45 protein-coding genes, 1 other RNA gene, 3 pseudogenes and 1 riboswitch (2 of these 50 running past the window's edge) are annotated in these 57,671 nt (G+C 63.5%); of the genes and pseudogenes, 32 read left to right on the top strand and 17 right to left on the bottom strand.

Annotated features, from left to right (window positions below; all coding sequences use genetic code 11):
- On the top strand, positions 1-463 hold the 3' end of the coding sequence (locus MMB49_RS09085) for a riboflavin deaminase (protein ID WP_003820534.1). The gene continues 1,217 nt to the left of window position 1, outside the view; only the last 463 of its 1,680 coding nucleotides appear in the window; the start codon falls outside the window, past its left edge; it ends in the stop codon at positions 461-463.
- 123 nt (positions 464-586) lie between these two features.
- Here MMB49_RS09085 and MMB49_RS09080 read toward each other — a convergent pair whose 3' ends face one another.
- Positions 587-1,486 carry a thiazole synthase gene (locus MMB49_RS09080; RefSeq protein WP_003816069.1) on the bottom strand — a complete coding sequence of 300 codons (900 nt, stop codon included), beginning with the start codon at positions 1,484-1,486 and terminating at the stop codon, positions 587-589.
- 122 nt (positions 1,487-1,608) lie between these two features.
- Positions 1,609-1,803 carry a sulfur carrier protein ThiS gene (gene thiS / locus MMB49_RS09075; RefSeq protein WP_003814099.1) on the bottom strand — a complete coding sequence of 65 codons (195 nt, stop codon included), beginning with the start codon at positions 1,801-1,803 and terminating at the stop codon, positions 1,609-1,611.
- Between the two features lie 269 nt (positions 1,804-2,072).
- Positions 2,073-2,171: riboswitch (TPP riboswitch) on the bottom strand.
- Positions 2,172-2,249: 78 nt separating this feature from the next.
- Between thiS and MMB49_RS09565 the strand changes: the two are divergent.
- From MMB49_RS09565 to MMB49_RS09065, 3 genes and pseudogenes are all read left to right on the top strand, one after another.
- A pseudogene (locus MMB49_RS09565) lies at positions 2,250-2,327 on the top strand (hypothetical protein); the annotation flags it as partial.
- Between the two features lie 69 nt (positions 2,328-2,396).
- The gene (locus MMB49_RS09070) at positions 2,397-4,205 is read left to right on the top strand and encodes a zinc ribbon domain-containing protein (protein ID WP_229940997.1); all 1,809 of its coding nucleotides are present in this window, start codon (positions 2,397-2,399) and stop codon (positions 4,203-4,205) included.
- Between the two features lie 155 nt (positions 4,206-4,360).
- Positions 4,361-5,416 (top strand): glycosyltransferase family 2 protein, encoded by a 1,056-nt coding sequence (locus MMB49_RS09065; protein ID WP_003816072.1) that lies wholly within the window; start codon positions 4,361-4,363, stop codon positions 5,414-5,416.
- Between the two features lie 84 nt (positions 5,417-5,500).
- On the opposite strand, the gene MMB49_RS09060 is transcribed toward MMB49_RS09065, so the two are convergent.
- The 4 genes from MMB49_RS09060 to MMB49_RS09045 form a co-directional block, all read right to left on the bottom strand.
- Complete coding sequence (locus MMB49_RS09060; protein ID WP_226800919.1) at positions 5,501-5,704, bottom strand: hypothetical protein; 204 nt, start codon at positions 5,702-5,704, stop codon at positions 5,501-5,503.
- A 500-nt stretch (positions 5,705-6,204) separates the two neighbouring features.
- Positions 6,205-6,945 carry a hypothetical protein gene (locus MMB49_RS09055; RefSeq protein ID WP_014760749.1) on the bottom strand — a complete coding sequence of 247 codons (741 nt, stop codon included), beginning with the start codon at positions 6,943-6,945 and terminating at the stop codon, positions 6,205-6,207.
- Position 6,946: 1 nt separating this feature from the next.
- Entirely contained in the window at positions 6,947-7,969 is a 1,023-nt protein-coding gene (locus tag MMB49_RS09050; protein WP_003816076.1) for an NUDIX hydrolase, read from the bottom strand.
- Positions 7,970-8,230: 261 nt separating this feature from the next.
- Positions 8,231-10,468, bottom strand: a complete 2,238-nt coding sequence (locus MMB49_RS09045) for an RNA degradosome polyphosphate kinase (protein WP_003814112.1) — start codon at positions 10,466-10,468, stop codon at positions 8,231-8,233.
- A gap of 1,491 nt (positions 10,469-11,959) precedes the next feature.
- Between MMB49_RS09045 and MMB49_RS09040 the strand changes: the two genes are divergently transcribed.
- From MMB49_RS09040 to MMB49_RS09030, 3 genes are read left to right on the top strand one after another with little or no spacing between them, the layout of a single operon-like run.
- Positions 11,960-12,778: a septum site-determining protein minD, TadZ-like protein gene (locus tag MMB49_RS09040; protein ID WP_225841060.1), complete on the top strand. Its 819-nt coding sequence runs from the start codon at positions 11,960-11,962 to the stop codon at positions 12,776-12,778.
- Positions 12,775-13,770: a CpaF family protein gene (locus MMB49_RS09035; protein ID WP_047271081.1), complete on the top strand. Its 996-nt coding sequence runs from the start codon at positions 12,775-12,777 to the stop codon at positions 13,768-13,770. The genes MMB49_RS09040 and MMB49_RS09035 overlap by 4 nt, the downstream gene beginning before the upstream one ends.
- A 37-nt stretch (positions 13,771-13,807) precedes the next feature.
- Positions 13,808-14,500, top strand: a complete 693-nt coding sequence (locus tag MMB49_RS09030) for a type II secretion system F family protein (RefSeq protein ID WP_013363997.1) — start codon at positions 13,808-13,810, stop codon at positions 14,498-14,500.
- Here the strand turns inward: MMB49_RS09030 and MMB49_RS09025 are convergent.
- A complete protein-coding gene (locus tag MMB49_RS09025; protein WP_013363996.1) occupies positions 14,431-14,706 on the bottom strand; it encodes a hypothetical protein in 276 nt (91 codons plus the stop codon). The two genes, MMB49_RS09030 and MMB49_RS09025, sit on opposite strands and share 70 nt — an antisense overlap.
- A gap of 25 nt (positions 14,707-14,731) precedes the next feature.
- Between MMB49_RS09025 and MMB49_RS09020 the strand changes: the two genes are divergently transcribed.
- The 10 genes from MMB49_RS09020 to MMB49_RS08975 all read left to right on the top strand — a co-directional run bounded on the left by MMB49_RS09020 (position 14,732) and on the right by MMB49_RS08975 (position 23,398).
- Positions 14,732-15,079, top strand: a complete 348-nt coding sequence (locus MMB49_RS09020; protein ID WP_229041920.1) for a hypothetical protein — start codon at positions 14,732-14,734, stop codon at positions 15,077-15,079.
- 261 nt (positions 15,080-15,340) lie between these two features.
- Positions 15,341-15,574: a DUF4244 domain-containing protein gene (locus MMB49_RS09015; RefSeq protein ID WP_371316012.1), complete on the top strand. Its 234-nt coding sequence runs from the start codon at positions 15,341-15,343 to the stop codon at positions 15,572-15,574.
- Positions 15,575-15,586: 12 nt separating this feature from the next.
- Positions 15,587-15,946, top strand: coding sequence for a TadE family type IV pilus minor pilin (locus MMB49_RS09010; RefSeq protein ID WP_047271078.1), 360 nt, complete (start codon positions 15,587-15,589; stop codon positions 15,944-15,946).
- A 324-nt stretch (positions 15,947-16,270) separates the two neighbouring features.
- Positions 16,271-16,618 (top strand): Rv3654c family TadE-like protein, encoded by a 348-nt coding sequence (locus MMB49_RS09005; RefSeq protein WP_041775417.1) that lies wholly within the window; start codon positions 16,271-16,273, stop codon positions 16,616-16,618.
- A 110-nt stretch (positions 16,619-16,728) separates the two neighbouring features.
- Positions 16,729-17,847: a diacylglycerol/lipid kinase family protein gene (locus tag MMB49_RS09000; RefSeq protein WP_047271077.1), complete on the top strand. Its 1,119-nt coding sequence runs from the start codon at positions 16,729-16,731 to the stop codon at positions 17,845-17,847.
- Between the two features lie 190 nt (positions 17,848-18,037).
- A complete protein-coding gene (dnaX, locus tag MMB49_RS08995; RefSeq protein ID WP_047271076.1) occupies positions 18,038-20,896 on the top strand; it encodes a DNA polymerase III subunit gamma/tau in 2,859 nt (952 codons plus the stop codon).
- 8 nt (positions 20,897-20,904) lie between these two features.
- Positions 20,905-21,507 (top strand): recombination mediator RecR, encoded by a 603-nt coding sequence (gene recR, locus MMB49_RS08990; RefSeq protein WP_003814133.1) that lies wholly within the window; start codon positions 20,905-20,907, stop codon positions 21,505-21,507.
- A gap of 188 nt (positions 21,508-21,695) precedes the next feature.
- On the top strand, positions 21,696-22,460 hold the full coding sequence (locus MMB49_RS08985; protein WP_003814135.1) for an aspartate kinase: 765 nt from the start codon (positions 21,696-21,698) through the stop codon (positions 22,458-22,460).
- A gap of 70 nt (positions 22,461-22,530) precedes the next feature.
- Complete coding sequence (locus MMB49_RS08980; protein WP_003819192.1) at positions 22,531-23,097, top strand: ACT domain-containing protein; 567 nt, start codon at positions 22,531-22,533, stop codon at positions 23,095-23,097.
- A 151-nt stretch (positions 23,098-23,248) separates the two neighbouring features.
- Complete coding sequence (locus MMB49_RS08975) at positions 23,249-23,398, top strand: hypothetical protein (RefSeq protein ID WP_013363990.1); 150 nt, start codon at positions 23,249-23,251, stop codon at positions 23,396-23,398.
- A gap of 108 nt (positions 23,399-23,506) precedes the next feature.
- Here the strand turns inward: MMB49_RS08975 and asd are convergent, their stop codons facing one another.
- The gene (asd, locus tag MMB49_RS08970) at positions 23,507-24,601 is read right to left on the bottom strand and encodes an aspartate-semialdehyde dehydrogenase (RefSeq protein ID WP_014760739.1); all 1,095 of its coding nucleotides are present in this window, start codon (positions 24,599-24,601) and stop codon (positions 23,507-23,509) included.
- 168 nt (positions 24,602-24,769) lie between these two features.
- On the opposite strand from asd, the gene MMB49_RS08965 reads away from it, so the two are divergent.
- From MMB49_RS08965 to MMB49_RS08955, 3 genes are all read left to right on the top strand, one after another.
- Positions 24,770-25,390 (top strand): DUF5701 family protein, encoded by a 621-nt coding sequence (locus MMB49_RS08965; RefSeq protein WP_003816090.1) that lies wholly within the window; start codon positions 24,770-24,772, stop codon positions 25,388-25,390.
- Between the two features lie 595 nt (positions 25,391-25,985).
- Entirely contained in the window at positions 25,986-27,530 is a 1,545-nt protein-coding gene (locus MMB49_RS08960) for a PASTA domain-containing protein (protein ID WP_229940986.1), read from the top strand.
- 299 nt (positions 27,531-27,829) lie between these two features.
- Entirely contained in the window at positions 27,830-27,994 is a 165-nt protein-coding gene (locus tag MMB49_RS08955) for a hypothetical protein (RefSeq protein WP_229940987.1), read from the top strand.
- Positions 27,995-28,177: 183 nt separating this feature from the next.
- On the opposite strand, the gene MMB49_RS08950 is transcribed toward MMB49_RS08955, so the two are convergent.
- Positions 28,178-29,578, bottom strand: coding sequence for a metallophosphoesterase family protein (locus MMB49_RS08950; RefSeq protein ID WP_047271070.1), 1,401 nt, complete (start codon positions 29,576-29,578; stop codon positions 28,178-28,180).
- Positions 29,579-30,070: 492 nt separating this feature from the next.
- On the opposite strand from MMB49_RS08950, the gene leuA reads away from it, so the two are divergent.
- The gene (leuA, locus tag MMB49_RS08945; RefSeq protein WP_047271068.1) at positions 30,071-31,981 is read left to right on the top strand and encodes a 2-isopropylmalate synthase; all 1,911 of its coding nucleotides are present in this window, start codon (positions 30,071-30,073) and stop codon (positions 31,979-31,981) included.
- Between the two features lie 168 nt (positions 31,982-32,149).
- Here the strand turns inward: leuA and MMB49_RS08940 are convergent, their stop codons facing one another.
- The 3 genes from MMB49_RS08940 to trhA form a co-directional block, all read right to left on the bottom strand.
- Positions 32,150-34,648, bottom strand: coding sequence for a transglycosylase domain-containing protein (locus tag MMB49_RS08940; protein ID WP_047271066.1), 2,499 nt, complete (start codon positions 34,646-34,648; stop codon positions 32,150-32,152).
- Between the two features lie 459 nt (positions 34,649-35,107).
- Entirely contained in the window at positions 35,108-36,274 is a 1,167-nt protein-coding gene (gene glf, locus MMB49_RS08935; protein ID WP_003814151.1) for a UDP-galactopyranose mutase, read from the bottom strand.
- A gap of 209 nt (positions 36,275-36,483) precedes the next feature.
- Positions 36,484-37,392 carry a PAQR family membrane homeostasis protein TrhA gene (gene trhA / locus MMB49_RS08930; RefSeq protein ID WP_082247828.1) on the bottom strand — a complete coding sequence of 303 codons (909 nt, stop codon included), beginning with the start codon at positions 37,390-37,392 and terminating at the stop codon, positions 36,484-36,486.
- Positions 37,393-37,913: 521 nt separating this feature from the next.
- On the opposite strand from trhA, the gene MMB49_RS08925 reads away from it, so the two are divergent.
- The 6 genes from MMB49_RS08925 to MMB49_RS08900 all read left to right on the top strand — a co-directional run bounded on the left by MMB49_RS08925 (position 37,914) and on the right by MMB49_RS08900 (position 48,821).
- The gene (locus MMB49_RS08925; protein ID WP_047271063.1) at positions 37,914-41,981 is read left to right on the top strand and encodes a S8 family serine peptidase; all 4,068 of its coding nucleotides are present in this window, start codon (positions 37,914-37,916) and stop codon (positions 41,979-41,981) included.
- A 91-nt stretch (positions 41,982-42,072) separates the two neighbouring features.
- Positions 42,073-42,167: signal recognition particle sRNA small type (gene ffs / locus MMB49_RS08920), an RNA gene on the top strand.
- A gap of 524 nt (positions 42,168-42,691) precedes the next feature.
- Positions 42,692-43,822 carry a phosphatase PAP2 family protein gene (locus tag MMB49_RS08915; protein ID WP_047271135.1) on the top strand — a complete coding sequence of 377 codons (1,131 nt, stop codon included), beginning with the start codon at positions 42,692-42,694 and terminating at the stop codon, positions 43,820-43,822.
- Positions 43,823-43,906: 84 nt separating this feature from the next.
- The gene (gene topA, locus MMB49_RS08910) at positions 43,907-46,825 is read left to right on the top strand and encodes a type I DNA topoisomerase (protein WP_047271061.1); all 2,919 of its coding nucleotides are present in this window, start codon (positions 43,907-43,909) and stop codon (positions 46,823-46,825) included.
- A gap of 80 nt (positions 46,826-46,905) precedes the next feature.
- Positions 46,906-47,640 (top strand): dTMP kinase, encoded by a 735-nt coding sequence (gene tmk / locus MMB49_RS08905; RefSeq protein ID WP_047271059.1) that lies wholly within the window; start codon positions 46,906-46,908, stop codon positions 47,638-47,640.
- The gene (locus MMB49_RS08900) at positions 47,637-48,821 is read left to right on the top strand and encodes a DNA polymerase III subunit delta' (protein WP_047271057.1); all 1,185 of its coding nucleotides are present in this window, start codon (positions 47,637-47,639) and stop codon (positions 48,819-48,821) included. Before tmk ends, MMB49_RS08900 begins: the two co-directional genes overlap by 4 nt.
- A gap of 10 nt (positions 48,822-48,831) precedes the next feature.
- Here the strand turns inward: MMB49_RS08900 and MMB49_RS08895 are convergent, their stop codons facing one another.
- Both MMB49_RS08895 and MMB49_RS08890 read right to left on the bottom strand, forming a co-directional pair.
- Entirely contained in the window at positions 48,832-49,914 is a 1,083-nt protein-coding gene (locus MMB49_RS08895; RefSeq protein WP_047271055.1) for a LacI family DNA-binding transcriptional regulator, read from the bottom strand.
- A gap of 161 nt (positions 49,915-50,075) precedes the next feature.
- Positions 50,076-50,336, bottom strand: a complete 261-nt coding sequence (locus MMB49_RS08890) for an HPr family phosphocarrier protein (RefSeq protein WP_047271052.1) — start codon at positions 50,334-50,336, stop codon at positions 50,076-50,078.
- A 357-nt stretch (positions 50,337-50,693) separates the two neighbouring features.
- Between MMB49_RS08890 and ptsP the strand changes: the two genes are divergently transcribed.
- The gene (gene ptsP / locus MMB49_RS08885; protein WP_047271051.1) at positions 50,694-52,352 is read left to right on the top strand and encodes a phosphoenolpyruvate--protein phosphotransferase; all 1,659 of its coding nucleotides are present in this window, start codon (positions 50,694-50,696) and stop codon (positions 52,350-52,352) included.
- Positions 52,353-52,582: 230 nt separating this feature from the next.
- Here ptsP and MMB49_RS08880 read toward each other — a convergent pair.
- Positions 52,583-53,792: pseudogene (locus MMB49_RS08880) on the bottom strand (IS256 family transposase).
- Between the two features lie 149 nt (positions 53,793-53,941).
- On the opposite strand from MMB49_RS08880, the gene MMB49_RS08875 reads away from it, so the two are divergent.
- Both MMB49_RS08875 and MMB49_RS08870 read left to right on the top strand, forming a co-directional pair.
- Positions 53,942-54,550, top strand: a complete 609-nt coding sequence (locus MMB49_RS08875; RefSeq protein WP_229940989.1) for a Fic family protein — start codon at positions 53,942-53,944, stop codon at positions 54,548-54,550.
- Between the two features lie 62 nt (positions 54,551-54,612).
- On the top strand, positions 54,613-55,026 hold the full coding sequence (locus tag MMB49_RS08870) for a hypothetical protein (protein ID WP_229940990.1): 414 nt from the start codon (positions 54,613-54,615) through the stop codon (positions 55,024-55,026).
- A 51-nt stretch (positions 55,027-55,077) separates the two neighbouring features.
- Here the strand turns inward: MMB49_RS08870 and MMB49_RS08865 are convergent, their stop codons facing one another.
- Both MMB49_RS08865 and MMB49_RS08860 read right to left on the bottom strand, forming a co-directional pair.
- Positions 55,078-56,100, bottom strand: a complete 1,023-nt coding sequence (locus MMB49_RS08865; RefSeq protein ID WP_047271049.1) for an FAD:protein FMN transferase — start codon at positions 56,098-56,100, stop codon at positions 55,078-55,080.
- A 60-nt stretch (positions 56,101-56,160) separates the two neighbouring features.
- Positions 56,161-56,343, bottom strand: coding sequence for a hypothetical protein (locus MMB49_RS08860; RefSeq protein WP_014760723.1), 183 nt, complete (start codon positions 56,341-56,343; stop codon positions 56,161-56,163).
- Here MMB49_RS08860 and MMB49_RS08855 point away from each other — a divergent pair.
- Both MMB49_RS08855 and MMB49_RS08850 read left to right on the top strand, forming a co-directional pair.
- A pseudogene (locus MMB49_RS08855) lies at positions 56,300-56,482 on the top strand (symporter); the annotation flags it as partial. The gene MMB49_RS08860 and the pseudogene MMB49_RS08855 overlap by 44 nt on opposite strands.
- Before the next feature lie 240 nt (positions 56,483-56,722).
- A protein-coding gene (locus MMB49_RS08850; protein ID WP_047271047.1) for an FTR1 family iron permease crosses the window boundary here: on the top strand, positions 56,723-57,671 show its 5' portion. The gene runs 818 nt beyond the window's last position; the window shows 949 of its 1,767 coding nt (coding positions 1-949); it begins with the start codon at positions 56,723-56,725; its stop codon lies beyond the right edge, outside the window.

The following is a 57,671-nucleotide window of genomic DNA, read 5'->3' as shown; positions in this document are numbered from 1 at the left end:
GTCATTGCCGATAATCGCGTTCATGAACGGATTCGATGAATTCTCACGGGGACTTGATGACGACTACGCGACGGACGGCACGCTTTACAGTACGTCCGAGGCGGACATACAGCGTCTCACACGCCGTATGCAGAAGCGTCTCGACAAGCTGAGCGAGGAGGAAATGAACGCGAAGGCACATTTGGGCGAGTCCTTGGCGAACATCGTATTGGCACGGTTCCCGGATGAGCGCCTGGCGCGGGGGTGCGCTTTGGCGTTGTTCCGCGGCAATCCGGACCAATATGATGAGGTCGTGGAATCGATGCTGATGCGCCCTGATGACGATCCCGGTGACATGGGCCCCGGCGACGGTGATGATGCGCCCCTTGGCGATGTTCCCAATGACGACGTGCTCAGGAAGCTCGACTTCGATGTCGAGGAACTGGACGACGACCTGGAGCTGGCGATGGCCGTTGACCTGTGATCGCGGGGTCTCGGGCCGCGGGCTGGGCGTCATCGCGAGATTAAGGTACACCCGGCAGCGTGCCCCACGTATGGATGCACGCTGCCGGGCGGCGACGTGAGTAGGCGACTCAGTACGGGTGGCTCAGTGCAGGTAGTCGGCGGCGTTCGTCGGGCTGGACGGCACGGCGTGACCCTCCGTCACCGTGCCCAGACCGGACAGGTATGCCTCGCGGCCGGATTCGATGGCGTGCTTGAACGCGCGGGCCATCAGCGGGATGTTGCCGGCGCTCGCGATGGCCGTGTACGCCATCACCGCGTCCGCGCCCATCTCCATGGCCTCGGCGGCCTGACTCGGGCGGCCGATGCCCGCGTCGATGATCACCGGCACGTGCGCGTTCGCGATGATGACCTCGATGAAGTCGCGCATGCGCAGTCCCTTGTTGGAGCCGATAAGCGAGCCGAGCGGCATCACGCAGGCGGCGCCGGCCTCCTCAAGCCGCTTGGCCGCGATCGGATCGGGGAACATGTACGGCATCACCACGAAGCCCTCCTTGGCGAGCATCTCGGTGGCGCGAATCGTCTCCTCGTTGTCGGGCAGCAGGTACTTCGTCTCGTGCTCGATCTCGACCTTGACGAAGTCCGTCTGGCAGACCTCGCGGGCGAGACGCGCAATGCGCACGGCCTCCTCCGCGTTACGCGCGCCGGACGTGTTCGGCAGCATCGTGATGCCCTTGGGGATGTAGTCGAGCAGGTTGTTCTCGGTCGTGCGGCAGCGACGCAACGCCATCGTCACGATCTGCGTGCCGGCGTTCTCTATGGTCGCCTTGATGAGGTTCAGGTCGTAGCGCCCCGAGCCGAGGATGAAGCGGCTGGTGAACTTGTGCCCGCCGAGCACCAGCGGGTCGGCATCGCCGGTCGCGATGTCGTCGTAGGCGTGCGCGTCCGGTTCGGGGAGCAGCGCGGTGTTCGTCGCCGTGCCGATGAGTTCGTCGAGCACCGGGTCGTCCGATTGGGCGGCCGGTGTGGTTGATGCGATGGTCATGATGGTACCTTTCTTTGAGGTATATGACGCTTGATGCGTGCGGTATTCGGGTCGGAGTGCGGTTCGCTGGCCGGCATCGGCATGAGCCCGTGCCGATGCCTTGCCGCGTGTTTGCCGGGCTCTCAGCCGCCCTGCACGAACGTGACGATTTCGACGGTGTCGGTGCCGCTCAGCATGGTCTGTGCGCGCTTGTCGCGCGGCACGATGGCACCGTTCACCTCGACCGCCACGCGTCCCGCGTTAAGGCCCTTGCGCGCGATGAGCTCGTCGACGCTGAGCGGCGTGGCGATGTCCTCCTGCTGCCCGTTGATGATCATGTGTCCCTCCTCGGTCGCTGGTGTGATTCCCATATCGGCGACATTGCGCTGTCGGCCGTTGCCGGTCGATCTCCGATCGGGTGCGCCGGCGTCCGCCGATATGAAAAAAGGGTCGCTGGAGCAAGCCGTACCCTGTGAGGTGGTGCGCCCCTCCATGACCCGAATCATGCGTTTTTTCGTTATGCCTGTTCTGTTATATGCCGGGATGCCCGGTGCGTTTGGCTGGGAACCGTCCGCCATCGGTTGGCGGATGCCGATTGTTGCTGCGCTGTGACTGGACAACTCGTCCCTACGGCGGCATTACCCGCATCAAGTTGACGGTCGAAGCGTCGCTTCCTCTCAGCCTTGCGGCTCCCGTTCGGTTGCGCCTTCATCATAGCCCAGACCGCGTGACATCACGCCCGGCCGCAGGGCTTCGCGGCCTTTCAAAATCCCTCGAATTGGTTATGATTGTCGTAACGAAGAGACAGGGGACGATGATGGCCAGATGCGCTCGATGTGGTAATGAAATTCCGGCGGGATCGGCGTTCTGCACATACTGCGGCATTCCGGTCGCAAGCGGTGCCGCCGCAGCGCCCGGTAGCGGGGCGCAGGTGCCTCAATCTGGTACAGCCGCGCCCGGCTTTGCCCCGAACACAGTACCCGGTACGGGGACGTTACCGCCTGTCCCGCAGCCAGCGGGCCCCGCGGATAACGGCGGCAGCGCACCCCAAGGTCAGCCCGGGTCGCAATCCCAACCCGGCAAGAAGCCACCACTTACGCCCGCGCAACGCAAGAAGCGCAAGATCATCATCGCCATCATCGCGGCCATCGTCGTCGTGGCGATCGTCGTCGGCGGAGTTGCCGCATTCCTCATCCTTCACGGCAAGAAGAACGCGGCCGCGGGCCCCGTGCAGACCAGCGACACGACTGATGCAACGCCGAAGAAAACGCAAAAGCAATCCCCGACGCAGATCGAAGGCAAAAAAGCGGTCAGCGAAGTCACCATGACCAACTTCGTCTGCAACTACGACACCTCCGACTGGGGGTGGGACGGCGGCGCAGTGGTTTCCGACGTAATGCCCTGCGCCAACGGCGATGCGAGCTCCAGCAGCGATTCCGACTATGGCAGTTCCAGCCAATCCGCCGATGACGGGCAATATGCGTTCGGCGTCTGGACGCCGGCAATGGACGAATCGAAGGTGATCTACTTCTCGGCTCTGAAATCCGGGGAGAAGATGTACTCCGATCCGGTCGTCGCCGCCACATACGGTCCCAACCCGGCCGTGTTCGTGATCTACGCGGTCAAGACCAAGGCGGTCGGCACCACGCCGGAAACCGTGCACCTGTTCGCCCATCAGGTCGATTTGAAATCCGGCGAATTGTCCGATCGCATCGATCTGCGCACCGAGGAAGACAACCTGATCAACCTGCAGCAGGATTACAAATTCGATGTGCTCGCGCAATCCAACAATCGCGTCGCCATCGAGAAAAGCTGGAAGACGACGGAGAAGAGGACTGTCAACGACGATCAGCGTGAGGTCGAAATCGGCCACAAGCAGATCATGGGATTGAGCGGCGGCGCGAAGCAGGCCGAGACCTTGCAGACGTTCAAGGACAGCGTGAGCATCAGCAAGGACAGCGGCGGATACCAGTCGTTGAACACTACTGAAGTCGATGTGGACGATTACCACGTGTTCGACACATATGTGGTCAAGGACAGCGCATACCACCTGTATTCCATCGACAGCAACAAGGAAATCGTGAAGATTCCTTCGGACTACTGCTCGCCCGGCGACACCTACCGATGCGACTTGCAGGGCCTGTATCGGTTCGGCGCGAATCAGTACGTGCTCAATCCCTCCGAAAGCTATAACGGCAACAAGCTGCTGATTCTGGATGCAGGCACGGGCAAGACCAAAAAAGTCACCGACCTGCTGAACATCAACACGAAGGATGACCAGTACGTGAACTTCACGGACTTCGGCCAGTTCTCGGACGGTTCCCTGTATTTCCAGTGGGATGAGTCGAGCGACAGCAAGCGTGTGTTTATCCTCTCGCGCGACCTGAAGGTCACCGAGGTGCTGGACGGCGGGCGGTGGGCCCGCCTGATGCTGAACTCCGGTGAGTTCGAAGGAGTCAACTATCTGCTGAAGCAGTTCTACATCAAAACCACGGACGAGAACATCATCGTCGACGAGAAGGGCGAGACGGTCGGCAGCTACACGTTGACCCCGTCGGACGATGACGCGGACGACTACGACCATACGGCCGTGGACTGGATTATGTGGAGGGATGGCTCCGAGAACACGGTGACGGTCACGCGCGGGCAGGCGCCCGGCGAGCCGGCCCCGGACTCGTCCGACGGCAGCGGGTCGAGCAGCGGCGACGGCAGCGCCGGTGACAGCAGCTCCGGCGACTGACCACGCGCCGGGCGGTGCCGCCCTCATGACCCACCTCCATACTCTCTGAACGGTAGCTGCACGGCCGGAAACGTCGGCATGACATTATGGCGTTGTCTGGTGGCAATCCTGTGACTATCACTTTCCTTCACATAAACGGTGTCACAATGAAAGGTATGACTTACAGGAACGACAAAACTGGGGAAGCCACGGTCGAGCACACCTGTGATGCCCGTGCGGTGTTCGACAAGCTCGCCATCATCGTGGTGACATATAAGCGCCAGCAGTTGCTGGAAGAACTCCTGGCCTCATTCGCGCAGCTGACGGTCGCACCATGGCGCATCGTCATCGTCGACAACGAACACTCCGACGAGACGCAGGACATGGTCGACGAATTCCGGGAGAAGGCCGACGGTCTGTGGGGGACGACGGACGCCGACCGCAAAGGTGGCACGAGCCGTGTGGTGTACGCTCCGCAAACCGACAATCTTGGCGGTGCCGGTGGGTTTTCCGTCGGAGTAAAAGTCGCGTACGATCTCGGGGCGGAATGGTTCTGGGTGATGGACGACGACGTCGCCGTACTGCCTGACGGCATCGAGAAGCTCGCGAAATGGGGTCGCGACCATGACGTGATCCAGGGCGGCAAGCTCGATTTCGACGGCGGGCCGTTCTACTGGCAGTACAACTTCATCGTGCCGCTGGGCATCCCGAACCCGATCGCGCCGGCCGCATTCGGCTCCGCCGGGTACCGCGTGATGAACACGCTGTGCTTCGAGGGCGGGCTGTTCCGCAGGCGCATCGTGGAGAAGATCGGGCTCCCCGACCCGCGGTTCTTCATCTACTGGGACGACACGATGTACGGGTATCTGGCCAGCAAGGTCACCAACTCGATTGTGGTGCCCGACGTGGTGATGCGGCGCACGCGCGACATCAGCAACTGGGACATAGCCGGATTGCGGCAGCTGAACTCCACCTCGGACATGAACCGGTACCACATCCTGCGCAACCGCGGGTACATGGCCCGGTACTTCATGGTGCACGGCGACTACCGGCCAGTGCTGTTCGCCCTGGGAACGGCCGCCACGGTGGCGAAAGAGGTTATTCGCCTGGTCGCGGTCGACCGCGAGCACGTGCGCACCGGGCTGGTGCAGATCGCCAAGGGATGGCGGGACTCGCACAAGCTGATGCACGACCCGAAGTGGCGGCCGATGCCGCCGTTGGTGCGGCAATAGCGTCAGGGACGCTCTCAAAACTCACAGATACAAGCACTTTTTGCGTATATTCATGCTGTATCTGCGAGTTTTGAGAGCGCGATTTTACGCAACGACGAAATCCGACACGTCTTTGATCAGGTCGAAGGCGTCATTACCGCGTGTGGTGAGCACTCGCAGACAGATGCCGTTGACGGCACGGCTGACTCCCAGCTCGCCGGGGAAGCCTATGGCGTCCGCGTGGGATCGGATGTGGTCGATGAGTTCGTTTTCCACCTTGATGCGGGCGGCCTCGATGCGGGCGCGCACCGCTTTTCGGCCGATATGTCGGGATCAGCCGCCGTTGCTGGCTCCGCCGTGGCGCCTGCGGCATCCCGTGGCGCAGGCGGCGACGTGAGCGGATCGACCTCCGGCACATGCGCGTACAGCACGCCGCAGTGGGTGAAATTCCGCCACATGCCCAGTTCCGTATAGTCGAGCTGTCGCCGATCGGTCTGCTGGCCACCGACGATGCGTAGGGTGAATGGGGTGCCGAGGACTCCATGAGCGCGACGGGGGCTGAATTATGTGCCGCAGTACATCGCCCACGGTTTCCGCTGTCTGCTGTACGTCTCGTCCCATCAGCAGTAGCGTGTTGCGGATTCAACGGGGTGAGAAAGAAAAAGAGAATGCGCCGAACCACGAAAGCGCCTGTCGGCGCAAAGGCCGCTCGCAGCGGCAAAAAATGGAGCCCGGGGCTATGCATGGCCCGACGCGGATATCAGTATATCCGGGTTTGCCCTGTTACGCTGTCCGCGTGTTGCGCCGGCTCAGTCCAGTTTGCCGCGACGCCACAGCTGCGCTCCGTGGCGGAAATCCTTGGACGTGGCGATGAGATTGCCGGCGGTGTGCATCAGCTTGGCGCTGCGGGAGCGCATGACATGGACTTCGGCCAGGTCTGCGGCGGTCGCGGTTTCGGAGCCGGCCTTGGCCTCGGCCTGCCGCACCATGTGCCGCGCTTCGACGCGCAATCCCTGCGCCACCACGTCGACGAACGCGCTCGCCCTCTCCAGAGCCACGGCGAAATCGCCGGTGAACGCGCCTGCGAGAATCGAATCTGCCGTATGTGTGATGTCCGCTTCGGTGGGTGCCTGGTCGACGCCTGCGATGGCCGACGCGGCGGTCGCCACCGGTTCGCCGAGCCGCCACAGCCGCGAGATCAGATCGCGGTCGCGCCGCATCCATGAGCGCAACGTGTACAGCCGCCACATGATGCCCGGCAGCGAGTCGGGTTCCGACCGGCTCCACAGTTCGGCGATCATGTCCACGCCTTCGCGGTCGACCAGCGTCAGCACCCGTTCCACAACCTGCGGATCAGCGGAGTGATGCACGCGGTCGAGCAGAGCGGCCGCCGATGCGTGACTCATTTCGCTGACCACGCTGGGATCGGCGCCTCCGGCGATGCCCTCGATGAGACCGGGGTCGATCTGCCCGGGGCGCGATGGCCGCGGCGAGCCGGTCGGCGTGAATCCCGTGCGGCTGGGAACGACGGAGCCTGAACCAAGATGCATGCTAGTAGACAAGTGGCGTGACCTTCTGAATGTCGATGATGGAAACGGTGTCACCGCAGGGTACCACGAACAGCGCGATGGCGGTGCCGGTCGGCATGTACGGCGAGGACGGAATCAGCCGTTTCATCAGCGATTTCGTCGCGCACAGTTCGCGCAGATGCCCGAAAATACCGCCGATGACCGGACGATGCATGCAGACCGCGGTCGCACTGTGACGCTGCAACGTATTTTTCAGCTCCTTGTGGAAGCACTGCCACGCCGCTTCCGGATCGGCGGCGAACGCGTCCTCGGTGAGCGGTTCGGCCGTATGCAGCGGCAATCCGGTCTGCCATGACAGCATCTGTATGGTCTGCTGGCAGCGCAGCCACGGCGAGGTGACCAGCCGCGTGGGATTGTAGCAGGCGAGCTCACGGTCGAGCGAATACGCCATCGACGCTCCGCGCGGCGTGATGGGACGCTTGTCGTCGGTACCCGTCCACTGCTTGCGGGGCTCGGCCTTGCCGTGACGCACCAGCAGCAGCATGTCGCCGTCCAGCGCGCCTTCCTCCACACGGTCGACGAACAACGCGAGAATATCGCGGTCGGTCGAATGGGTGAGCATACGCCGCGCGCGCTGCACGCTCACCCACATGACGCTGTCGATCTCGCCCACGTCAGCGCGATGCACGGGGCCGAACGCGTCGGCCCGCCGCACGGCGTCCTCGGGGTCGATCGGCCTTGCCATCCAGAAGAGAATGTGCTTCGTGTCGACGGTTCGATCCTTGGAACGGCGGGTTTTCTTGCCTTCCTCGGCAAGCGGGTATTCGATTTCGCCGAGGAACGGTCCGAGTGCGACCGGCACTCCGGTCTCTTCGCTGACCTCGCGTACCGCCGCATGGCGGTGGGTCTCGTTGAGCTCCAGCTTGCCTTTAGGCCAGCTCCAATCGTCGTATTTTGGCCGGTGCACGATGCACACTTCAAGCGTATCGAAGTCGGCCAGTCGGGATGCCGCGGACGTCTGCCGCCCGTCGTCCGAGAACTTCATCCATCCTTGAAAATCAGTATTGCGGCGATACAGCACCGCGCCTGCAGCTTCTACGATTTTCACCTCACCACTCACCCTTCCATTATGCCTCACCGGCTGCATGACTACGTTGTTTCTCGTCTGTAATGACGATGGCCGGCCCTTGCGGGTCGGCCATCGGCTTATGCACCTACTGTACCTCGTGCGCCGCTTGTCTTGCGGAAGATGCGGTGCACGAGGCTCGTGCCGGATGCCTTATCGGGCGCCCGGCCGGGTGCCATGTCAGTTGTTGGTGCGCGGGCGGCGCTGGTGCTTGCGGATGAGATATTCCTGGCTGTCCACCAGCGGGCGGCCTTCGTCGTCGCGCGAATGATGGATGTACGTGCCGTCGGGCTGCATGTGCCAGGAGGCCGTGGAGTCGGACATCTGCAGGTCCACATAGCGAATCAGCTCGTCGATCTGCTCGGGCGCGGTGACGCGGACCAGCGCCTCGACGCGGCGGTCGAGGTTGCGGTGCATCAGGTCGGCCGAGCCGATCCACACTTCCGGGCCGGAGATGGGGCCTTCGCCGATCTGCGGGCCGTCGGAGTTGCAGAAGGCGTAGATGCGGCTGTGCTCCAGGAACCGGCCGAGGATCGAACGCACGCGGATGTTGTCGGACATGCCGGGCACGCCGGGCTTGAGTGCGCAGATGCCGCGCTCGACGATGTCGATCTTGACGCCGGCCTGGCTGGCGCGGTACAGCGCGTCGATGGTCTTCTCGTCGACGAGCGAGTTGACCTTGATTTTGATCCAGGCTTCCTTGCCGGCCTTGGCGGCGTCCTCCTCGCGGCGGATGCGCTGAATCAGGCCGGTACGCACGGTGCGCGGGGCGACCAGCAGGCGGTGGAAGCTGGACTTCGGCGCGTAGCCGCTCAGCTGGTTGAACAGGCGGGTCAGGTCCTGACCGACCACCGGGTCGCAGGTGAGCAGGCCGAGGTCCGTGTACAGGCGGGCGGTCTTCGGGTTGTAGTTGCCGGTGCCCACGTGGCAGTAGCGCTTGAGGCCGTCCTGCTCCTGGCGGACGACTTCGATGAGCTTGCAGTGGGTCTTGAGGCCGACGATGCCGTAGACGACGTGCACGCCGGCGCGTTCGAGCTTGCGGGCCCAGGCGATGTTGGCGTCCTCGTCGAAGCGCGCCTTGATCTCGACCAGCGCCAGCACCTGCTTGCCGGCGTGGGCCGCGTCGATCAGCGCGTCGATGATCGGCGAGTTGGAGCTGGTGCGGTACAGCGTCTGCTTGATGGCCAGCACGCGCGGGTCGGCGGCCGCTTGGGCGAGGAACGCCTGCACCGACGTGGAGAACGAATCGTAGGGGTGGTGCAGCAGGATGTCGCGCTCGCGGATCGCGGCGAAGATGTCCTGTGCGCGACTCGATTCGACTTCGGCGATCTGACGGTTCGTGGTCGGGATGAACGGGCGGTTCTTGAGGTCCGGGCGGTCGAGTGACTGCAGTTCGAATAGTACGGTGAAGTCGAGCGGCGCGGGCAGGCGGTAGACCTCTTCCGGGTTGACGCCGAGCTGGTCGGCGAGCAGCTGGGAGAGGAACGGGCTGGTCGCGTCGGAGATCTCCAGGCGGATCGGCGGTCCGAAGCGGCGGCGCAGCAGCTCCTTCTCCATCGCGTTGAGCAGGTTCTCGGCGTCATCCTCTTCGACGTCGATGTCCTCGTTGCGGGTGACGCGGAACGAGCGCGCCTCCTTGATGATCATGCCGGGGAACAGGGATTCGAGGTGCGCGATGATGAGGTTCTCCATCGTGATGAACCCGAAGCGCTCCTCGCGGCTCTCCTCGTCGGTCAGGTCGTCGACGGGGACGAGGCGGGGCATGTTGCCGGGGATCTTCACGCGGGCGAAGTGGGATTTGCCGGAGTTCGGGTTCTCCACCAGCACCGCGAGGTTCAGCGAGTTGCCGGAAATGTAGGGGAACGGGTGCGCGGGGTCGACGGCGAGCGGCGTGAGCACGGGGAAGACCTGCTGGCGGTAGTAGCGCGAGAGACGTTCCTGCTCGGTGGTAGTGAGCCGATCCCAGCTGAGCAGCACGATGTGCTCGTCAGCGAGGGCGGGGAGCAGCTTCTCGGTGACGTAGTGCGCGTGCTCGTTCTGCAAGCGGTGCGCCTGCTCGCTGATGGCACGCAGCTGCTGGCGGGGGCTCAGGCCGCTGGCCGCGGTGACGGCGATGCCGGTGTCGATACGGCGCTTGAGGCCGGCGACGCGGACCATGAAGAATTCATCGAGGTTGGAGGCGAAGATCGCGGCGAAATTGCAGCGTTCCAGCAGCGGCTGGTCTTCGTCCTCGGCGAGTTCGAGGACTCGCTGGTTGAACTTCAGCCAGCTGAGTTCTCGGTCGAAATAGCGATCCGCGGGCAGCGGCTCTTCGCCGGCTTGCGGCTCGCGCTTGTCGGGTTTGTCTGTCTCGGCTATGTGCTCGGCGATTTGGCTGCGCAGGATAGCCTTTGAAGGTGCGTCAAATGTTTGTGCCATGTATATAACTTTATGCGAGAATATGGCAGTTTCCTATGCGGCGTGTAAGAAATTCAGCGGTTGTTTACCATTTTCGTACGGATGGGGTGTCGGGTGATGGTACGGCGACACGCCGATGGGTCGTCGGTTCCGCACACAAGTGAACAACGAACCCGTCCGATAGGAACATGAGGTGACAGTTTTCCGTCATAATTGAGCGGTATCGAACACTTGCGCAAAAAATCGCACAACGTAGTTGGGTGAGTTGCGGTATCGCGGTGTTGCGCCTAGATTATGAAGTGCAAGGACAACTTAAGAGCAGGCCCACAATAGTGTATGGTCACGAAGGACTGTTACGTTGAACGGGCAATGGAAAGACTTACCGTTACGACGATGAGGTTGTGCAGCGATCTGCTCAAGATGGACTTGCAGGAAAAACCCGCTCCGGCGGGTTTTTCCATGTGCGGCGGTCTAATGGCGAGGGTGGGCTTGGCTCGGGTTGGGGGGCGGACCGTTGGCTCCTGCTGTTCCGCGTGACTTCCTGTGTGCAATCATTGGGTTAAGTGGTCAAAAGTGTGCCTTACCCGGGTGCATTGCCGGTGTGTTAATGGGGCAGCGTGATCGTTCGGCCCGGCCTTTTCTGGCGCCGAACTCGCAATCACCGGGCTTTGGCCTTCGAAACGATATTTTTCGCCGAATCGCGGATTGCGGCGATTTCGGCCCGTGTTGCGGTGGCGATGGTGGTGGCGGACGGCAGTTGGCGGCGGGCTGTACCACACCACGTGATTTTATGCGGTTTTGGGGCTGGTGTGGCCGGGGAGGATATTGGGGTGCTTCTGGGATTGTTGGAAAATGGCGGTTCTCATGATTTGTGCTGTACCACACCATGCGATGTGAGGGTTCACATTTCATTGTGAGGCCTGCGGAAAAGCCACACAATGCATTTTTTGTGTGTTTTTCCTCTGGTGTGGCACGCCGGTGGTTATGACGGGCGGGTGGGTTCTGGTCAATGTTTGCCGTGACCGACTGACCGGCAGAGATGATCGGAGGCGCGATGGGCGTTCGTGAGCGCGGGGTATGCGACGTTCGGCGAGATGCGCACGGGCGAAGGTTGCAGAGAGGTTGGCTCGGATTCTTCCCGACTCCGCTGCCGGGTGCTTTCGACTGGATGCTAAGTGGAGACGGTTCCATATCACGCGAATATGCCCATCTAGGCGTCGTCTGTCCACAAAAACTGTGGATAACACGCCGTGATGTGGATAAGTCGCGGGCCTTCGACCACATTGTCGCCTCACGTTGCGCCGCTGCGGCGCTATTCGTTTCAATCGGAATATGACACACAACGTTACAGTTCAGAAGATTGGCGCCGCCGCTCCGCCGGGTGCAGCGGCGTCGCGGCAGGTTCCCATGCCGCCTCGCCGGGCCTCCCCGGACGCTTGGCGAAGGCCGGCTGCGCAGGTTTCCCGGCTTGACTCGGATGCTGCAAGCCATCGGATGCGTGCGCGCAAGCCCATGACCATGCCGCGAGTCGTATGCCCGAGCCCAGTCTCATCCGTGGACGGCAATCAGTCGATCGGCACGCTGACGCATGCAGGATGCCGTAATACAGTGGTGTTCTCTTCCGCGTCCGGGGGAGCGGGAACCAGCGTGTTCGCGGCGATGGTCGCATGGCGCTTGGCCCAGCGCAAGTTGCAGTGCGCACTGGTCGACTGCGATTTCGCGGCCGGAGGCATCGACGTGCTGCTGGGCATCGAAAACGAGCCGGGCCTGCGATTTCAAACAGTCGATATACCACTCGGGAAAACGGAAGGTGCGGCGCTGAATGGCGAGTTGCCGCAATGGGAGCGCGTGGGGGTGCTCGCCAGTCAACCTTGGAACGGTTCGGATCCTGAGCCATGGACGGTCTCTGCCGTACTTGAGGCGCTGGCGCAGGCCAATGATGTGGTGGTCGTCGATATCGGGGCTCCGAGCGCGTTGCATTCGCTGCCGATGCTGCGACAGTGCCGCCAGGTGGTATTGGCCGAGCTGACGGTGCTCGGTCTGGCGCGTGCTCGGGCGGCGAGGGCGATGATGATACGGCAAGGGGAGTCGCGCCCGATTATGGTCGGTGTCGTGCCCCGCGGACTGTCGCGCCGCGGCGGCGTGGTCGACGCGCACGAGGCATCGGAGTATCTGCATGAGGAGCTGGCCGGGGTGGTGGCTCCGGACCGCGGGCTGCATGGCGATGTGCTGGAGGGGCTGGGCATCCGGGCTATCGGCAAGAGCAGCCGCAAGGCGGTGGATGCAGTCGTCGGTGCCATCGAGACGGGGTTGGGAGGTGATGTCCCATGATTGAATTTGGGCCGTTGGGTGCGCTGGCACGCGATCCAACGGTCACCGATGTCGCGATCACCTGCGAGGGAAGGGTGTGGGCGGACCGAGGCGGAGGAATGACGGAGTGCCGGTTGCCTATGCCGTTGCGCACGCCGCGAATAGTGCGTGAATATGCGGTGCGGCTGTGTGCGCAATTGGGACGGCGTCTTGACGACGCCTGCCCGATTGCGGACGCGTCGAGCGAGGACGGGATTCGCGTGCACGCGGTGATCGCGCCACTGGTCGCGCAGGGCGCGGCGGTGACGATTCGTTTTCCGGATCGGCGGTTGCTCGGATTGACCGGATTGCGTGATGCTGGGATGTTCCCGCCGGACTGGTTGACGTTGCTGCGGAATCTGGTGAAGAACCGGGCTCGAGTGCTGATTAGCGGCGGCACGGGCAGCGGCAAAACCACGCTGCTGAAAGCGCTGCTTGCGGAATGCGATTCATTGGACCGTATCGTCACCGTTGAGGAGGTTCGGGAATTGGGGGATCTCGGACGCGGCAACCATGTGTCGATGGTGGTGAGAGGGGCGAATGTGGAAGGCGCCGGAGCCGTAGGACTGCCGGAGCTGGTCAAGGCGACCCTGCGCATGAGACCGGATCGGGTGATACTGGGCGAATGCCGTGGCGAGGAAATCGCCGATCTGCTGCGCGCGTTCAATTCGGGCCACCTTGGCGGTATGACCACATTGCACGCAGATGGCATTGACCGGGTGCCGGCGCGATTGATCGCGCTGGGCATGCTGGCCGGCCTTGACGCGCATACGTTGACGATGCTGGCGGAGGGGGCGTTCGACGTGATGCTGCATCTTGAGCGGCATCATGGTCGCCGGAGAATCGCTCAGATCGGGTGCCTCGGCATGCGCGACGGAGTGTTGTCCGGCGACGTGGTGGCGTTGTGGGACGGTGAGGGCGCCATGATGCCATGCCCGCGCTGGCATGATTTCACCGGGCGATGGGGCATGTGAGATGGATCATGTGAATGAGGCATGTGAGGTGAGACATATGAGCGTGGGTGGGTTGCCGCGATGCGTCGCGCTGATGGTCGTGCTGGCATGGATGCTGTGGCCGTATGCCCCTCGCGGCCGTGCCCTGTTGCCGGTCTCTTCGAGGGTGCCGCGAGCAGGGCGAAAGACCGGTGCCGGTGATGCCGTCCGTAATGGCCGTGTGATGGGGCTGTCCGGCGTGATCGCGCATATGAGTTCGTCTGTTCGGGCCGGCGGCATGATCTCAGATGTTCTTGCCGATGTCGACGGGAGCGGATTCGCAGGGGTGCCGTTGACCGCAAGCCGGTTGAAACGGCTGCTGATGCGACAGCGAATGCCGGGGGAGAGCGCCGCCCAGGCCGAACATGTCGCCTTCGAACTCGCCGTGGCCTGTGCGATGTGCGAGCGGTCAGGATGCTCCCTTGCCGATTGTCTGGATGTGGTCGGCGAGAACCATCGGATTTCCAGGCTGTTGCATGATTCCCGACGCAGTGCTTTCGCGGTTCCGCGCGCGACGGCGGCGCTGTTGGGCGCGTTGCCGTTGGTCACCATAGGTTTGGGAGAGCTGCTGGGCGCTCGCCCGGTGCAGGTACTGTTCGGCTCCGCGCAGGGCAATGCGTGCCTGGCGGTGGGCGGCGCAGGCTACGCGCTGGGACTGCTGTGGATGTCATCGATGATGCGGAACACCGGCACGAACGTTGATACCGTCTGATTGCCGTCATGAACATTAAGGGGTGGGGTGATGTGGAACGCGATGGCGTGCGCCGTCATGGTGTTGATGGCATCGATGATATGGCCGGACTCGGCACGGTCGGGCCGCTTGACTGGCGTGTCGTCCGATGTTGCGGGAGAAGGGGGTGCTGCTGTGTCGTTGCCGTTGCTGATTGGACTGTTGTCGGTGTCGCTGCGGTCAGGCATGTCTGTCACGCGTTCTCTGGAGGGCGTGGGTGAGGCTGTCGGAGGGGCTCTTGGCGGCGGGCTGTGTGCGGTTGCGGACGCTCTGCACCGCGGATCGTCATGGAAGGATGCTTGGAATGCCGCCGATTTCGGTGATTATGCGGAGACTTCGGCAATCCTTCGTGGCGCGTTGGAGCCATCGTGGACTCGTGGTGTTTCGCCGATCGGCCGTCTGACGACGGCTTCGGAGCAGTGGATGGAAGGCGAGCGAACCGCGATCGAGCAGGAGTCGGCGTCTCTGTCGGTGAAACTGCTGCTGCCCACGGGATTGTGCATGCTGCCGGCGTTCGTGTTTCTAGGCATACTCCCCTCGGTGATGGCGTTCGTGGGATGAACTTGGTGGCGACGCCGCCCGATGGTCGGTGAAGAATGCTGCACGGCCATCTGTCATCCACATAATGTGTGGATGACACGCCGCATTGTGGATAACTCGGCAGCCTTCGACCACATTGCCCGAAAACCCGATGGTGGGCGGGCCTGATGAGGCACAGTGGAAAGTGCCTTGTAGTTGGGCAAGGTCAGTCGAGAAAGGATTGTCATGAATATCGAGGAGACGATGATTGCCATTGACGGACGTACCGGGCCTATTGCGGCGATGACACGTACGGTGGGCAACATGGGGGCGTCGGCGCGGCGGGGCATTTGCCTGTTGGATGCACGGCTGCGCACGTTGAGCGCGGAGCCAGAGGAAGGGGCCACCACCGCGGAGTACGCGGTGGTGCTGGTCGCAGCCACAGGCTTCGCGGCCGTGCTGGTCGCGTTGCTCAAATCGGACACCATCAAGACGTTGCTGACCAACATCGTCAAGAAGTCATTGAGTGTGGGATGACGGGCATTCACGATGGCGACGATGTCACATGCTGACAGGGGAGCCGTCACTGCGGAGTTCGCGGTGGTGCTTCCCGCTGTGGCCATGGTGGCGATGGTGTTGCTCTGCCTGACGAGAACGGTCACGGTGTCCATGCGATGCCAGGATGCCGCGTCGGCCGTAGTTCGCGAACTGGTGACGAGGGAAGGCGGCCTATCGGGAGCGGGGATGTCCGTCAACGCCGTGGCGAGTGGTATCGCGGGCGAAGGCGCGGTGGCGTCGGTCGCTGATGATGGTCATTCGATACGCGTGACGGCGCAATGCCCCGTGCTGCCGGATCCATTCGGCGTTCTACCCGTCAAAGTAACCGGCTCGGCCACAGGATGGCGGTGATGCCTAAGTCCGTCTTGCCCTCGCTGGCGGGCCGAGCCGTGAGCAAACAGCAGAGCTGTTTGTAGGCGAGGGGTGAACGTCAGTGAACCCAATGGGCGGCATGCGTAGCATGTCTGTAATTGCAGGGCCCGGAGGGCTGTCGTGGAGCGACTGTGCCGTCTTGCCCTCCCGCTGGCGGAGGCTGTCGCGCAGTTGCTGGGGTGGTCAAGCTCCCCTGCGCAGCTTGCCTCTGATGCGGTGGAATAGCGACGAAAGGAAAACACGATGGCGCAACGAATTCAACCTAGGAGACCATCGCCCGTGCGAGCCTATTGCTCGCGGCTGATGCAATCCGATGAAGGGTCGGGAACGATGGCCTGCGTGATGCTGATCGCGCTCGCGGCCGCACTGATAGCGACCGTCGCGTCGGTCGGAGGTGCGCTGCTCTGCCGGTCGCGTGCGCGGAGCGCTGCCGATGCCACGGCATTGTCGGCGGCGTCGGCGTACTGGTCTGGTGGCGCATCCGATCCGTGTGCCGTAGGGCGGCGTGCCGCGGCAGAGAATGACGCGCAACTGGAGTCGTGCGTCGTCGAGGGAGATGACATCGTCGTGACGGTGTCCGTGCCGTTGCGTCTGCCATTCATGTCACGTGTCAGCCAGCGTTCCCGCGCCGGGCCCATCAGCTGTGAATAGTCGATGGGCCACTCGCGGCGGGTGTGGGCAGACAGCATTGATGCCGATGCCGAGACCGATTGCGGAGCCTGTACTGGCGGGGAATGCCGTTGATGCATTATGTTTGACGTATGGGCGAAGCGAAGACAATGGTGGCGTTGATCGGCAATCCCGTCTCAAACAAGGGGTGGGGTGCCGTCGTGGGCGAACAGGTATTCACGATGCTGGCCGAAGCCGGACAGCGGCATGGATTCGACGTAATGGATCTGACCGGCACCAGCTTTGATGATTCGCTGACGGCCGCTCGCGAGAACCGCGCCCTATACGACTACTTGGTGGTCGTAGGCGGCGACGGCATGATCGCCTTGGGGGCCAACGCCGTCTGCGGCAGTGGCATCCCGCTCGGCATTGTGGCGGTCGGTTCGGGCAATGATTTCGCGCGAGGTCTGAAACTGCCCGTCAACCGGGTCAAAACCGCGGTGGAAGGCATCGTCGGCGCCATCGCATGCGGCACCTATCTGGATGTCGATATGGGACGCGTGCGCTCGACGGAGATCGCCTGCATGGTGCATGGCGAGTCCGGTGAGCCCGTGGTGGATGAGGAAGGCCGCCCAGTGAACGGGCTGATCGACCGATACTATGCGGGGATGCTTAATTGTGGGCTTGACGCAAGCATCAACGATCGGGCCAACCATTCGCGCCTTCCCGGAGGGTCAGCGCGATACGCTGCGGCGGTGCTGGTGGAGATTGCACGCATGAAACAGTACGGCTATCACGTCAAGGCCACGCTGTCGGACGGCACGGTGGAGGAACACGACATCATCGCTCCTCTGCTCACAGTCGCCAATGCACGGTACATCGGAGGCGGACTGGAGGTGTCTCCATACTCCTTGCTTGATGACGGAATGCTGGATCTGGTGTGGCTGAACTGCAAGCCGAATGTCGGCCAATGCGCCAAAGCGCTGTCCAACGCCTATAACGGGAGGTTGCTCGCCAGCCAGATATTCAGCTGGAAGCGTGTGCGCCAGGTGAAGATAACCCGCGCCCACGAGGGAGACGAGCCTCCGGTGCTGATGGCCGATGGGGAGTACGTCGGGCATCTTCCGGTGACCGTCACCGCGCAGGCCAAGGCGTTGCGCGTATTGGTCCCGCCTGCGGTCGCCCACTGGCATGACAGCCGGAGCGAGGAGCATATCATGGCGGCGATCGAGCGCGACGGGCGTGACCCGGTGACCGGCGAATTCATCTGACCGGCGAGTCCGCCTGAGCGGAGCCTGCCTGTCCGGCGGCTTTCGGCCGACAGGCCAACGATTGACGTTGACGAGTCCGCAAACGTCGCTGCGGCGGCACCATCTGGGCAAGCCCCCGATGCGTGCGCAAGTAATGGGGACAATAGGGAAAGACACCCGGAAATAGCCGGGTTGCGATAGGTTGGAGCTTATGGCACTTGCACTGTATCGACGTTATCGACCGGACACGTTTGAGGGGGTCATCGGTCAGGATCAGGTCACTGTTCCGCTGATGCGGGCCCTCGACAGCGGCAAGCTCACGCATGCGTACCTGTTTTCCGGGCCGCGTGGCTGCGGTAAGACCAGTTCCGCGCGTATCCTCGCGCGGTGCATCAACTGCGCCAAGGGGCCGACCTCGCATCCATGCGGGGAATGCGCCAGTTGCAAGGACCTCGCCACTGGCGGTCCAGGTTCCATCGACGTGGTGGAAATCGACGCGGCCAGTCACAATGGCGTCGACGACGCCCGTGAACTGCGAGAGCGCGCCGGATTCGCCCCCGCTCGGGATCGCTATAAGATTTTCATTCTTGACGAGGCGCACATGGTCACCCAGCAGGGTTTCAACGCGTTGCTGAAGATTGTCGAGGAACCGCCGGACCATGTGATGTTCATCTTCGCGACCACCGAACCCGACAAGGTGATCGGCACCATCCGTTCGCGTACCCATCATTACCCGTTCCGGCTGGTTCCCCAGGAGGTCATGGGACCGTATCTGGAGGAGATTTGCGCCAAGGAAAGCATCAAGCCGGAACCCGGCGTGCTCAAGCTGGCGATGCGCGCCGGCGGCGGTTCGGTGCGTGACACCCTGTCGGTGCTCGATCAGTTGATGGTCGGCGCGGTTGACGGCGTGATCGCCCACGACGCCGCCGTGGCGCTGCTCGGCTTCACGCCGGAGGCGCTGATCGGCGAGGCCGTGGACGCCGTCATCGCGCGTAACGGCGAAGCGCTGTATGGCGTGGTGCAGAAAGTCGTGGTGGGAGGATTCGACCCGCGTCGGTTCGTCGAGGATCTGCTGGCGCGGGTGCGTGATCTGCTGGTGCTGACATTGGGCGGCGCTCAGGCAGAAAGCGTGCTTTCCGATGCTGCCGAGGCCGAGGACATGGACGACCTGCGTAGGCAGGCGTCGTCGCTTGGCTTGGGTGCGTTGACGTCGATGGCAGAAACCATCAATACCACCCTGGGGTCTATGACCGGGGCGATTTCTCCGCGCATGCGGCTCGAATTGCTCGCCGCGCGCTTACTTGCCGGGCGAGAGGGACTGGATGTCGCGCCGGCCGCGGGCGGCACTGCGCCCGGGGCGGACTCTGCAGGTACTGGCCGCGGAGCTGCAGGAGTGAATGCGCGAACAGGTGGCATCGCCGAGAGCCGGTCAGGCGGGACGACTCCGCGCAGGGGAGGATTCATCGGATCCGCTCGCAACCAGCAGACGGACGCTCGCCAATCGGCGGCAAGCCAGACGAATACGTCACCAAGCCGAACCGCCGGCACCCAACCTGATCGCGCACTCCAGACGGAAGCGCCCACTATGGCGGAAGCGCCTGCAACAGCGGATGCGCAAGCCGGTGCCTCGTCTCCCGTCGCTCAAGCACCGTCCGCCTCTCGAGTACCGCCGGCCGGTGAGCCGACAGCCGCGCAATCCTCTCCGCAGGGCGACGACCGCACGCCGGACGAGCGCTGGGATGCACTGGTCGCCGGATTGCCGGCGGACGTCGCCGCGTACGTGAACCGCAGCAAGGTGCCGCGCATCCACTTGGAACAGCACGAGCCAGGCGGAAAAGGCACGTTGTGGATCAAGTTCGACAAGGCGCTGAGCAAGTATGCCTTCGCGAAGGCCGTCGCTGGTGAGGAAGTCGGCGGAACCCGCAACGTGGTGCAGATCATGCGCGCTGAGACCCGCAAGGCGTTCGGCGACAAAGTGCAGCTCGCGCCCACCAAGAAGATGGCCGACGGGCAGGTCGCGCCGCCGTTCGGCCAGCTGCCGGCAGACGAGCAGCAGCGCATCAGTGCCCAGATCGTCAAAGTGAGTCTCAGCGCATCATTGGGGGCGATGAGCGTCGGCAACAATGCCAAGGAGCCGCAGACTCCTCCCGAAAGCGGCGACACCGCATCGGCCGATGCGGACGAAGTCCATCGAGCCGTACCCGACGCGCCGGACGCGACAGTGGCTCATGACCGCGACAATAACCGGGCGGTCGCACAGGATACCTCGCGTGCGGACGCGCAGTCGGCAGTGGATCCGTGGGCGCTCCCGGAAGCGGGGGCTGGCGACGCTTGGTCACCGACTGACGGTGCGTCTCACAATGTTTCACGGGATGTTTCACGGAATGCTCCGCAAGATGAGGGCCATCACGCGAAACACATCGTCGTGCCGGATTTGAGCGACGACACCGACCCGTGGGCCAACGACGGCGGTAACAGTATGCCCGTTGACGGTGTACGCGGTGGCGACGCGCCCGGCACACCTCAGAACGTTGCCCATGCGCAGTCACAGTCGCGAGAGGACTCCGAGCGCACCAACCCTGGCCCCACCGCCGTGCCGGAGTCCATGTCCGCGGAAGACCCCTGGGCTGGCATGCCGTCATCAGTCGCTTCCGCTTCGTCGAGCATCGCCGCGCCAAGCGCAGACTCCCCGGCAGCTCTCCAAGGGCCTTCCGACGACTTGGCTGCACCCGGGCGCCCGGAAAACCCCGGAGTCGAACCGGGAACGACGCATCTGCAGCAGACTCCCGGTGCCGCGGCCGGTCAGAGAGCATCCCGCCCTGCGTATGACGACACCGATCCGTTCGCCGGAGCCGACCCGTATGCGCAGGAGGACATTCCCATGCCGACCGTGGCACCGGAAGACGACGAATATTCGATGAATGACGTTTCACTTGGCTCGCCCGAGACGATGAGTCTCGACGACGTCAAGCAGTTCTTCGAAGTCGTCAAGCCGGTGGAGGAATACGGCCCCGACGACCCCAAGAACCCCAGGAACATCCAGCACGTCAACAAACATGATTCGGAGTGAGCACACCAATGGCTTTGGCATATGACGGCGCGATACAGCGACTCATCGACGCATTTGCCGGACTGCCCGGTATCGGCCCGAAAGGGGCGCAGCGCATCGCCTTCTATCTGCTGTCGGCCTCCGACGAGGAGACGGGCAAGCTGGTCGACGCCATCACGGAAGTCAAGGAAAAAGTGCGGTTCTGCGACATCTGCGGAAACGTGTGCGAGGTCAGTCCGTGCCCGGTATGCGCCGACCCGAGACGCGACCACGGGGTGATCTGCGTGGTCGAAGAGCCGAAGGACGTGATGAGCATCGAGCGCACCCGTGAATACCGCGGCCAATACCATGTGCTCGGCGGCGCCATCAATCCGATGGCCAACGTCGGACCGGCCGACCTCAACATCCCCAAGCTTCTCGACCGCCTCAAGACTGACGAGGTCAAGGAAGTCATCCTCGCACTCGACCCCAACATCGAAGGCGAGGCGACGACGACATACCTGAGTCGTCTGCTCAGCCCGCTCGGCATCAAGGTCACCCGGCTCGCCAGCGGTCTGCCCGTCGGCAGCGACCTCGAATACGCCGACGAGGTCACGCTCGGTCGGGCCCTCACAGGTCGCCGCGAAGCATAAACGAGGCTGCCAGCGTCGGCCCGTCCCGGCGCCGCCGACGCGAATCATCGCCCGGATACCTGCGCCCGCAGCGCGGCCGTTCCTGTCCGCATGGCGGCGCACGCGTGCGCGGCAGTGCCGAAATTCCTATAATCGTGCCGCTTGCGTAGTATTGACGCAGATGCATTCCGCGAGAAGATAGGACAGCAGTGGCTCTCATCGTGCAGAAGTACGGCGGCTCGTCGGTCGCCGATACCGAATCGATCAAGCGCGTGGCCAAGCGCGTCGTCGAGACCAAGAAAAAGGGCAACAGGGTGGCCGTGGTCGTCTCCGCCATGGGAGACACGACCGACGACCTGATCGACCAAGCGCTGAGCATCGACTCCAACCCGCCCGAGCGCGAGATGGACATGCTGATGACCGCCGGTGAGCGCATCTCCATGAGCCTTCTTGCCATGGCCATTCACGCCGCCGGGGACCGTGCGCATTCGTTCACCGGTCAGCAGGCCGGATTCTTCACCGACACCCGTTACGGCGCCGCGCACATCAAGGCCGTGAAGCCCGACCGCGTGCAGAACGCGCTGTCGCTCGGAGACGTGGCCATCGTCGCAGGCTTCCAGGGCATCAACGCCAAGGGAGACGCCACCACGCTCGGCCGCGGCGGCTCCGACACGTCGGCCGTGGCGCTTGCCGTGGCGCTCGGCGCCGACATCTGCGAGATCTACACCGACGTGGATGGCGTGTTCACCGCCGATCCGCGCATCGTGCCAAAGGCCAGTCGCATTCCGGTCATCGGCTACGACGAGATTCTGGAGATGTCCAGTTGCGGTTCGAAGGTGCTGGCACTGCGCTGCGTGGAGTACGCGCAGCGGTTCAACATGCCGCTTCACGTGCGCAGCTCCTTCTCGCATCGTCCCGGCACGCTGATCGTGCCCGACGGAGTCGACCCGCGCAGCCTGCCCAACATCGACTGATGTCGTCCACTGACATACGACATATTCGAGACCTGATTTACCGTTCACACAAATATAAAGGCGAAAAAACATGAGCGACAACAACAGCAAATCCATGGGTGACCTGTTCCCCGACCTCGGCCCGGAAGCCCCGGTCATCTCCGGTGTGGCGCACGACCGCAGCGAAGCGCTGGCCACCGTGCGCGGCGTTCCGAACGAGCCCGGCATGGCGGCGAAAGTGTTCACCGAGCTGGCGACGGCCGGTGTGAATGTGGACATGATCGTGCAGGCCGGCGCGTCCGTGGGCACCGCGGAGATCTCCTTCACCGTGCCGGAATCCACCGTCAAGGAAGTCGAGAACGTGCTGATCGACAAGCATGACGAGCTGGGCTACAAGTCGTTCGACATCAACAGGAGCGTCGGCAAGGTCGCGGTCGTGGGCGTTGGCATGAAGACCCATTCCGGCCTGGCGGCCAAGTTCTTCACCGCTCTGAGCGACAAGGGCATCAACGTGCTGATGATCTCCACATCCGAGATCCGCATCGCGGCGCTCGTCCCGCTCGACCAGCTTGACGACGCCGTGCGCGCGCTGCACACCGCCTACGGCCTCGACGCCGATCAGGTCGAAGCCGTGGTCTACGGCGGCACCGGTCGCTGATTTTTGACGCAATCGCGTAATTGACCACCCCGCCCGCTACGCGGAATATCTCCGACAGCAGGAGCCGGCTGGGTGGTCAATTTATCTGGTTTGAGCGTTCTTACCTCCTCCTTCCGTATTCATTCGCGCTCCTGAGCCGAAGGAGGAGCACATGGAACGTTCCAACGGAATTATGCGGCTCCTTGTGGCAGCGACGGTCGCCGCCACACTGCTGCTGCTCGCCATGGTCATAGTCGCCGTGATCGTTACGGTACGATTCCGCCGTAATCCGCGCGGCAATGCACGTCACCTGCGTCGGTGACGACACCCGATATGCCGAACGGCCGGGTTGACTGCGGAATCAATCCGTGGTCAACCCGGCCGTTCGATGGTCTCCAGCCGCAATTTCAGTCTCAGCGGCAGGCTGCCGTCACTTCGCGCTGATATAACCGAGCGCCTTGAGCATTTCGGCGCATTCGAGCGCGCCGCCGGCGGCACCGCGCAACGTGTTGTGAGCCAGCCCCACGAACTTCCAGTCAAAGATCGAATCCTCGCGCAGACGGCCGATTGACACGCCCATGCCGCCCTCGTAGTCCACATCGAACTTGACCTGCGGGCGGTCATCCTCGGTGAGGTATTGGATGAAGTGCTTCGGCGCGTGCGGCAGCCCCAGCTCGGACGCCTTGGACGTGTAGTTCACCAAGCGGTCGACGAGCTCTTCCTTGGTGGCCTTCTTGCCGAAGTTCAGGAATACCGTGGCGGTGTGGCCGTTGAGCACGGGCACGCGGATGCACTGCGAAGTGATCTTGAGACCGCCGTCGAACGGCACGATCTCGCCCTTGCCGGCATCCACGTGACCGAACACCTTGAGCGGTTCCTTCTCGCTCTTCGCCTCCTCGCCGGAGATGAACGGGATGATGTTGCCCACCATCTCAGGCCAGTCCTTGAAGGTCTTGCCCGCGCCGGAAATCGCCTGATACGTGCTGACGACGACCTCGCGCGGCTCGAATTCCTTCCACGCGGCCAGCGCCGGCGTGTACGCCTGGATCGAGCAGTTCGGCTTGACGGCGATGAAGCCGCGCGTGGTGCCGAGCCGCTTGCGCTGGTGCTCAATCACCGCGAAATGCTCCGGGTTGATCTCCGGCACGACCATCGGCACATCCGGCGTCCAACGGTGGGCGCTGTTGTTGGAGACGACCGGGGTCTCGGTCTTCGCGTACTCCTCTTCGATTGCGCGAATCTCGTCCTTCGACATGTTCACCGCGGAGAAAACGAAATCGACGCCATCGGCCATGCCGGCCACATCGGCGACGTCATGCACCGTCATGCCCTTGACGTACTCGGGCATCGGCGTTTCCATCTTCCAGCGGGGGCCGACGGCTTCTTCATAGGTCTTTCCCGCACTGTGCGCGGACGCGGCGAGTTTGACCACCTCAAACCACGGGTGGTTCTCCAGCAGCGTCACAAAACGCTGGCCGACCATACCTGTGGCGCCAAGAATGCCGACCTTCAACTTTTCGGACATAACAACCTCTGGGTTTGATTCGGTTTCCTATACAAGCGGCCGCAGTGACATGGCCGCACCTATCCAATGGTACGGAATGCGCGGAACAAGACGGGCCGCTTTCCCGAATGATGGCCGTGTTCGCCGATGGGTGGGTGCTGCGGCCGGGATTCGCGGTACTCTGGAAGCATGTCAATAGCATCGCAGGAAGCGCAGAAGCAGCTGGATCGTATCGTGGCGCTGGGTTACCCAGACGTGGCGGACATGAGCGCCGCCGCGTTCCGCGCGCTCGCACGGCCGCTGATCCATGCGTTGGAGCATACCGATCTGGGCTCGAACATCCTGCTGATCCCCACGCGCGAGCTGGTGTCGCCTGAGTCGCTGATCGCCCGAACCAGCATCAACCGCATGGCCGGTTTCACGACAATGCCTCCGCGCGACATCGCAAGCTTCCTGCCGCAGGACGGGTTCGAGCCGCCGGAAGGGCCGTTCTATCTGGTTGTCGAGCCGCATACCGGCACCTGCTACATCAATCGCGAGCCGGACGTGGCGCGCAAGCTCATCGATTCCGACGAGCGCACGCCACTGACCCTTGAAGAGGGTCTTGCCATTGCTACGCAGCACCCCGATTGGCTTGAGATCAAGAACGGGTTCAACCTGCTCGGCTCTCGCAGCGCCGACGGGCGCGTGCCCAGCATCTGGATGAGCCAGAACGCGCCGCGTCTGGGGGCCGTGTGGCCGAACTCGCGGCACACGTGGCTGGGTAACGCCTACTGCATGGCCCGGCGCGGCGTGAGTCTGTTCCACTGAATTTCGCTGGAGCGCTTGTCTGTCGCCTTCGCTGGGCCGCCGCACAGTGACGCATCTGGGCGTGACCGATGGATGCTTGGTGTTTCCTGATATGTGACACTGTGTTGTACGACGCCCGGTTTTATGATGTTCTTGGTGTGTTCGCGAGCGCTTTCGCGCCGGCGGGCAATGATGAGAGACGCCATTGGGCGGGGGAGAAAGGCGGACACGCATGAAGTGCCCATATTGCGGGAATGACGAAAGCCCGGACAGCAAATTCTGTGGGAACTGCGGGCAGCCGCTGCAACAACAGGTATCACAGGCCGCGCCGGCGTCGCAGCCCGCAGTGTCGCAGATGCCCCAGCCCTCTGCGGCGCAACAGCCGGCGACTCCAGCTGTACCACTGCCAGGCGGCGGATTCGCGCCGGCTCCTGCTGCACCTCAGGAGCCGCTCCAGCCAACACAGCCTTTGCAGCCGGCTCAGTCCCAACCTCAGCCGCAGCAGCCTGTTACCCAACCGGCGTGGCCGCAAGCCCAGCAGTTCGCCCAGCCGTCAGGTGCCGGAGTCTCGACTCCGGCCGCGCCCGCAACCCAGCCGTCAGCGGCGACGCCGGCCGTGCCAGGGCAAACGCCGAAGCCCAAATCCAGGGGCAAGCTCATCGGCCTCATCGTGGCCGTGGTGGTCGCCCTCGCGTTGGGTGTCGGTCTTGCCCTGTTCTTCACGTATCGCGCGGGCATCTGGGGCGGAACCCCGCTGCCTACCGCCGAAGAGATCTCCGGTGCGTCCGGCGGCGAAGCCACCGCCGATGACGTGGTCACCCAGCTGAAAGCCAAGGGCGTGAAGGCATCGAAGTCGATCATCTTCTCCGGCAAGAAGAAGGGCGTGTTCCTTGGATACGAGGGCATGAAGCCCGGCGACCGCGTCCAGAAGGATGCCGCGGTAATCGTCCAGGAGTCGGGTGGCCCCGGTGTGCCCAAGAACACGATGGGCAAGCAGGCCACGAAGGTCGTATCCACGTTCAAGACGATGGGTGTGCCGGTACATTACAAGCAGGTACCGGTGTCCGACACCAAGAAGAAGCCAATCGGTTCCGTGGTGGCGACCTACCCCGCCGAAGGACAGGCGCTGTCGGACGGCGACAAGGACGACGGCATCTACATCGGCGTCGCCACGAAGAGCGACGGCGGCGCCATCAGCATCGACATCGTCGGCCGGGACGTCGACACGGTGAAATCCGAACTGGAAAGCCAAGGACATGACGTGACGCTCGTGCCGCGCCTCGCCTCGAAGAAGTTCGTCGGCAAAGTGTCCGGTTCCGACCCGATGCCCGGATCCACGGTAGCGGAAGGCGATGCGGTCACGCTGTATTACGGCATCGACGCCAGCGGCGTCAAGGACGCCTACACGGTTCACGATTCCCCGGAGACCGGCGGCGACAATCTGCTCGGTGTCTCCGGTGTGGCCGCGGGAACGTGGTGCAACAACTCCGGTGACTGCATCACGTTCAAGGATGGCGGCGATGGCAGCGAAGGCAACTCGTACATCCCCTATCCGAAAGGTCGCGACGGTACCGAATACGGCGAATACGAGTCGCTGAGCTCCTGCGATGCCATCCAGCAGCCGTACTGCTCCAGCCCGAAAGCCGACTATCTACTCACCGGTGACACCGGCGCGTTCGAACTGTTCCCGCGATCCAGTATGACGAACTACTGGTGCGGCACCAGCCAGGAAGACTCGAATACGGCAGGCGGCATCGTCTGCAACAACGGCAAGATGGTCGAAAACGGCGATTACAACAATATCTCCGGCGCGACGTATCACATGCAGGACTTCTATCTGGTCGTGCCGGTCGGCGCGGACCTGAACAAGCTCGAAAGCGACGGGTACTTTGACGCGGACGCGCTGGCCGCGGCCAAGAAGCAGAAAGCCGTGAACACGACCAAGCCGTTCCTGATCTACCGTGACCCGAAGCTCTACGACAAGACCACGGCGGACATGACCAATAACTCCGCCAACCCGTTCATGCCGTACAACGGCTACGTCGGCAGCAAAAGCGACATCGTCAAGATGAAGCCCGCTCCCAGCGACGACACCGTGTACTATCTGACCGTCTCCATCGACCTGGATTGGGGTGAGCTGCCCGACGCCGATGTCAAGTAGCCGGGCGGCAGCGCCGGCGCGGACGGCGGTGCATCATCGGCCAAGCCCACCAAGGACATGAGCCTGACGGATGTTCGCACCGCACTCGGCAAAGGCGATTTCTAGCCGATAGCAGGCAAATACTGCCTGAAAGACGACAGTTGGTGCCTGACGTTGGACGACAAGGGCAAGGCCACCTCGGTTGGCTCGGGCAAGCTCATGCTGAGCCCCGATGATCCGCAGTCGGTCACGCTGCACGCCGGACGGACACGGGTGGTGACGGTTGGTGGAAGGTGCCGTCGGACGTCGGCATCGAGCTCATGGGGCCGGATAGCGACTATCGCTGCGGCGGCAAGAAAGGATTCAAATTCTGCTATGTGCCAGCCGGCATCAGCAGCGACAAACTGGAGGGACTGGCCGGCGCGAGCTACCAGTTGCCGACGTGTCAGGCCATGCCAAGCCTGACAGCTCCAAGCCGTTCCTGAAAATGGAGGGGTACCACATGAACGTCGTTCCCCCCTTGACGAGAACGTGCTGTACCTGACCGAGTAGAGGTAGGGCCGGCCCGGGGACGAGCCGGGTGGATATACGGCGGATATGAATAGGCATGGTGTCGACGATATCGCCGCCGGAACCATGCCCTTTGTCGTCTGTTTGCCGCCGCTGCGCTATCGTCGCAGACGCCGTGCGATGGAGCGCGCGATTGCCGCGAAGCCGGCGGATAGGGTCAGGGCGATGGTGGCAAACACCTGCGGCCGGCGCAGTTCGTTGCGCAGGGTCGCGGCGCCCGTCACGCAATGATCCTCGAAGAACACGCGCAACTCATTGCCGCTGTAACGGCCGACCAGGTCGCCCCACGTGAGCATGCGGGTCTCATACGCGGCCGGGTCGTCTTCGCGGAACTCGAACAGGCGGATGCCGCGCAGGCGAGACTTCGGACCGTAGCATTCGAAGCCGCACGTCGGCGCATACCCTAGATCGAGGTCATGCACGTGCCCGACGAACGAGTTCTTGTGATCGTGCCCGCAGTACAACGCGAAATAGCCGCCCGCCTCGCGCAATGCGTCCACCTCGCCGACGTTCTCGTCAGCGCAGCCGATCGCCTCGCCGAGCCGTGACCCCGGCCGGCATACGGCGTCGTTGAGCACGTAGCAGCGCCCGGCGTAATTGCGGGCGCCCTCCACGGCGTTCGGCGTCCATGCCGGGACCTCGGTCAGGCAGTCATAGAATTCCTGCGGCGGAATATGCTGGAACGTGATCGACGGCACCGGTTCGCCATCGCCGTTGCGCTCGGCGAGCGTGCGCTGCACGTCGCCCAGCCATGCGATCGCCTCAGCGCTCGGTGTGCCGTAGCCGTCCGAATCCGCTAGGTCGAGTCCGCGCGAATGCGCCACATACCGCGGGTACTGGGCGTCATTCTCCTCCGGCTTGCCCGCATAATCGCCGGAATTGACCAGCATCACGCCCATCGCCACATGCTCCGAACCGTCGGAGGACAGCACGGGCAGCGCGAATGTGCCCGGCTCGATGGCCAACGGCGAGCCGCCGGCAGCATCGGCCTCGGGATTCAGGCAGCCGGGGAACTCGCGGTAGATGTCGTCCTGCTCGTCAGGCAGGATGCCGCACTGGAAGTCGTGATTGCCATAGGTCGCGGCGAACGGCACGCCCGCGTTGATGACCGGTCCGAGGAACGCGCCGAACGTGTCGCGCACTTTCTGCCGGGTGTCGTTCATCAGGTCGTCCATCGTGACCACATCGTCCTGCGGTGGCAGGTCCGGATCGCGCCGCGCCGCGATGCGCCTGTGGATGCCGTGTAGCTTCGCCTCGATTTCGGTGACGAGACGTACGCGTGCGCCGGGGTTCTCGCCGCGCCGGCGCAGGAACGTGTCGATGTACGCGGGATCGTACCCGCGGATTTGATCGCCGGTGAACACCACCAAATCCGGCTTCGCCTCGTTGATTGCGGCCTCGATCATGCGGATCGTGTCGCGGTTGACTTCCGGGCCGTCCTGAATGTCGGCCATTTGCAGCACGCGGAACGTGCCGTCGTCGTGAAAACGCAGTGTCATGCCCTCCACTGTAGCGAGTCGCCCTGTGCGGCGCCATACTCTTCGCGAAGTCGCCACCACGCGTGGAGCGGGCGTCGCCATGCAGTCAACGGGCGTCCGGAGAGGGGCCGAAACGTTATCTCGGCAGGGTATCTACGTTTCGAGGGGGTGACTCGGACGCTCCGGAACATCTATCTGCATTTCGAGGGGTTGGTGGCCGAGTATCAATGGCATGGGAGCCGCATGATTCCAGTGGCGTCCATCATGCAATACCTCGAATATCGAGCAACGCCAACCCCTTGAAACGCAGATAGATGTTCGGCGGGCCTGAAATCACCCCCTCGGAAGCGAGATAACGCTCCGAAGGCCGCATGGATTGGCCGCATTCTTGATATCTCGGCGGTTTACCGGGGCGCTTCACGCTAGACTGATTAATTGCATGACCTATCGTGCGACGACAACATACGGCCGGCAGGCAACAGGCGCCGGCATCATCAAGTAAAAGGAGGAGATATGGGTCAGGATCAATCATCAGTGTTTGATCTTGCGGCGGTCGCCGCGGCGTCCAATGGGGGGAACAACGACCCGCTGCTGCCTCCCGCACGATTCATCGGCGAGCCGCAGAAGCCGAGCGATATGCCTTACACCAAGTACGTCGCCTACGACAAGCAGGTGCCGTTCGACTATCCCGAGCGCACGTGGCCGGGCAAGCGTCTGCAGCGTGCCCCGCGCTGGTGCTCCGTCGACCTTCGCGACGGCAACCAGGCGCTCGTCAACCCGATGGACTCCGAGCGCAAGCTGCGCTTCTGGAACCTGCTCGTCTCCATGGGATTCAAGGAAATCGAAGTGGGCTTCCCGTCCGCCTCGGAGACGGATTTCGACTTCATCCGCATGCTTATTGAACGCGAGCTCATCCCCGACGACGTGACCATCGTCGTGCTCACCCAGTGTCGTGAGCACCTGATTCGCCGCACTTACGAGGCGCTCAAGGGCGCCAAGCGTGCGATTGTGCACTTCTACAACTCGGTCTCCGTGCTGCAGCGCGAGGTCGTGTTCCGCAAGAACAAGGAAGAGATCAAGAAGCTCGCCACCGACGCGGCCGAGCTGTGCAAGGACCTTGAAAACGAGGCCAAGGGCATCGACCTGTATTACGAGTACAGCCCCGAATCGTTCACCGGTACTGAGCCGGAATACGCGGTCGAGGTGTGCAATGCGGTCATCGGCGTCATCAAGCCGACCCCCGAGCACCCGATGATCATCAACCTGCCGGCCACGGTCGAGATGACCACGCCGAACGTGTTCGCCGATGAGGTGGAGTACGTGTCCACGCATCTTGACGACCGTGACGCCGTGGTGCTCTCCCTGCACCCGCACAACGACGAAGGCATGGGCGTGGCCGCCACCGAGCTGGCCGTGCTGGCCGGCGCCGACCGCGTGGAGGGCTGCCTGCTGGGCAACGGCGAGCGCACCGGCAACGTGGATCTGGTCACGCTGGGTCTGAACATGCTCACGCAGGGCATTGATCCGCAGATCGACTATTCGAACGTTCCCGAGATCCGCAAGACCGTCGAGTACTGCAACCAGATCAAGATCTCCGAGCGTCATCCGTACGCGGGCAACTTCGTGTTCACCGCGTTCTCCGGCTCCCATCAGGACGCCATCAAGAAGGGCCTCGAAGCCCGCGAGGTCGCTGCGGACCGAGTCGGCGCCGATCTCGACAAGTTCGTGTGGCTCGTGCCGTACCTGCCGATCGACCCGAAGGACATCGGCCGCACCTACGAGGCGATCATCCGCGTCAACTCGCAGTCCGGCAAGGGCGGCATGGCCTACCTGCTCAAGACCAACCACAACCTCGACCTGCCGAAGCGTCTGCAGGTGGAGTTCGACAAGATCGTGCAGAACTTCGCCGACACGACCAAGAAGGAAGTCAAGGACGAGGACATCTGGCGTCTCTTCAAGGACGAGTACCTGCCGGTGGAGCAGTCCGGCATGACGGCCGCCGGCGTGGTCGTCGGCGATACGCATGACGCGACGCTCGCTCCGTGGGGCCGCCTCAAACTGCTCAAGGTGGCCGTCAGTTCCGGCGAGGATGGTTCAGACACCGTGCTCAAGGCGCGTGTGCTCGACCGCGGCGTGAATGTGGGCGTGGACGAACCTCACGAGCGTGAGATCTCCGGCATCGGCAACGGCCCGATTGCGGCGTTCCTCAACGCGGTTTCCAACCTCGGCATTGAGGCGTCCGTGATGGATTACGTGGAGCACACCATGTCCGTCGGTACCGACGCCATGGCCGCGTCCTACGTGGAATGCCAGGTGGGCGAGGACACTGAGACCCAGATCATCTGGGGCGTCGGCATCGACTCCTCGATTACCACCAGCGCGCTCAAGGCGATCATCTCCGCGATCAACCGTTCGCAGCGCTGATATTTCGCGGTAAACGAAAGGGTGGCTGCAGGATTCGTCCTGCAGCCACCCTTTTTTGATGGTCGTGAGAGGCCGGAACCACCTCCAGTCGCACGGGGCCTAGCTCTCGTGCCCCCGCCGGCGGGGATGGTCAACGCACGCCAATAACCGCGAATCCGGCCTCGTCCCTCACTGCGACGCTATGCCGTTGGTGTTGGATTCATTGCCGGTGGAGCAGCCGGCGGCGGTGGGATCGGTCGCGCAATCCGAGCCTCCGCCATTGTTGCCGTTGTTCCCTCCGTTGCCGTTATTCCCGTTGTTGCCGCCATTCCCGCCATTGCCATCGGACCCGTTGCCGCCCGATCCATTGCCGCTGCCATTCGAACCGTTGCCGGTCTGCGGCTTCGTCGACTGCGAGCCCGACCCGTCGCCAGACTGCGTGCCGCTCTGCGACGACTGGTCGTCGCTCCTGCTGCCGCCCTGCGAATTCCCGCTCTGCGACTGGCCGCTGTTGCCCCAAGACGAGTACTGCGAACCGGTGCCCCACGTGCCATCGGGTCCACCGATCTTGCCGCTGTCGGTCACGTCGGGGAACTTCTCGTCCGCCACGTTCTCCAGCGCCCTCGACATGTAGTTGGTGAACAGCACGGCCGGATATCCCATGCCCTTGTAATACCCGTTGATGGTCGGCAGTTCCAGCGCCTCGCCGTTCGCTCCGGGATTCCAGATGGCGAACATGGTGAGCGTCGAGGGCGTGAACCCGATGAAGCTCACGGCCTTGTTGTCGTTTGCCGTGCCGGACTTGCCTGCCATCGTCTTGCCGATCGCGCTCGCCGCACGACCGGTACCGTATTGGATGGTGCCTTCCATCGCCTTGACCACCAGTCCGGTGTCGTTCGCGTCGAACACCTGCTCCGCGGTGGATGGCGCCTTGTACAGTTCCGGCCCCTTGCTGCTCTTCACGCTGGCGACGATGTGCAGCGTCGGCTTCTTGCCCTGGTTGGCGATGGTGGAGAAGCCGCGCGCCATGTCGATCATGCTCAGACCGGAGTTGCCGAGCGTCACGTAGCCGTCATCGGTGATCTTGCCTTTGATGCCGGCCGTGTGCGCGGTCTTGATTATCGTGTCCGCGCCGAGATGCTGCTGCAGATCCATGTACACCGTGTTGACGGAGTTCGCCGTCGCCTTGTACAGGTTGATGTAGCCGTAGCTAGCGCCGCCCGAGTTCGACATCGGCTGTTTCAGCCCGGGGAAGCTGCGCGGCGAGTTGCCGTTGAACACAGTATCGAGGCTGACGCCCGTCTGGACGGTCGAAAGCAGCGTGAACGGTTTCATCGTGGAACCGACTTCGTAGGTCGCGTCGGTGACGTTGTTGAGCTGTTTCTTCAGGTAATCCTCGCCCGCGTACAGTGAGATGATTGAACCGTCTTTGACGTTGACCGACAGGCCGCCGGTCTGTACGCCGTCCGGCATGCCCGCGTTGCCCTTGGTGGGGCTCGCGGTCTGATACATCAGATCCTGTTTGGATTTGTCGATGGTGGTGACGATGGTGTAGCCGCCGGTGTCGAGGTCGTCTTGCGTGAACGCCTTTGAGTTGATGAGTTCGCTGCGGACCATCTGCAGCAGATACCCGTTGGGGCCCTCGTAGATGTTCTGCTGTGCGTTGGTGACGGTTTTCGGCATCGTGGCTTCACTGGCCTGTTTGGCGGTGATGTAGCCGTCCTCTTTCATGATGTTGATGACGCGCTCGAATCGCGATTTCGCCTGCTTGGCGTTGACGGCCGGATCCCAGTTGCTGGGGGACGGGATGATGCCGGCGAGCATCGCCGCCTCGGGCACAGTCAGGTCTTTCGCGTCCTTGCCGAAGTACGCCTGGGCGGCGGCCTGGATGCCGTAGGCGCTGCGGCCGAGATAGATGGTGTTGAGATAGTTGCACAGGACGGTGTCTTTGTCTTGCGTCTGCGCGATCTTGACCGCCAGTATGGCTTCCTTGAGCTTGCCCATGTAGGTGGTGGTCTCGCCGAGGTAATACCGTTCCGCGTACTGCTGGGTGATGGTGGATCCGCCCTGGCGGGTGCCCTTGGTGACGTTGTTGATCAGCGCCCGTGCGATGCCCTTGAGGTCGATGCCGCGGTCCGTGTAGAACGTGCGGTTTTCGGAGGCGACCACGGCTTGGCCCACGTATTTCGGCAGTACGGAGCAGTCGATGATCTCACGGTTCTGCTCGGCGAACGTGCCGATTTTCGTTTTGCCGTCCGCATAGTACACGCTGGTTTTCTCGGCCAGCGCGATGGTCTCCGGCTGGGGGATTTCGATGGTGGCGTACAGGTAGGCGAACGCGCCGATGCCGACGGCGAGGAACAGGCCGATGATGCCGAGCGTCCACTTGAGAATCAGATGCTTCTTGCGCCCTTTGGCTTTCGGGCCTTTCGAGCCGGGGGAGCGGTGGGTGCCGCCGCCGCGGTGTGTGCCTTCGGGCGGATTAGCGCCGCGGCCACGCCTTGAGCCGCTGTTGCGCTGCGCGCTGTAACCGTTGGTTGCGGCGGTGCCGCCGGTTCTCGTGCCCGTCGCCGCACCCGCTTGGGTGCCGGTCGCGGTGCGGCCTGAGGCGCCGGCCGCCCGACGACCGGACGTTCCTGCCGCGCGTCGGCCTGAACTGGAATTAACAGTGCGCGTATGTGAAGCCATGATTCTACCGTAGTCCTTGCAATATGATGCGAACCGGTTTGCGCGTATTTTCGCGCTTTCCTCACCGGTTTTCCTCTGAATCCTTACAAACGTCGATATCGTGCTTGGTGCTTGTCCATATCTAGCAAAACCACAACCATAGCCTCTCGGCGTGACGGTATCGTGAGAAACGTTGGAAAATAAGGGTTTTAGCCGGATGCGTCACTGTGCGAGGGCTCACACGGTGACGATACCCTCGCACGGTGACGGTCATGACCGTCCTTAATGTGAGTCGGATTCTGCATTGTGGGATTGTATGAATGCTTCGCTGGTTTGGGCCCGGCCAAAGCGGTGCGGCGTTGCCTCATCCGGTCATAGTCCCACTTTCCGGTGAGCGCATGAGACTGTGGCCGGATGAGATGGGCGGGAGATCCGGATGAAATGAGAAAAGGCGGCGGCGGAAGTGCCCGCCAGTCGGTGTCACCGGGCGCGCAGCATCGGCGCGACCTGCTCCTCATATGCGGTGAGGGCGGCGTCGATCACGTTGTGCATGTCGTAGTACTTGTAGGTGCCCAGGCGCCCGCCGAACACGACGTTCGGCTCGGCGGCTGCCCTGGCTGCGTACCGCTCATAGAGCGCCTTGTCGGCGTCCGTGTTGATCGGGTAGTACGGTTCGTCGCCGCGCTCGGCGAAGCGGGAGTATTCCTCCCACACCACTGTCCTGTTGTGGTTCTGTGCGTCACGCCTCTCCGGGTTGAAGTTCTTGAACTCGATGGCGCGGGTGTAGGGCACGTCCGCGTCGGAGAAGTTCATCACCGGGCAGCCGAAGTGGTCGTCCTCGTCGTAGCGCACTTCCTTGAAGTCCACCGTGCGCCATTTCAGGTCGCCGAGTTCATAGCCGAAATACCGGTCAATCGGCCCGGTGTAGACCACGGGCGTGCCGGCGGCGCGCAGCGCCTTCTTGTTGAGCGGCTGGCTCTCGTCGAAGAAGTCGGTGCCGAGCGTCACATGGATGCGCGGGTCATCGATCATGCGCTCCATCCACGCGGTGTAGCCGTCGCGCGGCAGTCCCTCCCATGTGTCTTTGAAGTAGCGGTTGTCGTAGTTGAACCGCACGGGCAGCCGCTTGATGATGCTCGCCGGCAGTTCGGCCGGATCGGTCTGCCATTGCTTGGCGGTGTAGTTCTTGATGAACGCCTCATACAGCGGCCGTCCGATCAGCTGGATGCCCTTGTCGTTGAGGTTTGTCGGGTCGGTGCCGGCCAGTTCACCGGCCTGTTCGGCGATGAGCTGCCTCGCCTCGGCGGGCGTGTAGGCCGCCCGGAAGAACTGGTTGATGGTGCCGAGATTGATTGGCAGCGGGTAGACCTCGCCGTCGTGCGTGGCGTACACGCGATGCACGTAGTCGGTGAATGCGGTGAAGCGGTTGACGTAATCCCAAACGCGTTTGGTGGAAGTATGGAACAGGTGGGCACCGTATTGGTGGATTTCGGCACCGGTCTCCTCGTCGATATAGCTGTACACGTTGCCGCCGATGTGGCTGCGCACATCGATGATCTCGACCCGGGCGCCCGCGCGCTCCGCCGCCTGCTGTGCGATGGTCAGGCCGAACAGGCCCGCGCCGACGATCACCAAATCCGCGTTCATAGCTTCCTTCCGTTGCGGCCCGCGCCGGCGGTGCCGGTTGCGCCGCGACCCTTCCATTTGATGATTCGCGCTGTTCCCCGCGTCGAATATGAACGGCCGTCATGTGCGTTTCGTTCTCAGCTCGACCAAGGATACCGCACATTATCGACCGCGCAACCATCCCTGTGAACGATTTGATGAACGTTCGGTGACGGCATGTCCGGCGTCTTTTACAGCGCGCACACGACCAGATATATGGCCACCACGTGGCAGGTGTACCCGATGACCGTGCCCATGTGAAACACCTCGTGAAACTCGAACCAGCCCGGAATCGGATTGGGTTTGCGGATCGCGAAGCATGTGGCGCCCGCAATGTAGGCGGCCCCGCCGCACGCAATCAGCACGGTCGCCGCCGGACCCACCGCGGGCGCGGTCCACAGCGCCGGAAGCAGTGTGACCGGCGCCAGCCCCAGCACCACGTACACGACGGTGAACACCCAGTTCGGCGCTCGCAGCCATACGATATGCATCACCGTGCCGACGAGCGCCGCCGCCCATATCACCGTCAGGTACGGCCATCGGATCGAAGGGCTGAGCGCGAACAGCACCGGCGTATTGGTGCCGGCGATGATCAGGAAGATGTTGGAGTAGTCGATGCCGCACAGCACGCGCGTCACCTTGGCGCTGCGCCACGGTACGACGTGCAGCAGGGCGCTGTTGCCGAACAGCAGTATCGCCGACGCGCCGTAAATCGCGCACGCGGCCTTGACCGGTCCGGCCGGCGCGATGCAGATCAGCACGATGGATGCGGCGATGCACAACGGCAGGGTGATGAGGTGCTGCCAGCCGCGCAGCCGAGGCTTGCGGTTGCCGAATGCATCGACCGGCGTGACCTGGCGTTCGGCGGCTTTCAGTGCGGCCTTGGCTTGGCGATAGCGTGCGCGCGCGGCGCGATACTGCTCGAGGGCGCGGTTCATCGCGGTGGCCGAGGCACCGGTCTGCGTCGCGGCCATGCCGGCAGCGGTTGCGGTCTGCGCTGTGGCGGCCGCCCGCATCCCGCCGCCCGCGGTCTGTCGCCGCGCTGTTTTTCGCTGCGCCGCGGACTTGCGTATGGATGGTGCACTGATTGACGCGCTCATCATCATCACCTCGCTGCGGCCGGAATGCCCGGCCTACACTAACTTACGCTACCGTAACTTAGTGTAGGTCGCTGATGGTTCGCTGACAATGCTTCTCTGGTGGTGAATCGAATGCCGTCCGGGCCGCCGAAGGCAGCATGGCGGTTCGTGTGTATCATATATTGACCGTCAGCTGAAGATTTTCATAGTTTTTTCTTATAGCCGGGCATAAGCGGATCGTGGATGCGTCGGGATCCGGAAGTACGTGCTCGACTGCCGTAATGGATGCCGGTCGAATATGCTGTGGCCGCATGGGAGGGGCTGAAAAGCGCGGTCTGATGGAGGTCTGCCTGTCTGACGATGGCGTGCGTCATGCGCGGTACGTGAGAGTCGGCGTATATGGCATTGTGAGGTGAGTGTTAACAATATGTTCCTGAAATGTTACGCGATGCGACAAAACGTAACGATATCGGACGAGCGCCAGGTCTAGTTTCTTTCACAGTGTCGTCGTGAGTGACGCACGCAAAGAGAGGAAAACAATAATGGCCAATAAGCAATGGCCTCGCTGGGTTGCCGCTGTAGCTGCCCTGGCGATGGCAGGCAGCCTGCCCGGTACCGCGCTCGCGGCTCCGGCACAAGGTGACGCGGCGTCCACGACGCCGACTCTGTCGACCGGCAATCTGAAGAGCAAGGTCTCATCCCAGCTTCAGCAGGCGAAGGGCGAGGTCACCGCATTCATCCAGACCACCAGCCCCTCCGCGCTGGAACGCAAGAACAGTGTGCTCAAGAACTTCAGCAGGCAGCGTTCCGCGCTGCCCACGCTGAAGCAGCGCGCGCAGTCGGCCCAGGCGGCCACGCAGAGCGCGAAGACCGCCGAGAAGACCTCGGTGAACGTGTTCTCGCAGCTGCAGTCGCTGGACTCCAGCGCCAAGAAGATCTACTCCACCTCGTATGCGCTGTCCGGCGTAGCCGTTCGCGCCGACGCGGCGTCGCTGCGCAAGCTCGCCGAGCAGTCCGGCTCGGTGGCGCACATCACGATCCTGACGCCCAAGAAGGCGCTCGACACGACCAACGGCAGTGGCGAAGCCCCCGCGAACAAGAACAACGACCAGCTGGTCAACGCCGTCAAGACTTGGGAACAGACCGGCAAGACCGGCAAGGGCGTGAACATCGCAGTCGTCGACACCGGCCTCGACTACACGCACGCCGACTTCGGGGGCGCAGGCACCACCGAGGCCTACCAGACCGCGCTGAACTCCACCGCCGACCCGCTGACCGACCCGAAGGTCAGCAATCTGCTCGACAAGACGAAGTTCAAGGGCGGTTACGATTACGCCGGCGCCACGTATAACCCGAACGCCGGCAACAACAATCCCACCCCGGACGCCAACCCGATCGACGGCCAGGGCGGCCACCACGGCACGCACGTCGCCGGCACCGCGCTGGGCTACGGCGTCAAGGCCGACGGCACCTCGGGCAAGACCGATACCGCAGGCTACCAGAAGCTGACCGCCGGCGACATCGCCAGCTGGAAGATTGGCCCCGGCGCCGCTCCCGAGGCCGGCATCTACTCGTACAAGGTGTTCGGCGACAACGGCGGCACCACCGACCTGGTGCTCGAAGCGCTTGACGGCATCGCCAAGCACAACACCGAGGCGGAAGTCAACGGCGACGAGTCCAGCCGCATCAGCATCGTCTCCATGTCGCTCGGCGGCAGTTTCGGCGCCTCCGACGACCCGGAGAACGTGGCCGTGGATAACCTCACCGCAGACAACGTGCTGTCCGTGATCGCGGCCGGCAACGACGGCGACATCACCGACATCATGGGTGCCCCCGGCACCGCCAAGAGCGCGCTGACCGTGGCCGCGAGCCAGTCCGGCAAGGCGCTGCAGGACGCCGTCGAAGTGACCGACGGCCCGGCCTCGCTCAAGGGCCAGACCCTCGCCGGCCAGTACTCCGTGAACTACGCGAAGCTCGACGACTTCTCCCTGACCGGCAAGGTCGTGCGCGTCAAGGACAAGGACAACCTGGAAGGCTGCAAGGCATACTCCGCCGATGACGCCGCTGCCGTCAAGGGCAACATCGCCTACGTTGAATGGAACGACGCCGCTGTGAACTGCGGCTCCAAGACCCGCTTCGACAACGCCGAGAAGGCCGGCGCGACCGGCATCCTGTTCGGCTCGCAGGCGAACATCCCCGAGTCCGGCATCGGCGGCAACGCCGGCATCCCCGGCTTCCAGCTGGTCAAGAACGCCGCCGAGAACAAGGACCTGCAGAGCGCCATCGATGACGGCACGCTGACGGTGACCCTGTCCACCAAGCTGCGTATGAGCAAGGACGCCGACTACTCCAGCGAGAGCGAAGACACCATCGCGTCCTTCACCTCCCGTGGCATCCACGGCTCCTATGACGGCACCGCCAAGCCCGATGTCTCCGCTCCCGGCGTGGGCATCGTGTCCGCTTCGGCCGGCACCGGCAACAGCGACGAGATCATGAGCGGTACGTCCATGGCCACCCCGTTGACCTCCGGCGTCGCCGCGCTGGTCCGTCAGGCCCGGCCCGAATACCTGGCCAACGTGGTCAAGGCCCAGCTGATGAACACCGCCAACCACGACGTGCTCACCGCGGATCGCAAGACCGCGTACGGCCCGCTGCGTGTGGGCTCCGGTCGTATCGACGCGCTCGCCGCAGTGAACAACAACGTGCAGCTTGCCGGAGAGGATAACGAGGCCATCACCGCGCAGTTCGGCGTCATCCCGGTCGGCAAGGACGGCTACACCGACAAGCGGACCATGCGGCTCGTGAACAACACCGATCATGACATTACGTACAAGCTCACATACTCGGCCCGCACCCCGGTGCCGGGCGTCACGTACTCGGTGAGCGGCGACAACGGTGGGGACACCGTGGTCGCCAAGTCCGGGACCAGCACCAGCTTCCGCGTGAAGATCAGCATCGACCAGTCCAAGCTGACCCGCACCCGTGACGCCACGCAGTCCGCGCAGGTCGCAGGCAAGGACCGCCAGTACGTGACCGACGCCAGCGGCATCATCACCGCGACTCCGGTCACCCAGGAGGATGACGCCACCACGCTGCGTGTGCCCGTCACTTCGGTGCCGAAGGCAATCTCCGAAACCACCACGGAACTGAGCGGCTTCAACAACAAGAAGGGCATGCTGTCCGTGTCCGGCCATGGCCTTGACCAGGGCGACACCGCCACCGGCTACCACTCCGAGCTCGTCCCGTTCGTGTACGGTGCCGAGGATCCGGTCGACGGCTACACCGGCAACGGTGACGCCGCTCGCAGCCTTGCCGCAGGTGACATCCGCGCGATCGGTTATTCCAGCACCGCACCTCAGCTCTCCGATCCGTCGCAGGGCCTGCTGAGCTTCGGCATCATCACCGACAAGACGTGGTCCCACTTGGGCAACAATTTCATTCCGGACGTGATCTTCGACGTGGACGGCGACATGAAGGCCGACTACATGATCTCGGTGAGCACCACCGAAGGCAACGCGCAGTACGACACCGCATGGGCCACGACGACTTCCGCGACAACCGGCAAGGTCGTTGACGAGGAGCCCATCGACCCCGCATATGTCTCCGACTCCAACCAGGTCGTGCTCTCCGTGAAGCTGTCCGCCCTTGGATTCACCAAGGACACCAAGGTCGCCCCGATCGCCTACATGGCACAGATCGAGTCGATTTACGCTGCCGGCGCGAAGGATCAGTACATCGTCGACACTGCGGGCGGTTCCAAGGACGACTCGTTCGACGCGTACCACCCTGCCCTGTGGTTCGGCGACTCCGCCACCGAAGGCAACGGCACGGTCAGCTTCCCCGACGAGAACGGCACGAAGGTCGCCGTCCACACCGCGGATGATTCGTCCGAGACCACTCCGAAGGTGCTGGCGCTGCACAAGAACGGCTTCTTCCCGAACATCGAGAGCGATGAGCCCGTCATCGACGCGCACACCGTGAAGAACATCGACAAGGCGCTGCTGGAGACTCTGGTCTTTGCCGCTAGCAAGTACCAGGAATCCAACTACACGGCGGATTCGTGGGCCGCATTCAAGAAGGCCTTCGACGCGGCGAAGAAGGTGCTCGACTCCGACACGGCCACGCAGCAGCAGGTCAACGACGCCTACACGGCGTTGCGAACCGCCATCAACGGGCTCGTCAACGCGACCGCCAAGCCGTCTAAGGACAAGCTGAAGGCGGCGGTGGATGCTGCGGCCAAGCTGAAGGAATCCGACTACACGGCGGATTCGTGGGCTGCGTTCGTCAAGGCGCTTGATGCCGCCAAGGCGGTGCTCGCCAACGACAACGCGACTCAGGAAGAGATCAACAACGCGACCGGCGCTCTGTTCAAGGCCGAAGAGGCTTTGGTGAAGAAGGCCGGCACGCCGACGAAGCCCGGCAAGCCGAGCCAGCCTGGCGCCCCGGCGAAGCCCGGTGCGTCGGGCGCCAACAGTGGCCAGAACGGCAGCAATGCCGGCGTCGCCAAGACGGGTGCCGCTGTCACTGGCATCTCGGGCGTAGTCATGCTGCTGCTCGCCGCCGGGGCCACGCTGGTGATCATTCGCCGGCGTGACGTGGTGCGTCGCTAGTCTCCCATAGCCGATAATGCCCTTTCCCGCGAGCGCGGGGAGGGGCATTATTGTCGTTGCGCACCCGATATCCGGGGGTGATGTATACTAGTACAGCCTTCACGTGGCGTTATGTCACCCAATCCCCCCAGGGCAGGAATGCAGCAAGGGTAAGTGGCCTCTGTCGGGTACGTGAAGGTTTTCTTTTTCTTTTCTTGGCCCCTCACCCTGACCGTCGCGGCGCCGTGAGGCTTAAATTACAGGTTGAAATCGCCGTTCTTGGCAATTCCCCGTGCGAAATCGCCGTTTTTGGACCTTGAAACGGCGATTTCACACGGGGAATAGTAGATTTCGGCGATTTCAACCCGTATTTTGATATGCCGGGGCCAGGTTTTCGATTATTCTGTCGGAATATGGGCGCGATGAGGCGACTGACACATGTACAGGCTCTACAGTCTTGAACTATGAGTGAAGAACAGCGTGTTGATGATCCCGCCGAAATCTCGCGTGACGGTGCGATTCCGCCTGACGCCGTGCAGGTCAGCGGCGACCGGGCTGATGCGGCAACGTCGGCGGAACGCCTGCCGTCCACGGAGACGACCGATGCGCCTGCTGACACGCCGAATGAGCCGGATACCGCAGCCGCATCGGATACGACGTCATCCGGCGCGTCGGCATCAGACCCCGCACCAGAACAGGCGCGCTCGTCGGCGAAACAGGAGCCAGAACCCGTGGTGCCGCAGGCGTCCCCGGCCAGCGCATGGTCCGCTTTGGAGACGATCGCGGATCATCCGCTGCGCGCCCTCGGATCGCCCGCGCCGGCCGCGCGCAAACGCAAGGCCGCCGCACCCGACGAACACGCGGCGGACATTGACGACGAGGCGGACATCGAGCGCGGATTGGCGCGTCGCGACCCGCTGACCGTGCGTCCGCGCGTGTCGAGCCGTGTGCTGTGTGCGGTGTTCGGCGTGCTGATGATCGCGATCTCGTTCGGCGCATGGTGGATCGCCGTGCGCACCGAGGACGGGCAATCATACGAGGATATGGTGTTCAGCGGCTTCCACGACAGCCTGCCGTCGTGGGCGTCCGCTCTGGTCGCCCCGTTCATCAGCCGCAATATCACGTCAATCGCCGGGCATCCGTTGAACTTCACCGTAATCGTCTCCGCGCTGCTGATCGTTGTCGCGGCGGTGGTGATGCTGGTACGCAAGCGTTGGTGGCTGGTCGGGCAGTCCGCGGTGTTCGCCGCGCTGTGTTTCGCGTCCACATATCTTAAAGGTGTGCTGCCGCGGCCGTTCATCATCAACACCGTGTCTCAGCCCGCCAATTCCGCGCCTTCCGGTCATACGATGCTGGCCGTCGTCGCGGGCGTGCTGCTGCTGTTCGCGGTTCCGCGCGGATGCCGTGCGTGGATGGCGCTGGTCGGGGCCGCCTATGCGCTGGTCATCGGCCTGTCGGTGATCGCGGGGGCATGGCACCGCCCGGTCGACGTGGTGATGAGCCTGCTGCTGGCGGGCGGCTTCGCGCTGCTGGCGATGGCATTCACGCGCACGTCCGGCATGGACGCGCCCGGCAAACGCGCGTCCTCGCCGAGCGTGCAGATCGTCGGCACGGTGATGATCACGGCGGGTGTGCTGTGCTGCTGCTATGCCGCATACATCATGTGGCAGATTGAGCCCGGTCTGAGCCTGAGCGCGAGCTGGGCGAGCGTCGGCGCCCACGTCTCCACCTTCGCGATGATAGCCGGCGTTTCGTCGCTGGTGTTCGGGATGCTGCTGGCGATGCGCCAGATCACGGCGTCCCCGTTGAGCCGAGCCGGCCTGGTGGGGGCGCCGCCGGCCCCGCCGAAGAAGAAGCGGTGACCGCCGCGGAGCCGCGCGATTTGCCGTTTGACCATGCCGCGTGAGTATGATGAAGGCCAATGACATTGTAGGTAAGGAGAGACAATGGGCACCGGCAACAAGCTTGTCATCGTGGAGTCTCCCACCAAAGCGAAGAAAATCGGTGGGTATCTTGGCAGCGGCTACACCGTCATGGCATCGGTCGGTCACATCCGTGACCTTGCACAGCCCAGTCAGATTCCCGCGGACGACAAGGCCAGGTTCGGCAAGTTCGGCGTGGACGTCGACGATGGCTTCAAACCGTACTACATCGTCGACGGTGACAAGAAGAAGACCGTCGCCGAACTGAAAAAAGCGCTGAAGAACTCCGACGAGCTCTACCTCGCCACTGATGAGGATCGCGAAGGGGAGGCGATCGCCTGGCACCTGGTGCAGACGCTCAAGCCGAAGGTTCCCGTCAAGCGCATGGTGTTCCACGAGATCACCAAGGACGCCATCAAGGCGTCGCTGGGCAACACCCGCAACGTGGACGAGGACATGGTGGACGCGCAGGAGACCCGCCGCATCCTCGACCGCCTCTATGGCTACGAGCTGTCGCCTGTGCTGTGGCGCAAGGTGGGCCCGGGATTGTCGGCCGGCCGCGTCCAGTCCGTCGCCACACGCCTGATCGTCGAGCGTGAGCGCGAGCGCATGGCGTTCGTGCGCGCCTCCTACTGGGACGTGACCGCGGTGCTGGGCGCGACGGACGCGGAGGGCGAGCCGGCGTCGTTCGAATCGCGCATGGTGTCGCTTGGAGGCAAGCGACTTGCGGGTTCCAAGGATTTTTCGGATGACGGCAAGCTCACGCCGTCCGGTTTCGCTGACAACGTATGCCAGCTGGATGAGGCCCATGCGAACGCCCTCGCCAAGCTCCTGGCCGACGCGACCTTCACCGTGGCATCGATGGAGACCAAGCCGTACCGTCGCCGCCCGCTCCCGCCGTTCACCACATCCACGCTGCAGCAGACGGCCGGCAACCGCCTGTCCATGAGCTCGCGTCAGACCATGCGTGCCGCGCAGGGGCTGTACGAGAACGGTTACATCACGTATATGCGAACCGATTCGGTGACCTTGTCGCAGGAGGCCATCGCCGCCGCCCGTGATGCCGTCGAATATCATTTCGGAAAGTCGTTCCTGTCCGATGGCCCCAAGCAGTATGTGACGAAGACCGCTAGTGCGCAGGAGGCCCACGAATGCATCCGACCCGCCGGCGCGCGGTTCCATGACCCGGCGGAGCTCTCCGGCAAGGTGCCCGCCGACCAGCTGAAACTGTACACGCTGATCTGGCAGCGCACGCTCGCTTCCCAGATGGCCGACGCCACCGGCTCCACCGCGACCGTGCGTCTGTCGGCTCCTGCCGGCGAGGACGGCGAGGCGATGTTCCAGGCGTCCGGTACGGTGATCGAGTTCCCCGGATTCATGAAGGCCACCGGGGAGGGCCGTCGTGCGGCGGCCCCCGCTGCCTCCTCGATGGGTGCCGGTGACGGCGAGGGCGCGGCGAAACGCGCCTCGCGCGAAACCGACGACAACGGATCGCTGCCGCCGATGCAGACCGGTGGCCGTCTCGCCGCGTCCTCGGTGGAGGCTGACGGGCACGAGACCCAGCCGCCGGCGCGATACACCGAAGCGTCGCTGGTGAAGACGCTGGAAGCCAAGGAAATCGGCCGTCCTTCAACCTATGCGAGCATCATCTCCACCATCATCGACCGTGGATACGTCTACGAGCGCGGTCGCGCCCTGATTCCATCGTGGCTGGCGTTCTCGGTCATCAAGCTGCTGGAGACGAAATTCCCCAAGTACGTCGATTACCAGTTCACCGCGGATATGGAGAACGGGCTCGACCAGATCGCGCACGGTCAGGAGACCGGCCGTGACTGGCTGACCCATTTCTATTTCGGTTCCGGCGGCGACGTGGCGACTTCGGCGGACGAAGCGCACGCGGGCCTGCAGCAGCAGGTCGCGCAGCTGGGGGAGATCGACGCCCGCGCCATCAACACCATCGACATCGGCGACGGACTGCACGTGCGCGTCGGTCGGTACGGCCCGTATCTCGAAGACATGAACCACGTGGATGCGGCGGGCAACCCCAAGCGGGCCTCCCTGCCCGACACCATGGCGCCCGACGAGCTGACCGTGCAGGTCGGCCATGAGCTCATCGACAGCAATGCCGGTGGCCCGCGCGAGCTGGGCGTCGACCCGGCAAGCGGCGGCACGGTCGAAGTGCGCAACGGCCGGTTCGGCCCGTATGTGGCCTTGGTGCCGCTCGAGACGGACGGCGGGTCATCCGAGACGAAGTCCAAGAAGACCACTGTGCCCAAGCCCAAGATGGCGTCCCTGTTCAAGACGATGAGCCCCGAATCGATCACGCTGGACGATGCGCTGAAACTGTTGTCGCTGCCGCGCACCGTGGGCGTTTACGAGGAGGCCAACACCGAGACCGGCGAACTTGGCGAGGTCACGGTCGAGGCGAACAACGGCCGGTACGGCCCCTACCTGACCAAGACCGGAGCCGACGGCAAGTCCGAGACGCGGTCTCTCGCCTCGGAGGATGAGATCTTCACCGTGGACGTCGACAAGGCGAAGGAACTGTTCGCCCAGCCGAAATACGGACGCGGCCGTGGACGCGGCACCGCGAAGCCGCCGCTGCGCGAGCTCGGCCCCGATCCCGAAACCGGCAAGAACGTGACCATCAAGGATGGCTTCTACGGCGCCTACATCACCGACGGCGAAACGAACCGGACCGTGCCCAAGCAGTACACGGCCGAGTCCATCGAGCCGGCCGAGGCGTTCCGCCTGCTGGCCGAGAAGCGTGCCGCCGGCCCGTCCAAGCGCGGGCGTCGCAAGACGACGGGCGCCACCGCGAAGAAGACCGCCGCGAAGAAGAGCTCCACGGCATCTGCCACCAAGAAGACGGCCGCCGCGAAAAAGACGGCCGCCAAGAAGACCACGGCCAGGAAGACCGCAGCGAAGAAGACCGTCGAGTAGAGTCACGTCGCAGCCGCCGCGATGGCGGCCTGGCCGCGTCGCATGCCGCCATCGCGTACACTGTGGGCAAGGGGGTAGATATGACTGAATTGTTCATTTCTTTCGAAGGCGTTGACGGCGTAGGGAAGACCACGCAGGTCGAGCGCCTGCGTGACTACTTGGAGGCTGCAGGCCGCGAGGTCGTGGTGACGCGTGAGCCGGGCGGCACGGCATTGGGCGGCAGCTTGCGTCAGCTGCTGCTGCGTGAGCCGGGAGACGCCGCGGAAGCCGACGGCACCGATATCGCACCGCGCGCGGAGGCGCTGATCTTCGCCGCCGACCGGGCGCAGCACGTGGCTGAAGTGGTCCGTCCGGCGCTGGAACGCGGAGCCGTGGTGATCACCGACCGGTATCTTGATTCGTCGCTCGCCTATCAGGCGGGAGGCCGTGAACTGACCGCCGACGACGTCCGCGGGCTGAGCATGTGGGCGACCGGCGGGCTGATGCCCGTGCGCACGTACCTGCTCGACATGGACCCGACGGCGGCGCACCGGCGTCTGCAGCATGACGCGGATCGCATGGAGTCCGCGGGCGACGAATTCCAGCAGCGCACCAGGCAGGCGTTCCTCGATCTGGCAGGCCACGAGCCGGGCCGTTTCCGCGTGATTGACGCCGCATGGCCGATCGAGGCCGTATGGGAGCACATCAAGGCGGACGTTGACGCGGTGCTGGCCGATGCCGCGGCGGATGAACGGGCCGCGGCGCAGGCGGCTGCCGCTCAGGCTGCCGTCACTAAGGAAAGCGATGGTAACACTCCGGCTGGAGGTGCGCGATGAGCGTATGGGACTCCATTGTCGGCCAGCAGGCAGTGGTCGGCCAACTGCAGGCCATCGTCTCCGGCGACCCGAAGACGCTGGCCCAGTCGTGGCTGATCTGCGGACCGCCCGGTTCCGGCCGCTCGAATGTTGCGCGCGCGTTCGCGGCCGCGCTGGAAAGCCCTGACAGGGGCCTTTCCGACGAGCCGACCAATATAACCCGTCAGGTGCTGTCCGGCACCCATCCCGACGTGACCACGTTGGCCACCAACAAGGTCACCATCGGCATCGATGACGTGCGCCAGCTGATCCTCACCTCCGAACAGATGCCCAGCACGGCGCCGTGGCGGATCATCATCATCGAAGACGTTGACCGCATGCTGGAACGCACCACGAACGTGCTGCTCAAGGAGATCGAGGAGCCCAGCCCGCACACCATATGGCTGCTGTGCGCCCCCAGCGCGCAGGATGTGCTGCCGACCATCCGCTCGCGTACCCGCATCGTCAACCTTGCCGTGCCGTCCATGAAAGCGGTCGCGGATTACCTGATGGCATCCGTCAATCCGGCGCTGCCGGCGGAACGCCAATTCGACCGTCATGTGGCGGTGCGCGCGGCGCGGCTCGCCGAAGGGCATATCGGCATAGCGAAACTGTACGCCTCCGACACGCAGGTCATGTCGGACCGGGACGAGCTCATCGTCGGGCTGCTGGGACTGCGCAAGGCATCGGATGCGGTGCTGCTGGCCGATGATCTCATCGACACCGCCAAAAGCCAGGCGGAAGCCGACGTGAACCGGCAGACGGCCGCCGCCGAAGCGGATTTCCGCCGCATCAACGGCCTCGGTGAGCAGGACCGCATCCCGCCGAAGCTGCGCGGCGCCTACAACGCCATCGCCAAGAAGGACGAGATCAAGCGGCAGGCCACGCGCCGGAGCCGCGACGTGCTTGACCGCGCGCTCAACTCGGCCGCCAGCATCTACCGCGACATAGCGGTGCTGCAGAACAACGCCGAGGACGCAGTCGGGCTGATCAACATGGAGAACCGCACGGCCATCGCCGAGCTGTCGGCACGGCTGAGCCGTCAGGAAGTAGTCGATCGGTTGGAGGCCATCGCCGTGGCCAGGAAGCGGTTGCTGGGCAACGGCAACCCGATGCTGGTGTTCGAGGCGCTGTTCTGCGCGCTGATTCCGGGGAGGCTATGACGGCACCTGGTCAGGAACGCACGACGGTGGAGCCCCGGACAATCAATTGGGGCAGCAGCGAGATGTGCGCCGCCTGATCGGGCCCCTGCCCGATCAGGCGCAGCGCCTCGGTGACGATCTGGAGGAACGGCGGGCGGACCGAGGTCAGCGTCGGCATCGTCGTCAAGGCAAGCGGGGAGTCGTCGTAGCCGACCACGCGCACGTCGTCGGGCACGCGGATGCCCAGCGTCTGCAAGGCGATCATCGCGCCCAGCGCGATCATGTCATCGGCGCATATCACCGCTTCGGGCGGTCGCGCATCCGAGTCGGCGAACATGCGCCACACGCACTGATAACCGCGCTCCACGGTCGAATCGCCGAATCGGTTCCATGAGGTGTCGGTGACGAGCCGGTGCGTGCGCATCTGCGTATGGAACATCGCGAACATCTCGGCCGATTCGAACGATACCTCCTTGCCGGCCAGATAGGCGGCGGAACGCACGCCCTGCTCGGCGAGGTGCGCGACGATGCTTTCCATCGCCGCATTCTCGTCGATGCCGACCATGGACGTGCGGAAGGATCGCTGCCGTCCGCCGACCTGTACGATGGGCGTCGTCATGGTGGTGCGGTCAAGCGTGTGGGCCAGATCGACGCCCGCGGCAGGAACGATGATGATGCCGTCGACCTTGCGGGCCACCAGCGATTCGATGCGTTCGTCCTGCGTATGCTGCTCGTTGCCGATGCCGAGCAGCAGTTGCTGTCTTTCCATGTCGATGACCGGTTCCAGCTCATCAAGCAGTCCGGCGCTGAAATGGTCGGTCGCCGAGGGGATGACCAGTCCGATGGTGTTGGTGGCGGCGCCGCGCAGCGAACTCGCCGCATAGTTGACCGAATAGTTGAGTTCCTCGGCGGCGGCCCGGACCCGCCGTGCGATGTCGTCGTCCTTGGTGCGTTTGCCGGAGAGCACACGGGAGACCGTGGCGATGGAGACGTGGGCCATGGCGGCCACGTTGGTGATGGAACTGGTCGCCGGCTGTGGGCGTTGTTCCGGGCCGGGCGCCGGGTCGTCGTTGACGGGCGTCGCGTCTGGCTTGGATGCCGGTATGGCGTCCATTACGGCGGATGGCTGTCTCTTCATGGGGCTCGCAGTGTTCGGTATGACGGCGGGCGGCCGCCATATGCTTGCGATGCGCGTCGGTGCGCATCTGATGGATGGGAATACGCTGACGGCCGCCCACGCGGTTCGTGCGGGCGGCCGTCGAATGCGTGCGCAGGTTACTCGGCTGCGGTGAGCGTCTCGATGAGGCTGTCGATGACGGTCTCGGCGTTGTCGCCGTCTACGGTGACCTCGACGGTGTCGCCCTGCTTGATGCCCAGGCCCATGATGGACAGGATGGAGCCGGCGGGAACGGGGTTGCCGCCCTGCTTGGCGATGGTCACGGTGCAGCCGGACGCGGTCGCGGCCTGAGCGAACTTGGCGGCCGGACGGGCGTGAATGCCGACGGGATCGGTGATGGTGGTAGCGCGGGTAACCATGGAGACACTCCTTTGCGTCGTCGCGCCGGTGGTTCCGGTGCGGTTTGTCGTGCGTCGATATCGACACTCGTCAGCGTGCGTGTGCCGTGTTGGCCCGCGCCGATACCGATTAGCAATAACATTACTCTATGCCAATTGCTGGGCGGCCGTTCTTTTTGGCTGCTGACATAACAGTGTACCATAATTTTCCAATTTTCTGGAAAACGTTTACTTCTAGTCGTGTCGCGCTTTTGAGGGTGTATACTGGCGTGGACAGAAAATGATTTACCGGCGATGAAGTTGGTGGGTCAACAAGGCGGTCCGCGGATGGGAAGTACCGGTCATTCGCGGCGAGAGGCCATAACATAAGGAGAACATATGGTTATCAAGGGTGTTGGCATCGGACGCGGCGTTGCGGTCGGCCCGGTCATTCGTATGGCAGCTGCGCTTCCCGAACCGTCCGATGCGCCTCGCGCCGACAGTGTCTCGGCCGAATCCGAGATCGAGCGCGTGACCAAGTCTCTGGCGCTGGTCAACGCGGATCTGAACCGCCGTGCCGAAGAGGCCGCGAACGGCGACGAAGGCGCCAAGCAGGCCGCTCCGATCCTGCAGGCCATCGCCATGTTCGCCTCCGACCCGGCGCTCGCGCAGAGCATCAACACGCTCATCGAGCGGGGCAAGACCGCTGAGCGCGCCGTGCTGGAAGGCTTCGGCGCCGTGGAAGAGATGTTCAAGGCCATCGGCGGCTATCAGGGCGAGCGTGCGGCGGATCTGCACGACGTCGGCCAGCGTGTCATCGCCGACCTGATGGGCGTTCCCGCGCCGGGCGTCCCGGTCTCCGACACCCCGTTCGTTCTGGTCGCGGAAGACCTGTCCCCGGCCGACACCGCCGGCCTCGACCTGGACAAGACCCTCGCCATCGTCACCTCGCAGGGCGGCCCGACCTCGCACACGGCCATTCTGGCCCGTGCCCGCGGCATCGTGGCCGTCGTGTCCGCCGCCGGCGCCGACGACCTGAAGAACGGCGAGACGGTTATCGTCAACGCCGCGGAAAGCACCATCACCACCGAGCCGAGCGACGAGCAGGTCGCCGCCGCCGAAGCCGCGAAGGCCAAGGCCGCGAAGGCCAAGGAGCTGCGCGGCAAGCCGGGCGCCACCAAGGACGGTTACCACATCCCGCTGCTCGCCAACGTCGGCAAGCCCTCCGACGGCAAGACCGCGCTGGAGTACGGTGCGGAAGGCGTCGGCCTGTTCCGTTCCGAGTTCCTGTTCATCGGCAACGCCGAACCGCCGAGTGTTGAGGAGCAGACCAAGGCGTACGCCGAACTGCTCGCCCAGTTCCCCGGCAAGAAGGTCGTCATCCGCATGCTGGACGCCGGCGCGGACAAGCCGCTGCCGTTCCTCACCCCCGAAGACGAGCCGAACCCCGCGCTTGGCCTGCGTGGCCTGCGCACGCTGCGCACCCACATGAACGTGCTTGAGGGGCAGCTCAAGGCGCTTGCCGCCGCCGATGCCCAGACCGACGCCGACCTGTGGGTCATGGCGCCGATGGTCGCCGACGCGCATGAGGCCGCCTACTTCGTCAAGCTCGGCAAGTCCTTCGGCCTGAAGAAGGTCGGTGTGATGGCCGAGGTGCCGTCCATCGCCCTCATGGCCGATCAGGTGGCCAAGGTCGCCGACTTCGTGTCGATCGGCACGAACGACCTGACCCAGTACACGCTGGCCGCCGACCGTACACTCGGCTCGGTCGCCAACTACCAGACCGCATGGCACCCGGCGGTGTTGCGCGCGATCAAGCTGATCGCCGACGCGGGCAACGCGAACGGCATGCCGGTGGGTGTGTGCGGCGAGGCCGCCGCCGATCCGGATCTGGCCGTCGTGCTCACCGGCATCGGCGTCAACTCCCTGTCGATGACCCCGGTCGCGCTCGACGACGTGCGTGCCGAACTCGCCGGCGTCACGCTTGAGGAAGCGCAGGAGAAGGCCGCCAAGGCCCTCAACGGCGACTTCTACAACCCGTCCGAGTGGAACATCTGAGGGAGTCACGCCTATAAGACCATAATGTGATTCCACTGCCTCAAACGAGAGCGACGCCATACGAGATTCGGCTGTTTTGCCGGCTCGCGTACGGCGTCGCTTTTGCATATGCGGTGTGATGAGGTGCGGTAAAGCGCATGATTAATCATTGTTCATACTAAGATTTCGCAAATCTTGGTAGTGCCCGAAAAGTTGCGCACTTTGGATCGTGGCCGTCCATGGCGCGATAGTCAGTTCGCTTCCACGAGGTTGTCACCGATCCGGGACATGTCGAGATAGCGGCGGGTCGACCATTCGTTCGCGGTGACGTGACGGATGCGGGCGCATATGAGCATCAACGCGCTGTTCCCGTCGGGGAAGCCGCCCACCACGCGCGTGCGCCGGCGGATCTCCCTGTCCGGCCGCTCGATCATGTTGTTCGTGCGGATCCTCCTGCGGTGCCCGTCCGGGAACTCGTCCAGCAGGTAGGTCGTCGTCTCGCCGACGCCCTCGCGCAGGCAGTTCGCGGCGGCCTTGAGCCTCCTGGATTCCATCTCCATGGCGACCTGTTCGGCCTTGGCCAGGGCGGATTCCCGGGATTCCATGGCGAATATGGCCTTGAGGGCGGCGGACGCCCATTCGCGGTGTGTCGGCGGCGTCTTCGAGAGCACGTCGCGCATGAAACGCGCCATGCACCGCTGGTATCTCGCCTTGGGCAGCATCGAGCCGACCGTGGCGACGAGTCCGGCGCACCGGTCGCCGACCACCAGGCGCACGCCCTTCAGGCCGCGTTCGATCATGGAGCGGACGAACCGCTCCCAGCTGTCCCTGTCCTCCTTCATGCCCTCGGCCACGCCGATCACCTCGCGGTGCCCCTCCGCGTTGACTCCGATGGCGACCAGGACACTGACGTTCTCCACGTGCCCGCCCCATGAACGCTTGTGCCACACGCCGTCCATGAACACGTACGGGTACTCGTCCTCCAACGGCCTCGTGCGCCACGCCTCGATCTCCCCGTACACCTTCTTGAGCTTGTCGCTCAGGGTCTGGGACGGCATCCTGTCGCCCCACAGCAATTGGCTGATGTCGTCCACCTGCCGGGTGCTCACGCCGGCCAGGTACATGTCGATGAGGGCCTCCTCGACACTCTCCTCGCGTCTCCGGTATCGTTCGATGACCGCGGACTCGAAGACCGCGCCCTTGAGTTTGGGCACCTTCAACGCGAGCCTGCCGGCCTTGGCGGTCAGGCTCCGGTCGTAGTGGCCGGCCCTGTACGCCTTCCGCTCCCCGGTGCGCTCGTACTTGGCGGCGTTGGCGATCTCGTCGGCCTGAAGCGTCGAGCATCGCGTTCAATAGCTCGGCGACCTTTTCGGCGACCAAGCGGTCGAGCCTGGTCTCGAGCAGGTTCTGGTCGATCCGTATGATGTTCGAGGGTCTTGGTTCCGTCTCCTGGCTTCCAATCGCGGTTTTTTGTTTTGGCGAATGAAAATCGTACACAGGACGCGGGCCATGCCCTCTTACGTCAGACCCGGAATCCGAAAGTGCGCAAAAAATCGGGCGTTATCCAAATCTTAGTATGAATGATTTAAAAAATATGTACAGCTGGTGTTATGGAGAAAGAAATGTTCGCGCCAGATGCGCCCGGCGAGCTGGGGGAGGACCTGCCTAACCCCGATATGCCGCGTCGCCTGACCATGCGTCGCGAAGCGCAGAGCACCAGCGCCCTGGAAGGCACGTTCGAGCCGCTCGAAACCGTTCTTGCTCAGGATTATGAGGTGGGCGAGGACAAAAGCGGGCTGAGCGAGTCCATGCGCGAGGTGCTGAACTACCTCGACGCGGCGGAATGCGGCATAGGCCAGATTCAGTCCGGGCATCCCATAAGCCTGCCTCTCGTGCGCGAATTGCAGAAGCTTCTTGTGAAGGGCACGAAGTCAGACAATCCACAGGCCTGGGATATACGATCCACCCAAGTGTTCATCGGCTCACCCACGCGGCGCATCGAGGATGCGCGTTTCGTGCCCATGCCTCCTGGTCGAGACCTGGATATAGTCGTCCAGTTGCTTGTGGACTGGTGGAGGTCACGTAAAGAGCCGGGACTGGCCGTACTGGATATGGCGATGTTCCACTATCAGTTCGAGACGATGTATCCGTTCACGGACGGCAACGGGCGAATCGGGCGGTTGCTGGTGCTGTTGCAGATGATGACTGAGGCCTGCTGAGCCAGCCGCTGCTGTCCGTATCCCCGTGGTTCGAGCGCCGTCGACCCGAATATCAGGACAGATTGCTCGGTGTTTCCACGAAAGGGGATTGGGATGACTGGATACTGTTCTTCTGCCAAGACATCGAGGAATCCTGTGAGGACGCGCTGCTGAGCGTGAAGCGTCTTGTCAATGTGCGGCAGAGGTATCGCAGTCTATTGGATGAGCACAGATACAGCGGCCTGTCCGTGCAGACGGCGATGTACCTCATCGGGCAGCCCACCGTCACGGCGAGTATGTTGAGGAGAAGGTTCGGCAAGAGCCCGTCGGCCGTACAGCACGCGCTGTCTCGTCTGGTGTCCGTGGGTATACTCCGTGCGTATCCGGCCGGAAGGGGCAACCTGTATATCGCTCCGGACATCCATAAGGTGCTTGCTGCACCGCTCGGCGCGGCGATTGACGTGTCGGCGCCACTGATGTGCGAGCGTGGCGAATAGGCACAAGAAAACCTGGCGGTGGCATGACGCAGGTGCTCCCTCCCGCATTGTTTATACGGTGAAGAAGTTGCCGGGGAAGTGACGGCTCATGATGGCCGTGCGGTCGGCGTGCACCGCGGCGCATTCGAAGTCGAATGCGCGGGCGAGCTCGTCCGGTGCGGTGACGAAGCATGCGGTGGCGAGTCCATCCGCCAGCGCGGTGGGGTAGGGTCGGCCAGCCGCCGATGGCACATAGACCCAACTCGCGGCGACATCGCGCACGGGACGGCCGTCGACCGCGTTGAGCAGATGATGCAGCTGACGGCCTGCCTCCTCACCCCAATGGCGTCGGCTGGGGGCGCTCGCGCAGAACGCCCCGTCAACGATGCTTGCGATGCCGATCGCCTCGGTTCCGGGGTTGGCGGGATCCTCCAGGGCGATGGTGACGGTGTCGCCGGTGTCGTGTCCTGACCCCTCGGCGAGTGGGGCCGGTTGAGCAGACTCGCCCGTGCGGATCAGCAGATCGCCGCCCGCGTCGATGATGTAGGGCGCGTGAGAGCCGGGGCCGGTGGCGGATTGCCGGACGGTTTCATCGCCCGCGTGCCCGTCCAATATCGCGCCGATCAGATCGGCGCAATATCCCTTGCCGAAAGCCCCGAAATCCAAGTGAACCGCGCGCTGCGTCACCAGCGTTGTGCCATGACGCTCCACATCGTTGCGCCATGTCGGGCGCCCGTGGACGGCACCGAGATGATGCTCCGCATCGGGTTCCATTGTCATCGAATACCGTGCGTCATAGCCAAGCCGGATCAGATCCTCGCCCACACACGGGTCAAGCGCCCCGTCGGTCGCGGTGCAGAACGCATCGGCCAGATCGAACAGCCCGGAGGCCCAATCGGGAAAATCAAACGAGCCGCCATGCGAGGATTCGCCCATTGCGGTCACCAGCGAATCGGCGCGGAACCGCGACAGCACGGACTCGTACCCGTCGATGAACGCGTCGAGTTTCGAGCGGAAGCCGTCGTCGAGAGCCGTCGCCGACTGAATGATCATTCCGGTGCCCATCGCGCGTTCAAACGCAGTCGTATACGGCATCCGCCCATGCAATCCGCTCATGCCCCTCAGCGTAGCATTTCGCCAGCGGGGGCAGCCGCCTTAGCCTACGTTGATGCCGGAGATTTTGAGGCCTCCGGATGAGATGGGACGGTAGGGGTTCCCGCTGGAGGATGCGGTGTCCAGCCGTTGCACGCTGCCGTCGCTCAGCACCACATGATGATGGGTCAGACGGCTGGCGTTCGCGATGAAGATGGGCCAGTCGGTGGCGATGCTGCTGTTCACCGGCGTCTCCACGATCGGCGTGGCCTCGGGCGCGGGCTACCGCATCGCCGCGGTGTGCGCGGCCGTGCTGTGCGGCATCGGAGGCATCGTCTTCGCGTTCTACAACGAGCGGAAGATGTTGAATCGTCTTGATGGCTGAAGCAGGCTCTCAAAACTCGCAGATACAAGGGGAAAAACCCGAAAAACGTCTTGTATCTGTGAGTTTTGAGAGCGGCCCCTAATGGGCCACCCATACAATGACCACAATATGAGACATTTCGGCCTCAGGGGCCGCTCTATTACCGCATAAAAATTCAAAAGTCAAGACTGTTCTTTCAGGTTTTTTTTCTCTATATTGCATAGATGGTTTAGAAAGCGTTGATATGGAGAGGAATCCAATATGCGATGTCGTGCGGTAGCGCATCTTCGGGCGGTTGGATGTCGTTCGCTGGCCGTCGTCGCGGCGCTGTTCACGGTGATGGCCGTCATGTTCGCCCCGCAGGCGATGGCCGCCGACGGTTCCGCGGATTACGACACATGGGCCGACGTCGCCGCCGCGATGGACAAGCAGCTGCAGCAGGGGCAGAAGGAATACAAGGACGGCAACACCGCTGGTTCCACGTCCGACTTCATGGCCGCATACAACGAGATCTATGTGGCATCCAACTTCACCCAGGTCGTGACCGACAACATCGGCTCCGACAAGCAGGCCTCCCAGCAGCAGGCGTTCCAAGACATTCAGGACCTGTCATATGTGACGGGCAACGAGGCGAAGATCGAACAGAGCGTGACCGCGCTCGTCTCCGACCTCGACAGCACCGCCAAGCAGCTCGACGCGAACACCAAGCTCGCCAATCCCCGCGGCTACGACAAGGCGCTGCAGGAGCAGATCGCCAAGGAGCGCAAGGTTCTGCAGTCCAAGCAGAAGAAGAACCCCGGCAAGGGCGACCGCAGCTGGACCGACGTGGCCAACGAGATGATGCCGATCCTCGACAAGGCCTACAAGTCGTACGCGGGCGGCGACGGCGCGAAGGGCGCTACCCTCGTCAACGACGCCTACTACCAGTACTATGAGAAGCTCGGCTTCGAGAAGAACGTGATGAACGCCATCAGCGGCGACCGCGTTTCGCAGGTCGAGTACCAGTTCAAGATGTGCCGCAAGTCGATGAACACAGGCGCCTCGCTCAAAGACACCAAGAAGCTCGTCGACGATTTGAAGGCCATGCTGGTCGAGGACGCCGGCAAGCTCGACGGCGGTGCCGCCGACAAGGAAGGCAGCTTCACCAAGTTCATCACCAGCTCGGTCGGTCAGGCGTTCCTGATTCTGATTCGTGAGGGTCTTGAGGCGC

Origin of the sequence: Bifidobacterium sp. SKU (genome assembly GCF_026016405.1) — a bacterium.
Lineage (GTDB): Bacteria > Actinomycetota > Actinomycetes > Actinomycetales > Bifidobacteriaceae > Bifidobacterium > Bifidobacterium bifidum.
Note: the sequence above shows the minus strand (reverse complement) of the source record. Positions and strands in the feature narration are given on the sequence as shown.

Bases quoted from the DNA above. Each gene is read 5' to 3' on its own strand.
- MMB49_RS09080 (WP_003816069.1), bottom strand. From the start codon at position 1,486: ATGACCATCGCATCAACCACACCGGCCGCCCAATCGGACGACCCGGTG.
- thiS (WP_003814099.1), bottom strand. From the start codon at position 1,803: ATGATCATCAACGGGCAGCAGGAGGACATCGCCACGCCGCTCAGCGTC.
- MMB49_RS09065 (WP_003816072.1), top strand. From the start codon at position 4,361: ATGACTTACAGGAACGACAAAACTGGGGAAGCCACGGTCGAGCACACC.
- MMB49_RS09055 (WP_014760749.1), bottom strand. From the start codon at position 6,945: ATGCATCTTGGTTCAGGCTCCGTCGTTCCCAGCCGCACGGGATTCACG.
- MMB49_RS09050 (WP_003816076.1), bottom strand. From the start codon at position 7,969: ATGAAGTTCTCGGACGACGGGCGGCAGACGTCCGCGGCATCCCGACTG.
- MMB49_RS09045 (WP_003814112.1), bottom strand. From the start codon at position 10,468: ATGGCACAAACATTTGACGCACCTTCAAAGGCTATCCTGCGCAGCCAA.
- MMB49_RS09040 (WP_225841060.1), top strand. From the start codon at position 11,960: ATGACCATGCCGCGAGTCGTATGCCCGAGCCCAGTCTCATCCGTGGAC.
- MMB49_RS09035 (WP_047271081.1), top strand. From the start codon at position 12,775: ATGATTGAATTTGGGCCGTTGGGTGCGCTGGCACGCGATCCAACGGTC.
- MMB49_RS09030 (WP_013363997.1), top strand. From the start codon at position 13,808: ATGAGCGTGGGTGGGTTGCCGCGATGCGTCGCGCTGATGGTCGTGCTG.
- MMB49_RS09025 (WP_013363996.1), bottom strand. From the start codon at position 14,706: ATGCCTGACCGCAGCGACACCGACAACAGTCCAATCAGCAACGGCAAC.
- MMB49_RS09015 (WP_371316012.1), top strand. From the start codon at position 15,341: ATGACACGTACGGTGGGCAACATGGGGGCGTCGGCGCGGCGGGGCATT.
- MMB49_RS09010 (WP_047271078.1), top strand. From the start codon at position 15,587: ATGGCGACGATGTCACATGCTGACAGGGGAGCCGTCACTGCGGAGTTC.
- MMB49_RS09005 (WP_041775417.1), top strand. From the start codon at position 16,271: ATGCAATCCGATGAAGGGTCGGGAACGATGGCCTGCGTGATGCTGATC.
- MMB49_RS09000 (WP_047271077.1), top strand. From the start codon at position 16,729: ATGGGCGAAGCGAAGACAATGGTGGCGTTGATCGGCAATCCCGTCTCA.
- dnaX (WP_047271076.1), top strand. From the start codon at position 18,038: ATGGCACTTGCACTGTATCGACGTTATCGACCGGACACGTTTGAGGGG.
- recR (WP_003814133.1), top strand. From the start codon at position 20,905: ATGGCTTTGGCATATGACGGCGCGATACAGCGACTCATCGACGCATTT.
- MMB49_RS08980 (WP_003819192.1), top strand. From the start codon at position 22,531: ATGAGCGACAACAACAGCAAATCCATGGGTGACCTGTTCCCCGACCTC.
- MMB49_RS08975 (WP_013363990.1), top strand. From the start codon at position 23,249: ATGGAACGTTCCAACGGAATTATGCGGCTCCTTGTGGCAGCGACGGTC.
- asd (WP_014760739.1), bottom strand. From the start codon at position 24,601: ATGTCCGAAAAGTTGAAGGTCGGCATTCTTGGCGCCACAGGTATGGTC.
- MMB49_RS08965 (WP_003816090.1), top strand. From the start codon at position 24,770: ATGTCAATAGCATCGCAGGAAGCGCAGAAGCAGCTGGATCGTATCGTG.
- MMB49_RS08955 (WP_229940987.1), top strand. From the start codon at position 27,830: ATGGGGCCGGATAGCGACTATCGCTGCGGCGGCAAGAAAGGATTCAAA.
- MMB49_RS08950 (WP_047271070.1), bottom strand. From the start codon at position 29,578: ATGACACTGCGTTTTCACGACGACGGCACGTTCCGCGTGCTGCAAATG.
- leuA (WP_047271068.1), top strand. From the start codon at position 30,071: ATGGGTCAGGATCAATCATCAGTGTTTGATCTTGCGGCGGTCGCCGCG.
- MMB49_RS08940 (WP_047271066.1), bottom strand. From the start codon at position 34,648: ATGGCTTCACATACGCGCACTGTTAATTCCAGTTCAGGCCGACGCGCG.
- glf (WP_003814151.1), bottom strand. From the start codon at position 36,274: ATGAACGCGGATTTGGTGATCGTCGGCGCGGGCCTGTTCGGCCTGACC.
- trhA (WP_082247828.1), bottom strand. From the start codon at position 37,392: ATGAGCGCGTCAATCAGTGCACCATCCATACGCAAGTCCGCGGCGCAG.
- MMB49_RS08925 (WP_047271063.1), top strand. From the start codon at position 37,914: ATGGCCAATAAGCAATGGCCTCGCTGGGTTGCCGCTGTAGCTGCCCTG.
- topA (WP_047271061.1), top strand. From the start codon at position 43,907: ATGGGCACCGGCAACAAGCTTGTCATCGTGGAGTCTCCCACCAAAGCG.
- tmk (WP_047271059.1), top strand. From the start codon at position 46,906: ATGACTGAATTGTTCATTTCTTTCGAAGGCGTTGACGGCGTAGGGAAG.
- MMB49_RS08900 (WP_047271057.1), top strand. From the start codon at position 47,637: ATGAGCGTATGGGACTCCATTGTCGGCCAGCAGGCAGTGGTCGGCCAA.
- MMB49_RS08895 (WP_047271055.1), bottom strand. From the start codon at position 49,914: ATGGACGCCATACCGGCATCCAAGCCAGACGCGACGCCCGTCAACGAC.
- MMB49_RS08890 (WP_047271052.1), bottom strand. From the start codon at position 50,336: ATGGTTACCCGCGCTACCACCATCACCGATCCCGTCGGCATTCACGCC.
- ptsP (WP_047271051.1), top strand. From the start codon at position 50,694: ATGGTTATCAAGGGTGTTGGCATCGGACGCGGCGTTGCGGTCGGCCCG.
- MMB49_RS08875 (WP_229940989.1), top strand. From the start codon at position 53,942: ATGGAGAAAGAAATGTTCGCGCCAGATGCGCCCGGCGAGCTGGGGGAG.
- MMB49_RS08865 (WP_047271049.1), bottom strand. From the start codon at position 56,100: ATGCCGTATACGACTGCGTTTGAACGCGCGATGGGCACCGGAATGATC.